The sequence below is a fragment of the Pseudochelatococcus lubricantis genome (assembly GCF_042432495.1).
Taxonomy (GTDB): domain Bacteria; phylum Pseudomonadota; class Alphaproteobacteria; order Rhizobiales; family Beijerinckiaceae; genus Pseudochelatococcus; species Pseudochelatococcus lubricantis.
In genome coordinates this window covers 569,231-625,205 of sequence record NZ_JBHLXC010000006.1, presented here as the reverse complement: position 1 = coordinate 625,205, position 55,975 = coordinate 569,231, and the positions used below count along the sequence as shown (strand labels likewise).

Below are 55,975 nucleotides of genomic sequence, written 5' to 3'. Positions count from 1 at the left end.
CCCGAAACCGACCACTATCAAACCCAAGGACTCTCGTTATGAACGAGGGACGACCGGGGGGCAGGTCACTATGTGTAAAGCTTATCTGAACGAAAATCCAGTAACGCATCCGAAGCCGCCGACCCCGGACATTTCGCAAATTGGGCATGTGTACATGATCCAGTACGGAAAGGACTATAAGATAGGCCGAACTTTTTCTCTAAGCAGGAGGTCGCGTGAGATACAGATCGAACTGCCTGAGACGACAAAGTTTATACATTCAATCCTGACTGATGATCCCGTTGGATTCGAGAATTACTGGCATCGTCGGTTTAGCGAATATCGCAAGAACGGAGAATGGTTCCGGTTACCTCCCAAGGCTGTAACAGCCTTTAAACGATGGAAGAAAATCGCGTAAGTGATCCTTTGTCGCGGCTTTTTGCTCCCTGTGCAATCCGCGCCTGGGGTGAACGTACTGCGTGAAGCGCGAAGCCAGATCTCCCCATTCGAACAAATTCTCACTCTCAGCAGCATGGCCATGCGGCTTCACCAGTAATATTTTCGCTCTGGCGGCTCTCCCATCGGATCGTGCAGTTCGTCAATTTCCGGAAACAATGCGTTTCCTTCCAACTGCACGGCTGCGGCCTCCACAGTCGTCAGGGCCTCCAGATCAGCCAGGCGCCCTGTCGCCCACTGCACCATGCGCCCGAGATCGCTCGCAGAGTCGGCTGTAGCTGTCTCGGGCAAAGAGGCGAGCCAACTTCGTATATCGGACGCTTCACGCTGAAGCTGCATTAATTCCCGCAAATAGGCGATACGTTTTTCCTCGCGCTCCTTACGTTTCTTGGCAAGAGCATGCCGCCGGGCGAGTTCGGCCCGCTGGCGCTCTTGCTCCTCGCGACGCTCTCGCTCCGACTTATTGTTGGAAAGGATAACCTTGAGGCCAGAGACGATGTTCTCGAACATCGATTCGACGCTTTGTGTCTTTCCATCCGTCCAGCTCTTGCGCAGCCCATGCGTCCAACTGTCGACCACAAAGGCGAGTTGCCCCGTATAGATGGTATCGTATTCTGGCCACGGCTGTTGATGGGGGAGCGATGAGTACAGGTGCCAGCCCCGCCGATCTGCGGCTCGCTGCCGTTTCGCCTGCTGACGATCATAGAGTTCCTGTTCCTTTTCTGTAGGAATGTGCTTTTCGCGACGTGTTTTCTCGGTCAGCGTGAATGCAACCATGTCTTGGCCGACGACAATCTTCATGCGCGTTTCATCAGGCTGCAGCTGGAGTCCATCTGCCTCCAGGACGGTAGCCAGCGAATGGAGAAAAGCAACGGCGCGTTCAATACGATCACTGTGTACGATCACGCCGCAGAGCCCCGTGCCGGCTGCGGCAACACACCCGTATTCGTCTGCTTTCGCTTTGCGAAGCGCTTTGGCAGTCGCCACAATGGCGCGATGTGGTTTTTCGACCGGCTGAGAAAGCGCGGAAGGATCGGAGACCATCTCGGCGTGTCGTTCCGCGCGTTCCACCTTGGCTTGGCGGAGCATTTCCTGAGTGTTTTCGGAAAGGTGCGAGATGGTTGCTGTGATCTCGATTCGATCGAGTGCAGGATCGTCAATTTCGCGCAAAGGCGGCAGTTTGAATCGCTGACCAGCAGCGACGCGGGCCCAATAGCCGCGGGATGGATTTGGAACGCGATGGCGAGAGCAGATCTTGGCAAGACCGCGATCAGAAATACCAAGTTCGGCTGCAGCTTTCTGCACGGGCTTCGACCATACTAAATCGTAAAGTTCTCGACGAGTAAGTATACGAACGTTATTTAACATCGCAGTGGTTCTCTCTACACTCCGCTGTTACCATAGAGAAAATTTCGATCCGGTGTCGCAGTTTGCAGCAGTTCATTTCACCCTGCCTGCCGGAAAGTCCACGGTCAAGCGTTTTGTGAACGTAAGAGGAACATATGAGGTCCTTATAGGGTGAAGGGCTGGTTCGTGATCGATCACGGAACGACTGATATTTTGCTATGATGAAGCGGATGGGAGGATGATTCCGAATGAGGGAGATAGAGTGGCCGCGCTTTGACATGATGGGCACTATTGAGAAAGCTCGAAAGCTGGCCAGCCGCCATGTCGATGGCCTAACGATCAATTTGCCCTTCGTCAGCTTTAACGTGAAGCCGGACGATACGGAAAAACGTGTCGCCAATGAGATCGTCATCCGGCTCGCCGACCGTCGCGTGCTGAACGCTTCCGAATGTTGTGACAACTGCATCGACCAAGCCCTGGCTTCGCTCCAAGGCATCAGGGAGATCCTCATCGACAAGCAGGTGGAGCTATATGGCGCGAAGGACGGCGGCCTGTACCTGCTTTTGGAAATGATGGCCGAAGCCCTGCGTCAGTTCCTGACCTTCGAGCAACGGCTTAACACACTCCACCGGGAGCCCGATGAAATCGACCATCCAGATGTCCGTCGCGCCCCCCAGGCGCGGGAAGCCTATTTCGCAGCACTCGAGGCTCTACGTGGCTACTTCAACCGCTGTCTGGTGGAAGTCGCCAAAATCGGGGGCGCCACGCTGCCAAAGAGCAACATGATGTCCCAGTACGAGACGCCCTGGCCTGTCGAAGCCTATGTACTGCCGAAGTTGCCAGCCTTGCGAGGGGAATACGATCAATCGCTTAAATGACCGGGACAAAAGGAGAGGCAGGGTGGAGACGGAATTCAAGGAGAAGACGTACGAGAAATACTTTTCCCATGAAGTGGCACGTTTAACGAACCTTACGTTCTCACCGGACCCCTGCGACGAAGCGCTGCTGGGGGTTGATGATGCCCTCTGGCTGGAAACGCGCCCAACATTGCACTAACAATCAAAATGGACCCGCTATTGGGGGCTGATCACCGTCAGCCTAATGCTCGGATAATTGCATAGAGCGCAACGGCGCCGAAAATTATCCAGCCCCATGGAATCTTGGCCTTTGGTTGTCGCGCGGGCCGATGGGGCCGAGGCGTGGTCGACTGCGAGGATGATCCGGTTGATTGCCGAATCGTATTCAGAACGGCTTGGTTCCTGGACTGCGGCGGGATGGGCGACCGTGTTGGGGGAGGCACCGTAGATGTTCTGCCGGGCGAGCGGCTCGAACTGGGCCGCGACGGCGCGCCCAATCCTTCCAGGAGGTGCCGATTATCGGTTACTTTCGATCCGCTGGAACTGGGGCTCCTGAGACGATGCCGTGCTTCGGTTTCAGTGATCTTCCGGATCTGGCTGTTCGACGTGATCGTGATCGACAGCGACGTGCCATAGCGGCCGGTGTATGCTGGATCGACTAGCCCTTGCACACTCAGCCACATTCCCACCCACGCCTGTGACGGTGCATCCGGCAGTTTGGCAAGTCCGTCGCTCCAAATGTTCAGCTTGACCGACTGCCGGGCATTGTCGAAGAAGACAAAGCAATAGGGCTTGCTGTATTTGGTCTTGGCTGCGTGGACCTTCGTCACCTTGCCGACGAGTTCGATTCTATTGCCCACCTGTTTCGCCAGCAAGGCGAAGCTGGTCGCGTCGACCACCTCATAAGCACCGACATAGGCCGCCTCCTTCTTCCCTGCCCGCGCCTCCGTGGGCGTGCGGATGATGATCGCGGCGGCCGGGATGTTCCTGGCGGCAAGGAAATCTTCGAGCGTCGGAATACCTTTCACAGGTGCCGCACAGATGCTCGCGAGATTGGTGGTGTCGCGTGCCAGCGCAGGAACCGCCTCCAGATCGGCGAACGCGGCGGAATTTCCGGGATCGATGAAATCGTTCGCTGTGAGGATGATGTTTTCGCCGTTGGAGTATTTGGAGAATAGCTTTGGATCGTGAGCGATGGCCCGGAGGCTCAAATCGATCACGATGAACGAAAACCGATCCATGTCCGGTCCGAAGTCAGCTGCCGAGCGCTTCGGGTGCTGGAAATGCTTGTGCCCGAGTTCGGCGCCTTGTCCGGTCGCCATTGTCGGCACATAGATTCCGTCGTAATCGATAAGCTTCAGGCCCGACTTTACCAGCACGTTGCCATTCTGAAGATCGCCGTGCGCAAGCCTCTTTGACCGCAGGAACCGTTCAACGTCAATGAATTGCAAGCGCAGGCGTTCTATGCGTCCCTTGTCGGCATAGTTGTCTTCGAGGAACGATCCGAGCGTGTCGCCTTCCACCCAGTCCATCTTCACGATGGGATAGCGCCTGCCGTTCACCAGAATACCCGTCGGCTGGTATTCGAAGCCGACGAAGTACGAACCGCCCGCCGTCCGCAGACCTTTATCCACGTGCCCATAGCGGGCTTCCAGGCCCTTCGCTTCCTTATGGAAGCACCGGATTGCGAATTTCCGGCCCTGGGCCATCGCAGTGTAGGTGAGCGCGAATCCGCCGCCAAGGGCTATGGGAAGGCCCATGCCGTTGGTGGCGATCTTCGCTTTCTTCAGGACGGCATCGCCGAACGCGGTCTGCGGGTGCTGAACCGCGTCATTGTACTGGTCCATGGTCGGGTAGGCGGACACGGCGCCTCCTAACCGATCACGAGCAGGGTGGTGTCATCCCGCCGCATCGTGCCATCGCCGCGCGCGTCTTCGACCAGAGCGACGAAGTCAGCGCGCGTCCGAAGGGTCCGCAAGCGTTCCATCCGCTCGGGCCGGTCGGACAGAAGCCAGGCGCCAATGGCATCCGTCATGCAGAAGAGCTTCGACGCGCCGTCCAGCTGCCAGCGCGTCGTGAAGTCGTCGTCGAGGATCTCCCCGTTCCTGTCGTGGATGGTGGAAAGCAGAAGCGGGTTTGCCCGGAATTGCTCCGGTTCGCTGTAGGGGAACGTCGCGCTGATTTCCGTGCCGTCGTCCAGCACGGCAAGGGAATCTCCGATACCCACAATCGACACCCCGGCAGGATCGAACCGCAGGCCAAGGAGCGTGGCGAAGCTGCCCCGGTCGAACGCGGCTTGCGCGCTCCACGACATGGCGGCACGGTCGAAGGCCGCATGGTAGGAGGTGATGGCACGCGCCAGCCACGCTTCGTCAATGACCGGCTGTCGGACGTATCGGGAAACCAGAATGCGGGCCCACCGGCGTGACGCGAAGGACTCCGACGCGCCATCGCTGACGGCATGGATGCCCCTCAAATCGGAACACGCGATGGCGTCTTCGTTCAGGTGAGGATCCCCAATTTGCCTCCCCACCGTCCAGCGATGAAGGACGCGCATCGCATCACCGCAGGTTGCTGGCGCGTGTGCCTATATCGAAGAAGTCCACGATGACTTCATAGCCCGCCTTGTAGCCGAAGAAGCGTGACTCGCCGCTGACCGAGTCATAGCCCTTGTCCCGAGCGACCTGCACGAGGTGACCGGGGAAGGCGCTGGACATACGGAGGAGCAATCGACCGTATTCATCAAGACCGCTGTCCGAAGCGGGAAACACCACCGGCTGACCACCCGTCGTCGAGATGTGCAGATTGAAGAGCAGGCATTCGCCGTCGCTAGTGGACATCTGCTTGAGGGCGTCCGCAATCGCCGACGGATCGCCATCGGTCGAAGCGCCGTCGGTGACGTGGATGATGGTGGGCGGATAGGACGACGGGTGCGCATCGCACCATTCCGCGATGGCTTCCGCTGCTGTTCGCATGGCCGCCATCATCGGCGTGCCGCCCAGGCTTGTCGGATCGAACCAGACCGGGAACTTCGTCGGCTGGTTTACCAGCCCCCCGGCGCCATCGGGAACGCGCTTGACGCGCTCTTCGATCCGCAACGGATTGGCCTCAATGTCAGACAGGGAATGCAGGATTTTGCCTCCTAGCGGAGCAGCAAAACCCGAACGCACCGAGTCCCCATAGGCGATCACGCCAACATCGAAATAATTCCGGACGCCGTCTGCGCGAGTGCACCGAATGACAAGCTGGTAGAGGGTCTTGTTCAGTACATCGGCTACGAATTGTGCCTTGGTTTGCTCCGTTTCCATCCTTTCATCCATCGATCCAGATTGGTCGATAACGAACAGGAACGCAGATGGGCTGGTTCGGCTGATTTCTGCTGTGTACATAAAGCACCCCGGTCATTCCCTTATGCCGTGTCAGGCCGTCGAATTTTGGACAAATTCAAACGTTGTCCTGCCAACACGGTGGACCATCTAGCGTTTAAGTTATCGGTGACTTGCACGATAATTTCAAGATCACGGTGCGTCTGGGAGTCGATCTGCTGATAACGACGCTGCGATGAAGATGCTACATCTTGTTCTCAACCACACGGTCGAGAAGGGAAATGACGGCCTCCCGAATGGTTCGAGACCCAGACCCAATTCGCCGCTGCCTTCGGCAAGGGGCTTGTCAGTAATGGCCGAGAAGGCCTCATGCACGCATTTTCTGACATGATAGGCCGACTGTGAATGTCGAGATTGAGCAGTGTGTGGTATTGCTGTTAATAGTTTCGGTAATATATCGCCTTCGCTTCGTTGACCCGGCGGTGATCTATCTGCGCTTTTTCCTGCAAGCCGCCGCGCATCCCCTGTTCCGAGAAAACTATTCCCTGTTCCGGGGCATAGGGAATTTGCTTAAAATATATCGTAATTTCAATACGATAGTTGAGTAAAAAAGTCCCGAACGGCGCCCGCAAGCAGCCGGGTTCCCTGTATTTTCCCTGATGATCAGGGAGCTCCCACAGAGACCGGTTCGCTGCCGATTGCGTCCGCCGCCATAACTATCTGGTTTTTAAGCGTTTTCTAATTTTCGCCTGCCCGCCTGTGCGGGTTCAGCAGCAGCGAAAGCCGCCCTTGCCCGATCCGCCGTAGCGCGCGTTCTGCCGGTCGCGGAAGAATGCCGCATATGTCATCGGCTCCTGATCGGGATGGGTGCGGCGCACGTGGGCCACATAGGTCTCGTAGTCGGGAATGCCGACCATGAGGCGCGCGCCCTGGCAGAAGCACTTGCCGAAAGTGGCGAGGCTCTCGCGCAGGGAAACGGAGAGGGCGCCCTGATCGGCCGATACCGGCGGCACGCCCCTGCGTGTTTTGAGAAACGTCATGACACAGGCCTCCTTCGGGAACCGCGCTTGAGACAACGGCTTCCCCTTCCTGACAAGCCGATGGCGGGGAGGAACGGCGCACGGGTCGCGCCTCCCCACGGGGCCGGTGAACTTGCGCCCACCGGTCCCTGCATCAGGCGGTAACGGTCGGCGCGCCGATTTCGTGCGCCGTCCAGCGGTCGGCGCGCCACGCACGCCAGCAGGAAACGATTCCGAACGCCAGAATGCTGACGACGACGAGCACGAAAAACCCCGCCAGGGCCGCGTCGATCCGGTCGTTGAACACGATCTGATGCATCTGGTCCATGTTCTTGGCGGGTGCCAGCAGTTCGCCGCGGTCGATGGCGGCGTTGAAACGATCCGCATGGGAAAGGAAGCCGACGCGCGGATCGGGATGGAAGATCTTCTGCAGCCCCGCCGTCAACGTGCAGACCATGAGCCAGCTCATCGGAATGATCGTCACCCAGGCATAGCGTTCGCGTTTCATCTTGAAGATCACGACGGTGCACAGCATCAGCGCCACAGCGGCGAGCATCTGGTTGGAGATGCCGAAGAGCGGCCAGAGCGTGTTCACACCACCCAAGGGGTCCGTCACGCCCTGATAGAGGAAGAAGCCCCAGAACGCGACGCAAAGCGCGGTCGCTACGACGTTACTCACCCACGAGGAGGTCTCGCGCATGGAAGGCACGGCCAGTCCCAGCAGGTCCTGCAGCATGAAGCGGCCGGCCCGCGTTCCCGCGTCCACGGCGGTCAGAATGAAAAGGGCCTCGAACAGGATGGCGAAATGATACCAGAACGCCATCATGGCCTTGCCGCCGATGACATTCGAGAAAATCTGCGCCATGCCGACCGCGAGCGTTGGCGCGCCGCCGGCCCGCGAAACGATGGTGTGCTCCCCTACATCCGCCGCCGTCTGCACGATCGTTTCAGGCGAGATCGGGAAGCCCATCTGCGTCACCGCCGCGGCCGCCGTTTCGGGCGTGGTGCCGAGGATGGCCGCCGGGCTGTTCATGGTGAAATACACGCCGGGGTCGATGATGGAGGCGGCCACCAGCGCCATGATGGCGACGAAGGATTCCATCAGCATGCCGCCATAACCGATGTAGCGGGCGTTGATCTCGTTATCGATCAGCTTGGGTGTCGTGCCTGATGAGATGAGTGCGTGGAAGCCGGACACCGCACCGCACGCAATGGTGATGAAGAGGAACGGGAACAGCGCGCCGGACCAGACGGGGCCCGAGCCGTCGACGAACCGCGTCAGCGCTGGCATGCGCAGATCAGGCGCGACGACGAGAATGCCGAGCGCAAGGCAGGCGATCGCGCCGATCTTGAGGAAGGTGGAAAGATAGTCGCGCGGCGCAAGCAACAGCCACACGGGCAGGATCGAGGCAACGAAGCCGTAGCCGATGAGCAGCCACGTCAGCTCCACGCCGGTGAACGTGAACCAGGCGGAAAGCGTCGGATCCTCGGCGATGTTGCGGCCGTAGATGATCGCCAGCATCAGCAGTACGAACCCGATCACCGAGACCTCGCCGATAGCGCCCGGCCGCAGGAAGCGCATGTAGATGCCCATGAACACGGCGATCGGAATGGTGGCGGCGACCGTGAACGTGCCCCAGGGGCTTTCCGCCAGCGCCTTCACCACGATGAGCGCCAGGACGGCCAGGATGATGACCATGATCATGAACGCGCCGACAAGCGCGATGACACCGGGGATCGGGCCAAGCTCGGAGCGCACCAGCTCGCCGAGCGAGCGGCCGTCACGGCGCATCGACACGAACAGCACCATGAAGTCCTGCACCGCGCCGGCGAGCACCACGCCGGCCAGAATCCACAGCGTGCCCGGCAGATAGCCGACCTGCGCGGCCAGCACCGGCCCGACGAGAGGTCCGGCCCCCGCGATGGCCGCGAAGTGGTGGCCAAACAGGACGTGCTTGTTGGTGGGCACGTAATCGAGGCCATCGTTATGGCGCACGGCGGGCGTGGGCCTATTGGGATCCAGCTGCATCACCTGGCGGGCGATGAACAGGCTGTAGTACCGGTATGCGATGAGATACACGGAGATCGCGGCAGCGACGATCCATAGCGCGCTGATGTGCTCGCCACGTTGCGTTGCAACGATGGCGAGGCTCAATGCGCCGATCAGGCCGAGAACGACCCATGGCCCATGTTGCCGTATGTGTGCTGACATGACGATATCTCCAGACGTAGCTGCTTTGTTGCTTTCATTGTCTGGGCGCCTGGCCCGGCAAGCACGGTATCATATTGTCGCAGCTTGAGAAACGTCGCTCTGGCGGGTCCGGCTGGCAGAAGGCGGCGACCGGACGGCTGGCGGGCACGGGTCGGGCGTGCTGGCAGCCATGGACAGACAGCCGTGCCGGCCCGTTCCGCGCACCGCGTGCCGGCAAGTCCGTAGAAGAGAACGGCCATGCCGTTCGTGGCCGGCACCGGTTCGGGATGGATGGCATGCGCGGGAAGATGCGGCCTCTCGCGGTCCGACTTGATGTCGACACGCGCCACAAGTCTGCCGTCGGGAAGGAGGGGGGGCACGTAATAGCCGCTGGCGCTATTCGGCCGGAACATAAATCTCGATCCGGCGATGGTGCTGACATATGGGCAGGGGGAGGCACCCTTCGGTGACCTCCCCCTGTACTGTTTGTTGTATCGCTGGGCTGACCGGCTTATGCGACCAGGTCGTAGCCGACGATCTGGCCGAGGTCGCGGATCGCGGTCGTGCCCACCAGGTCGAGTTCGACCACGTTCTCGATCGACAGATTGCCTTCCGCCATGTTGTTCACCGTGCGCAGGCCCGTGGGGTTCAGCATCGTCAGCGCGTTGCTCAGCCCGTTGATGTTGCCCGTGCGGTCGCCCGTCTGAACGACATACCAGTTGTCGTCGAAGCGGAATGCCGCCACGCTGTTCTGGCCCATCACGCTCGCCACGTAGGTCGTCGCCAGCGCCACGTCGTTGGTCAGCGAACTCAGCATGTTCGAGATCGTGTTGGTCAGCACGCCGTTGGTGAACGCCTGCGAGGTGCCGCGGCCGCTCGCCTGCTGGTGCACGCCGAGGCCGTCGAACGCCAGCTTGTCGCCCTCGCCGATGTTGAAGTCGGTGACGAGGTCGATCTGGCGCGCGCCGGACTGGTCGGCGGCATCGAACAGGAAGGTGTCGGCGCCCTTGCCGCCGGTCATGACGTCACGGCCGGCGCCACCCCGGATGACGTTGTCGAAGGCGTTGCCGGCGAGCGTGTTGTCGCCCGCGCCGCCGAAGAGGCTGCTGTCCTTCGCGGCGTCGAGGAGGGTGCCCTGCTCGATGTTGTCGGGCAGGACGACGGTGGCCTTCTCGCCGTCGTAGAACACGCGGTCGATGGCGTCCGTGCCGAGGATGGGCACCAGCGCGTCGGCATCGTGCAGGTAGATGTCCTTGCCGCCGAACTGGTTGGCCGAGATGTCGTAAAGTACGCCTTCCTCCTGGTCACGGATGTCGAACTGGATGTAGCCCGAGGCCATATCGCCATCGGTGTCGGTGACGGTAAAGCTGATGCGCAAGCGCAGCGCATCATCCGCGCCCGACAGGCCGGCATCGGGGTGGTCGAGCGTGCCTGACAGCGAAACAGTATAGGCACCGGTCTCGGTCGCGGAAACGCGGAACACCTCATTGCCGTCCGAGGCGCGGCCGATCAGGGTCAGCGGGCCCTTATCCTCGTGCGATACCGAAACCGGCAGGCCGTTGGAGGTCAGCGGCACCACCGTGGTGCCGTTGCCCACGTCATAGGCGCCACCTTCCGGTCCCCAGCCGAGGTCCGTCACCACGCCGTTGTTGGCCCCGCCGTCGAACTCGAACTGGCCAGTCTTGCTGGTGACCGCGTCGCCTTCCAGGAGCCAGACATCGCCGGAATAGCCCGCCGTCGGCACGGTATCCAGCTCGGCGACCTGCACGGTCACGGTGGCGTTGGCCGTGCCGCCCTTGCCGTCGGTGACGGTGTAGGTGAACGTCGCGCCACCCGAGAAGCCCTCCGCAGGGGTGAAGACGACATTGCCATCGTCGTCCAGCGCCACGGTGCCGCCGGCACCAGCCGTGACCGACCGGATGGTGAGGGTGTCGCCGTCGGCATCGGTGTCGTTTGCCAGCAGAACCGAGGCCTTGATCGTCAGGGCCGTGCCGTACTCCGTGTCGAGGTGCCCGTCGTCGGAAGCAACCGGGGCACTGTTCGGAGCGCTGACGGTCAACCTGACCTTGGCCTCGGTGCTGCCGCCACGCCCGTCGTTCACCAGGAAGGTGAAGCTGTCCTCGCCAGTGAAGCCGGTCGCGGGCGTATATTTGTAGGTGCCGTCCGTATAGACCAGGACCGCGCCGTGGGACGGCTCTTCCCGAAGGCTGAAGATCAGCGATGCGTCACCATCCGGGTCCGACGCCGTGAGCCGGCCGCTGATGACGGCATTCCTCAGGCCTTCGGCATTGCCATCCACGGCATCCGGCGCCCGGTTGTCCGGCAGGGAATCGCCCACGTTGGCGATCTTGACGAAGTGAACGTCGTCCAGCGCCACGCCCGCGCCCCACGAGTCCGGCGCGCCGGTATCGATGAATTCCAGCCTGTTCGAGCCGTCGCCGGAACCGCCGATCACGTCGAAGCTGTAGGTCGTCCAGCTGGCGCTGGTCTGCGGGGGGAGGCCGTTGAAGATTTCCACACCGTTCCAGAGCACGCGCACGCCGTCGTCGTCCCGCACGTTGTCGGAGTCGGAGAGCGAGAACGTCACCCGATAGGTGGCGTCGGTTTCGACGTTGGCGATCGACTGGCCGATTCTGTGGCGGGCGGCGAGATTGGAGCTGTCCATATCGATCCAGAACCGGCCGTCCTTGGCGGTGACGCCGCCGTAGTTGTCCCAGTGCTGCTCGATGCGGTTGTTGTTGACGTTGGTCCAGCCGAGAATGGTGCCGTCGAGGTTCCGGTATCCCCAGTCGGAGGGACCGTTGTTGCCGGAGGATTCGCTCACGTCCTCGAAGCTGCCGTTGACGATGAGGTCGGTGCCGATCGCTACGCTGCTGTGCGCATTGGCGGTCTTGACGAAATGGACGTCGTCCAGCGCCGCGCCCGCGCCCCACGAGTCCGGCGCGCCGGTATCGATGAATTCCAGCCTGTTCGAGCCGTCGCCGGAACCGCCGATCACGTCGAAGCTGTAGGTCGTCCAGCTGGCGCTGGTCTGCGGGGGAACGCCGTTGAAGATTTCCTCGCCGTTCCAGAGCACGCGCACGCCGTCGTCGTCCCTCACATTGTCGGAGTCGGAGAGCGAGAACGTTACCTGATAGGTGGCGCCGGTTTCGACATTGGCGATCGACTGGCCGATCCTGTGGCGGGCGGCGAGATTGGAGCTGTCCATATCGATCCAGAACCGGCCGTCCTTGGCGGTGACGCCGCCGTAGTTGTCCCAGTGCTGCTCGATGCGGTTGTTGTTGACGTTGGTCCAGCCGAGAATGGTGCCATCGAGGTTCCGGTATCCCCAGTCGGAGGGACCGTTGTTGTCGGAGGATTCGCTCACGTCCTCGAAGCTGCCGTTGACGATGAGGTCGGTGCCGATCGGCACGTTCACCGGCGTCGGCGACGAAACGGTCAGGCTCAGGGTCGCCGTATCCGTGCCGCCATGCCCGTCATTCACCAGGAAGGTGAAGCTGTCCTTGCCGATGAAGCCGGCCGTGGGCGTGTATTTGTAGGTGCCGTCCGTATAGACCCGGACCGTGCCGTGAGCCGGCCCTTCCCGGAGGCTGAAGACCAGCGAGGTGTCGCCATCGGGGTCCGACGCCGTGAGCCGGCCGCTGATGACGGCATTCCTCAGGCCTTCGGCATTGCCATCCACGGCGTCCGGCGCCCGGTTGTCCGGTGCGGGCTCGCCCACGTTGGCGGTCTTGACGAAATGGACGTCGTCCAGCGCCACGCCCGCGCCCCACGAGTCCGGGGCACCGGTGTCGATGAACTCCAGCCGGTTCGAACCGTCGCCGGAACCGCCGACCACGTCGAAGCTGTAGGTCGTCCAGCTGGCGCTGGTCTGCGGGGGGAGGCCGTTGAAGATTTCCTCACCGTTCCAGAGCACGCGCAGGCCGTCGTCGTCCCTCACGTTGTCGGAGTCGGAGAGCGAGAACGTCACCCGATAGGTGGCGCCGGTTTCGACGCTGGTGATCGTCTGGCCGATCCTGTGGCGGGCGGCGAGATTGGAGCTGTCCATATCGATCCAGAACCGGCCGTCCTTGGCGGTGACGCCGCCGTAGTTGTCCCAGTGCTGTTCGATGCCGTTGTTGAGGTCGGTCCAGCCGACGATAGCACCGTCGAGGTTCCGGTATCCCCAATCGGAGGGACCATTGCTGTCGGAGGATTCGCTCACGTCCTCGAAGCTGCCGTTGACGATGAGGTCGGTGCCGACGGGCACGTCCGCCGGGGAGACGGTCAGGCTCAGGGTCGCCGTATCCGTGCCGCCATGCGCGTCATTCACGACGAACGTGAAGCTGTCCTCGCCGGTGAAGCCGGCTGCGGGCGTGTATTTGTAGGTGCCGTCCGTATAGACCCGGACCGTGCCGTGAGCCGGCCCTTCCCGGAGGCTGAAGACCAGCGAGGTGTCGCCATCGGGGTCCGACGCCGTGAGCCGGCCGCTGATGACGCCGTTCTGCGGGCCTTCGGCGTTGCCGTCCACGGCATCCGGCGCCCGATTGTCCGGCGCGGGCTCGCCCACGTTGGCGATTTTCCGCAGCGACACTTCGTCGAGCGCGGCGCCAAACCAGTTCGCTGCTCCCGTGCCCTTGAAGATCAGCGTGTTCGAGCCGTCGCCCGCGCCGCCGACAAGCTCCAGCGCCACGGTTGCCCAGGCGTTGCTGCTCGGCATACCTTCAAAAATGACCTTGCCGCCCCACAGCACCTGGACGCCGTCATCGTCCGTCCTGGCGTCGCCGTCGGCGATCGAGAACTTGAGTTCGTAGATCGCGCCTTGCTCGACGCCGACGACCGTCTGGCCTATCTCGCTGAGTTTGCCATAGCCGTCCAGGTCGAAGAAGAAGGCGCCGTCCTTGGGCTTGACGTTGTTCTGGTTCTCGGGAGCGTTGACGATCTCGATGCGATTGCCGTTGATGTCGGCCCAGCCGGCGACGACGCCGTTGTCGTTGTAGTAGCCCCACCAGGCGGGACTCAGCTCGCCGCTGACCTCTTCGAAGCTGCCGTTGATGCTCACATCCTCGAAGCTGCCGTTGACGATGAGGTCGGTGCCGAGGAGGACGCTTTGCGCGACGGTGAGGTTGACGGTTGACTCGACGATGCCGCCGCGACCGTCATTCACCAGGAAGGTGAAACTGTCGGCGCCGCTGAAGCCGGAAGCCGGCGTGTAGCGATAGGCGCCGTTCTCCTTGAAGACGAGCGTACCATGAGCCGGGGCCTCGCTGAGGCTGTAGGTCAGCTCATCGCCGTTGGCGTCCGTCGCCGCGACCTTGCCGATGAAGGGAATGCCCGGACTGATGAGGAGATCGGCGCCCGGGGCTTCCGGCACGACGTTGCTCGGCGACGGCAGCATCGGGTCGGAGAGCTTCACGAGATGAACGTTATCGAGCGTGGCGCCGAAGCTCTCCCCCGCGCCCTCGAAGACGAGTTCGTTCGAGCCGTTGCCAGCCCCGCCGTTGACGATGAAGTGGAGCTTGCTGCCGGTGCCGGACGGGATGCCCTCATAGATCACCTTGCCGCCCCACAGCACGCGCACGCCGTCGTCATCCGTCGGGAGATCGGTCAGCGAAAAGCTGAGGCGGTAGATCGCGCCGGTCTCTGCGTCGGCGATCTTCTGTGCGAGGACGCCGTTGCCGAAGTCGCCGTCGGCGACGAGATCGGTGCCGATCGGGATCGTCGACGGAGCGGCGAGGGCAGGGGCGCTGGCCAGTTTCGCCTCAAGGTCCGGCAGCAGGGCGGCGACTTCGGCATCGGTCCCCGGCACGGCGAGCGCGGCGAGTTCGGCGCCGGTGAGCTTCAACCCGTCGGCGGTGGTGATCGAAGCGGGCTGGTGTGCGGGGTCGACGCCGTCGCGAAGAATGAGCGCGTCGCTGCCGGAGCGGATGATCAGGTTGTTGCCGTCGCGGATGACGGAGATATCAGCGGGAACAATCCCCTCGAACCGGATCGTGCTGGTGCTGTCGAGCGATACCAGATCGATGCCGTCGCCGGCGCGGAAGATCACCTCGTCGCCGGTCGCGACGATGACGTCGTTGCCCGCTCCGCCGTCGAGCACATCCTTGCCCTCGCCGCCGGAGAGGAAGTCATCGCCGCTGCCGCCGACAAGCCGGTCATTGCCGGCGCCGCCGAAGAGCAGGTCGTTGCCGCCGTCGCCATAGAGCACGTCGTCGCCGTCCCCGGCGCGCAGGATGTCGTCGCCCTGCATGGCATAGAGCCTGTCAGCGCCGGCGGTGCCGTTCACCACATCCCATCGTTCCGTGCCGTAAACCACGGTGGCGTCATTGACGAGCTTTTCGAGCGCCGGACGGGACCACTGCGTATTGTCGGCGATAATGCCGTCGACCCCCAGATTGAGGGCGTTCTGCACGTCGGCAAGCGTTCCGTCGACGGTCCAGCCGTTGACGACCAGGCCGGCCGCATGGGCGGCCGCGACCAGCTGCGGCGTGAGCAGACTCATCACGGGCGCGACGCCATCCGCATAGGTCGCATAATAGGCGATGTTCTCTGGGGTGAGGCTGCCACCCGTCAACTGGACCAGCGGGAGATTCACGCCATATTGCGGCATGAGCTTGTTGCGAACGTCGGGCAGTTCCGAACCGAAGCTCTGGATGATGATCCGCTCCGGATCGGCGAAATCGTGGGCGATCAGCGTCTTGATCGCCGCTTCGTGGGTTGCGTAGTCGGTGGACTTCGTCTCGATAAGGATGCCGAGCTTGCGACCGGTGTCGATGGACATTTCTTTCGTCAGCGCGATGAGTTCATCCAGCGTGACGATGGTGGGCACCTGCGCGCGCACTTCCGCGTAGGTCATGTTCGCGATTCCGAGTGCAAGGTCGTCATGATAGCTGACCAGCACGCCGTCCTTGGTCAGGCGGAAATCGGTCTCGGCATAGTCCGCTCCGTAGTTGAACCCCCATCTGTAGGCGTCGATCGAGTTGTCGAGATAGGGATTGGTGCCACGATGGGCGAAGAGAACAGCATCATCAGACATGGCTTCATCTCCAAGAGGCAGCAAGGGAAAGAGGCAACAAAAGACCGGCCCTGTCGCAGCGCTGCGGCAGGGGGAGCAAGTGAAAGACTGGATGCGATCAGCGCGAGCCACGCCCTCCCGGGCGCGGTCTCCTGTCGGGGAGCTACGGCCTTATGGCCGCCTCCGAACTCCTGATGAACTGGACGCCGGCCCCGTCCAGCATGCGTCGAATGCGTGCGGGTGGATCGGCTTCGCAGAACACCATGCTCACCTCATCGATCCGGCCGCCATGCACGTAGGCGGGGCGGGTGAATTTCGAGGAGTCGAGGACGAGATAGGACCTGCGGCAGTTGCGAAGCATCGCCTGGCGCACGCGCACCTCGTCCTCGGAGAAGTCGAGCAGCGACCCGTCCTCATCGACACCGGCGACCCCGAAGATGGCGATGTCGACCTTGTAGGACGCGAAGAAAGCATCGGCGGAGGGGCCGCAGACATCGAGGTCGCTGCTCCGTACGGTGCCGCCGGCGATCGCGACCGTGAAATCCGAGTTCTGTCGCGCCATCAGGGCGAGCGGCAGGTTATTGGTCACGATCTTCAGGTTGCGATGCGAGAGCAGGGCCTCCGCTACGAACTGCGGCGTGGTGCCGATGCCGAAAGACAGCGACACGCCATCGCTGACATGTCGCGCGACGGTGGCGGCGATGCTCTGTTTCGCGTCACTGTTCCACACACGACGATCCTTGAAGGCGAGGTTCTTGCCTTGCGTGATTCTTTCTATGCCGCCGTGCCGACGACGGGCGATGCCCTGGTCGCACAGGGCGACCAGATCGCGACGGATCGTCTGCGTGGCGACGGCAAAATGCACGGCCAGCTCCTCGACACTGATGAAGTCCCGGCTGCGCAGCATGTCGGCAATGGCCATCTGCCGCCCGCTGGAACCGGTAGCAATATTCGATTCAACATCTGCGGTGTTCATATGAGCTGTATACCTTCGAGGTGTGACGATCGCGCGACAGATTATGGTTACGGAATTTTTACCATACAGACCGTCTCTGGCCGGAATGGAGAAACAATATGCAGCCGCCGGGATGGCGTTGCAGCTTGTCGCGGTACCGGTTCAAGAGCTTTATGACGCCAGCAAAAAACCTGAAATTTATGGAGACCGTGATCCGGTTCACGCCCCTTTCCTATTATAGTGTAGCAGGGCTAACGTCTTATGGGGCCGCGATCGTATCAGCTGCACCTGTTTTCGGCCTTGTCGTTCCGGTCTGCAAAGCTGTGCAAAAATGAACATGGCGATGATAGAAATGTTCATTTGAAATTCATATGAATGTCATCGACGCGCTGTAGTCACGTCGGCAGAAAGTCCTCCGAGGGCAATCATTGGCAGGGCGGCGTCGAGGCGCCGCCCCTGGACATGTCACCTGCGGCTTACCGCTATCGAGACCATTCATGAACGCCTCCACCTTCCTGAACATCCAGGGGCTCAGCCGACGCTTCTCCGCACGCTCCGGAGTCGGCGAGGTCTCGCTCGCGGTCGGGCGAGGGCAGTTCGTGGTGCTGCTCGGGCCCTCCGGCTGCGGCAAGTCGACGACGCTCCGGCTGATTGCCGGGCTTGAGACGCCCGATGCAGGGTCGATCGAGATCGACGGGCGCGATGTCACCGCGCTGCCGCCTTCCGACCGCAGCCTCTCCATGGTCTTCCAATCATACGCGCTCTTTCCGCACCTCGACGTGGCCGAGAACATCGTTTTCGGCCTGAAGGTGCGCGGCGTCGCGCGCGCCGAGCGCCGGCGGCGGCTCGATGAGGCGCTCGCCGTCACCGGGCTGGAAGGGCTGGAGGACCGCAAACCGGCGAAGCTCTCGGGCGGCCAGCGCCAGCGTGTGGCGCTGGCGCGCGCCATCGTCGCCGGGCACCCGCTCTGCCTCATGGACGAGCCGCTCTCGAACCTCGACGCGCAGTTGCGCCACAGCGTGCGTCAGGACATCCGCGCCTTGCAGAAGCGGCTCGGCATGACGGTCATCTACGTGACGCACGACCAGACCGAGGCCATGAGCATGGCCGATGTCGTCGTGCTGATGCGCGACGGACGCATCGAGCAGGTCGCCAGCCCGGCCGATATCTATGAGCGGCCGGCGACGACCTTCGCCGCGGGCTTCATCGGCTCCCCGCCCATGGCCATGCTGCCGGCGGATTTGCTCGGCGCCGCGGATTTGCCCGGCGCTGGAGCGGCGGCGGACCTCGTCTTCGGCATACGCGGCGAAGACATTTCCCTTCGCCGGCCGGGAGAGGGGCGGCTGGCCGCCCGGGTCCTCGGGCAGGAATTCCTCGGTGCCGAGACCTTCGTGAATCTCGAAGTCGCGGGGGCCGCACGCCTGACCGCCCGTGTGCCGGGGCGCGTGGACACCGGGCAGGGCGAGCACGTCTCCCTCGACTGGCCCCGCGAGGCGACCCACTGGTTCGAGCGCGCAAGCGGCAGGCGCTTCGCTCTCCCATCTTCACCCATCGATCCGCCGCGCGGCTCGCCGGCGGTCGTCAGACCAGCGAAAGGTTACTGACCATGAAAGCGCTTTTTTCCGGCCTGCTCCTCGGGCTGGCCGCCGTGGCGACGCCCGTCGCCGCCGCACCGGCCAAGCTCACCATGTATTATCCGATCTCTGTGGGCGGACCGCTCACTCAGGTCATCGACAACATGATCAAGGGTTTCGAGGCCGAGAACCCGGATGTCGACGTCGAGGCTGTCTATGCGGGCAATTATGACGACACGCGCATCCGCGCGCTCTCGGCCCTCAAGAGCGGCCAGCCGGCGCAGCTCTCGGTGCTGTTCTCGATCGATGCCTATGACCTGATTGAGCAGGACCTGATCGTGCCCTTCGAGGACGTCGCGACCTCCGAGGACGACCGCAAGTGGCTCGACAGCTTCTATCCGGCGCTGATGGCGAACGGAAAGATCGACGGCAAGACCTGGGGCGTGCCCTTCCAGCGCTCGACCATCGTGATGTACTACAACAAGGACATGTTCCGCGAGGCCGGGCTCGATCCCGAGCAGCCGCCGCGCACGTGGGACGAACTGGTCTCGGCCGCCCGGAAGCTGACCAAGGACGGCCGCTGGGGCCTGATGGTGCCCACCACCGGCTATGCCTACTGGATGTTCCAGTGCTTTGCCATCGAGAACGGCAAGGAGCTGATGAGCGCCGACGGCACCAGGACCTACTTCACCGATCCGGCTGTCGTCGAGGCGCTCGCCTTCTGGCGTTCGCTCTCGGCGGACAAGAAGGTCAGCCCGGAAGGCGCGATCGAGTGGGGCACGCTGCGTCAGGCGTTCACCCAGGGCCAGACCGCGATCATGTGGCACACCACCGGTAACCTCACCGCCGTCAAGAAAGAGGCCAAGTTCGATTTCGGTGTCGCCATGCTGCCCGCCAACAAGCAGCCCGGCTCGCCCACCGGCGGCGGCAACTTCTACCTGTTCAAGCAGTCGACGCCCGAAGAGCGCGCTGCCGCGCTGAAGCTGATCAAGTACATGACCGCCCCCGAGCGCGCCGCGCAGTGGTCCATCGCCACGGGCTACGTGGGTGTCAGCCCCGCCTCCTACGAGACGGATGCGCTGAAGCAGTACGGCAAGGAGTTCCCGCAGGCGGTCGTGGCCCGCGACCAGCTCAAGGTCGCGATCTCCGAGTTCTCGACCTATGAGACCGGCCGCGTCCGCGAGGCGCTCAACAACGCCGTGCAGGCGGCGGTGGTCGGCAGCAAGACCCCGCAGGCCGCGCTGGAGGAAGCCCAGGCCATCGCCGACCGGCTCCTGAAGCCCTACCAGAAGAACTGATCCCGACCCGGGTTGCGGAGCCGGCGAAAGCAGTGTCCGGCCGTCTCCGCAGCCCTTTTCGCGCGAGGCAAGTCATGACGCACATGGTGAAGCAGGAGCGGCGGCGCGCCGCCCTCTACGGCTGGATGCTGCTCTCGCCGGCTCTTGTGTTGTTCACGACGTTCGTTTTCGCCCCGACCGTCGCGACGCTCTGGCAGAGCCTGTTCTCCGCCGGCACCCGGCGGCGCCCGCCGGCTTTCGTCGGCCTCGACAACTATGCCGATCTGATCGCCGATCCGGTGTTCTGGCGCGTGGTCGGCAACAATCTCCTCTACACCGGCATCGCCGTTCCGGCCTCGATCGCGCTGGCGCTCGGCATGGCGCTGTGGGCCAATGCCCGCATCCCGGCCCGGGCTTTCGTGCGTGTCGCCTATTTCACGCCGGCCATGCTGCCGATGATAGCCGCGGCGAATCTGTGGCTGTTCTTCTACACCCCGGGCTTTGGCCCCCTTGCCGCCCTCGGCCTCGGTTCCGTCAACTGGCTAGGCCAGCCCGAGACGGCGCTGTGGGCCGTCACCGTCGTGGCGGTCTGGAAGGAAGCCGGCTTCTTCATGGTCTTCTACCTCGCGGCGCTGCAGACGATCCCGCCCGACCTCAGGGAAGCGGCGCAGATAGAGGGGGCCGGCCGCTGGACCTACACGCGCCGCGTCGTGCTCCCGCTCCTGATGCCGACGACCCTTTTCGTGCTCGTCAACGCGCTGATCAATTCAGTGCGGCTGATCGACCAGCTCTTCATCCTGACCAAGGGTGGGCCTGACAACGCCTCCAAGCTCATTCTCTACTGGATGTGGGAGCTTGCTTTTTCCTATTTCGATGCACCGCGCGCTGCGGCGATGACCGTCCTGGTCCTGATGGTGCTTTGCCTCGTCGCGGTCGTTCAGTTCACCCTGATCGACCGGCGGGCTCATTACCGATGAGAGCGGCAATGCAACGCTGGCTTACCTTCGATACCTTCGGCGCGCTCGTCCTCGCGCTCGTCTGGATTTCCCCGCTGGCCTACGCGGCATGGGCGGCGTTCCACGACGTGCATGCGGCGGTGGGGCTCGATCTCTCCGCCCCCTGGACGCTGGAGAACTTTTACGCCGTCTGGCAGCAGGCGCCATGGCTCAGCTATCTGTTCAACACGGTCCGGCTCGTCACGATGGTGTTGGCCGGCCAGCTCGTGCTCTGCACGCTCGCGGGCTTCGCCTTCGCGCGTTTCGCGTTTCCGGGGCGCGATGTCGTCTTCATCGTCGTCCTGATGCAGCTCTTCATCTTGCCCGAAGTGCTGATAGTCGAGAACTACGCCATCGTTTCCAGACTGGGGCTGTTCAACACGACGCTTGGCATCGGGCTGCCCTACATGGCGAGCGCCTTCGGCATATTCCTGCTGCGGCAGGCGTTCAAATCCGTGCCGAAGGAGCTGGAGGAGGCGGCGCGTGTCGAAGGCTGCTCGTGGATGGGCGTGCTCTGGCGCGTCTATATTCCGGCCGCGCGCCCGGTTTACCTCGCCTATGCGCTGGTGTCGGTCGCGACGCACTGGAACAACTTCCTGTGGCCGCTGATCGTCACGAACTCACCGCAGACGCGCCCGCTCACAGTGGGACTCTCGTTGTTCGGCGCGCCCGAGAGCGGCGTTGACATCTCGCTGATCAGCGCGGCGACGCTGATGACCATCGCCCCGTTGCTCGTTGCCTTCATCATCTTCCAGCGCCAGTTCATGCAGGCTTTCCTGACGTCGGGCATAAAATAGTCCGGCCCGTCGAAGCGCCACCTCCGACAGGTGCCCGTTCAGGTCCTGCCAGGTTTGCGTCACAACCCTCGAGCGGCAGTCAGAAATCGCTATTGCGCGCGAGCACGTCCAGAAGCTGGCTCGTATTGTCGACCGAAAACTGAACCCGCTCGCCCGGCCAGACGCTTTCCGAATAGGCAATCGGCGTGCCTTTCATGTCGACATCGACTTTTTTCGAGACGATCACCGGTTTGTCGAGGGATAGGTCAAGATGGCGTGCTTCTTCCGGTGTCGGCATCCTGACCAGAATATCGGTGCGCAGGCGGATATAGTCCGGAATGCCGTATTCGGCGAGGATGAGGCTGACGCTTCGCCCGTCGCGCCGCGCCTTGTCGAAACCGGGGAAACGGCGGACAGGATAATAGGCGTTCGAGAAGTTTATCGGTTCCTCGTCTGCAAGACCGCGCCGGACGATGTGATAGACCGGCTCGCCGCGCGGCAGCCGCAACGCCTCGGCAACGCTGGCGGAAGCAGGTATCTCCTCTTCACGGATCGCCTGCCCGAAGGGCTCCCTGCCTTGGTCGAGCAGGTTTTGCGAGAAGCGTGTGCGCTCGGAAAGACGATATTCGAGGCGTCCATCCCTCACGAAGGTGCCTCTGCCTTGTTCGACCTGCACCAGGCCGCGACTCTGAAGGCGGGAGATGGCCCGGCGGATGGTATGGCGTCCGACGCCGAACCGCTCCATCAGATCCGCCTCCCTGGGAAGCTGCGTCTTCGGAGACAGCCGGCCGGTCAATATGTCATGGGCAATATCTTCCTCGACCTGCTGCCACTGCCCGTGAGACGGTTTGCTCGTCATTCCTTCTCCGATTGATTCGGCTTGCTTCAAATTCATTCGGATATTCAATACCTTTTGAATGACTCAGTTGCAATCGCCGCTACATTTCCGTCACTGTCATTCCTCCGAAAAGCCCGGCAAGTAGGATAAAAACAAGAGCTGCCGAGCCGGGCGGGCTTCACACGGCTGTTATCATGCGGCGCTAGAAGGCATCCGAATGATATATGCATCATTCGGATGCTCAGGAGCGGAAAATGTTCGAAATCAGTCGCCGCCAATTCATGGCCGGCGTGGCGGTGTCAGCGGGCGCGGGTGTGATGAAGAGCGCGCCGGCGCGCTCGGCCGATGCGGCGGTCGAAGTCTCCAGCCCCTGGGGCGCCGACAAGCCGTTTCAGAAGGTCGTCGATGCCTTCAACGCCAAGAAGCTCGGCGTGACCGTGACCAATCGCTTCGACGGCGATTACGAGTCGGCGATCGCCAAGGCCGTCGCCAGCACCGCCGCCGGCCGCCCGCCGGCGATGATGATCACGGGCTGGAAATTCGGATATTTCGCCAGGCGTACCCTCGGCGTGCGTGACCTGCGCGATATCGATCCTGCCCGCGCCGGGGCGATCCTCGCCAACTTCCGTCCGTCCGTGCTGCCGCTCGTGACCATCGACGGCGCCGTGATCGGTCTGCCGTGGGCGATGTCCACCCCGATCACCTTCATCAACAGCAGCTTGTGGCGGGAAGCGGGCCTCGATCCGGCGCTACCGGAAAATCCCGATACGCAATGGCTTTATGAAAACGCCCGCAAGCTCGATGCCGCGCTCAAGGGCAAGCACCCCACCTACCGCTCGGCGCTGGCGCTCTCCAACAACGAGTGGACGAGCCAGTCCTTCATCCAGAATGCCGGCGGCTACATCATCGATCCGGACGGCAAGCTCGCCCTCGACAGCCCGGAGGCCGTTATCGGCATGACGGAATACTGCGCGCCGGCGCACGAGGGGCTGTGGATCCCGGTCAGCGGCAAGGAGCAGGACGCCTCCTTCGAATCCGGCGCGCTGGCCATCTGCACCACGAGTTCGACGCGCGCGGCGACCTTTCCTTTCGGCCACGCGAAAGCGGTCACCGCCAAGTTCCCCGGCCTTGTTGGCCATCCGCGCAGGCTCAACAGCGGGGGCAACTTCCTGGCCGTCTATGCCCGCAACAAGGAGCAGGCCGAAGCCTCGCTCGCCTTCCTCGAATTTTGCGCCTCGAAGGAGGGCCAATCGATCTGGGCGGCGGTCGGCTATCTCAACACCTCGCTCCACGACGTGCCGCTGATCAACGACTTCATGAAGCCCGCCGCCGCCCAGCTTGCGGATGGCCTGACGGCCGAGACGATCTGGCCGGGCAAGCGCGGCCTTGAAGGGCAGGAGGTATGGCGCAAATGGGTCTCGCGCATGCTGCTGAAGGAAGTGACGGTGCCCGACGGGCTGAAGGGCGCCCATCAGGAACTGGACGTGTTGATCTCCGGCTGATCGGTCCGGCCATGCGTATCAGCCTGAGAAGGCTGGCCCCCTATTTCTTCGTGGGGCCAGCCGTATTGTCCGTCGCGGTGTTCCTCTATGGCCCGCTCATCGCGTCCGCGGTGCTGTCCGTGCTCGACTGGAACCTGCTTTCCTCGGACGTCAGCTTCGTCGGCACGAGGAATTATGCGGTGATGTTCAGTAGCGTCGATTTCAGGCTGTCGGCCTGGAATACGCTGCTCTATTGCGCCATCCTCATCCCGGCGCAGATCGTGCTGCCGCTCCTTCTGGCGGTGATGATCCATGCGGTGCGCCGTTCGCCGCTACAGGGCTTCTATCGCGGCAGCCTGTTCCTGCCGACGATCGTCGCCTATTCCGTCGCCGGGGTAGCGTGGTCCTGGATGCTGAATCCGGTCAACGGACTGTTCAACGAACTGTTCGGCTATTTCGGCTTTCCGAAATCGCGCTGGCACACCGATCCGGATCTGGCGCTCCTGTGCGTCTGTCTCGTCACCTTCTGGAAGACCTTCGGCCTCAACATGCTGCTGTGGCTGGCGGCGCTCGCCAATATCCCGCCGGAGCTGCGCGAGGCTTCGCAGCTCGACGGGGCCGGTCCGGGCCGCCATTTCTTCACGATCAGCCTGCCGCTGATGACGCCCACGGCCTTCTTTATCAGCGTCACGACGCTGTTCCATGTCCTCGACGACATCGTGGGCGTCATCGATGTGCTCACCCACGGCGGTCCGGCGGGGCGGAGTTCGAGCCTGCTTTATTTCCTCTGGCAGCAGGGGTTGCAGTTCTTCCAGTTCGGACAGGCGAGCGCGGTCGCCGTCATCATCATCGTTGTCGTGCTGGTCGCCACCTGGCTGCAGTTCCGTCTCGGCGAAAACAAGGTCCATTACGGATGAGCGCCGCCCTGTTTTCCCGTGCGTTTCACCGGGCGGTGCTCCACGGCGTGTTGCTGATCACAAGTCTGGCGACCGTCTTCCCGCTGATGTGGATGATCACGGCGGCCTTCACGCCGAACGACCTCATCACCGCGCGCGCCATCCGGCTGTGGCCTGAGGAGCCGACGCTTGCGAACTTCGCGGAGGCCGCAAGCCGCCATCCGATCTGGACATGGCTCTGGAACTCGATCCTCACCGCCACGCTGATCACGGTCGGGAAACTCGTTCTGGCCGTTCCCGCCGGCTTCGCCTTCGGCCGGATGTCCTTTCCGGGTCGGCAGACGCTGTTCTGGTTCGTGATAGCAACCATGTCCTTTCCTACGGTGCTCGCCATCATTCCCACCTATATCGCCGTGGTGAAACTGCAGGCATTCGACACCTACGGCGCCATGATCGTGCCGTCGATTCCCTATATCGGCTTCTATGTCTTCTACATGCGGCAGGCATTCCGGTCGTTGCCGTCCTCCATGTTCGAGGCGGCGCGCATGGATGGCGCCGGGCTGTGGCGGCAGTTCACGGAAATCGGCATCCCGAACGTCCTGCCGGCTATTGCGGCGCTGTCGGTGATTTCATTCATGGGCGCATGGAACATCTATCTGTGGGGCCAACTCGTTCTCGAAGACCGCTTCAAGAAGACGCTGACCACGGGCGTAGCCGCTTTCGCCGATCTGGAGGGCGCCGACCGGGTCTGGGGGCCGCTGATGGCGACCAGCCTGCTTTCGGTGGTGCCGGTGCTGCTGATCTTTCTGCTCGCGCAGCGCTTCATCGTCGAGGCGCTGGCACCGGGCGCGGACGAGCGATAGGCAGGGCGATGCACCGGGTCGTCGTCATAGGCGGGGTCCATCACGACCGCATCTGGCAGCTCGACGAACCGCTGACACGGGGGCGGCGGCTGCGGTTTTCGGCGCGCGGCATCCGGATCGGCGGCGGTGGCTTCCACACCGGTTGCCAGCTTCTCGAACGCGGCGCGGCCGTCACCATGGTCACGTCCCTGGCGCAGGACGAAAAGGGCCTTGCGGCGCTTGCGGCGCTGAAGGAGGCGGGCTTCGATACGCGCCACGTGACGATGACGCCGGGTGAGACCGTGCCGCTGGAAATCCTGCTCGAACCCGACGGCGAAAGAACGATTCTCGCCCCCGCCCACCGTTCCGCCAGGCTGTTCTCGGCGAACGGGCCGCTTATGGGGGACGCCGTCTATATCAACGCGCTCCGGCTTGACGAGGCGCTGGTCGCGACGCTCCGCGACATTCCGCTTGCGGTGTCGCAATTGCCGTTGGGGCCCGCCGTGCCACGGCCGGTCGACTATGTCGTCTCATCGCGCGCCGACGCCGGCGCCGATCTGCCGTCCGCGTGGCAGCGTGCCGTCGCGATCGCCGGGCCGCGGCTGAAAATGCTGGTGCTGACCGACGGGGCGCGCCGCATCGCCCTCCATGACGGCCACCGGACAGTCGAGGTCGAGACGGCGCCCGCGGTGACGGGTGTCAGCACCATCGGCGCCGGCGACCGCTTCAGCGCCGCCTTCCTCCTCGGGCTGCTCGACGGTCTCGACGAGGCCTCGGCGGCGTCGACGGCCAGCCGGACGATCGCCGACTGGCTGCGCCGGCGGCAATTCCCCTGAAGCACGCCGGCGACTTCTCTCCTGACGAATTACACATAACTGTCACCCGAAACTGCTACCGAAAAACATCCGAATGATTTAATGATTCATCCGAATGATAGCGACAGGCATAGAAATTTCAGGCCGCCCCGGGAGGGGACAGTGGCAGGCCGTGGACGGGCGGACCGGCCGGGCGGACGTATCCGCTTCGCGATCACGCATGTCGACACGAAATCGCATGAAAGGACAGGCAATGATTGAACCAGGGGCCGGCGATCCGGTCATCGGGCGCTACCGGCATGGCGAGGCGCTCGGCATTTTCGCCGCCAGCCGGCCCGATGCCATCAAGTCCTGCGCGGAAGAGGTGCTCGCCGATCTCGGCGAGGTCTCCGTGCTCGCCAACCGCACCGGGCTGGCGATGCTGCCTTTCACCGACACGGTCCGCAACACGGCTTTCCATCTCGGCGAGGTGCTGGTGGCGGAGGCCCATATCCGTGTGCCGGGACGCGGCGTTGAAGGCTATGGCGCCGTTACTGGCCGCGATCTCGAACATGCCATGGCTATCGCCGTCCTCGATGCCGCCATCGCGGCCGGACACCGGACGGATGCCATAACCGTGTTTCTCGACGGCGAATGGCGCCGTCAGCAGGAAGACGACCGCGAAAGGCTGCGCAAGGTCGAGGCAACGCGCGTCGAGATGGAGACCTTCTGACCATGAGCCTTGAGCTTCTCCCGACGGCCGCGGAAAGCCGCACCAACGCCGCTTTCGAGGAACTGATGTGGGCGCTTGCCCGGCCCGGCCTCATCCGGCGTCTTCCGCTTGCCGGTTTCGCGGCGTTGGCCGAAAGCCTGATCGACCGTGAATGCAGCTTTCATGTCAGGCATGATGCGGCGCTGGCCGAAAGGCTTGCCGAAACCGGCGCGCGGGCTGTTTCCCTCGCTGACGCCGACTATGTCTTTGCGCCTGCCGACTCGCCGGAGGACGTGACGGCACTGGCGGGGCTGCGCGCCGGCACGCTCTCCTATCCGGACGAGGCGGCGACGCTGTTCGCGCCGGCGCATTTTGGCCAGGAGCCGGCCGGCCGGGGGCCGCGCCTGCGCCTTTCCGGGCCGGGCATCAGGGAAGCGATCACGCTGCAAGCGGGTGGCGTCGATCCCTCTTTCTGGCCGATGCGCGAGAGCGCTATCCGCTATCCGCTCGGCTTCGATCTCTATCTTGTCGACGGCGACGGGCTGATCGGCATTCCCCGCTCCACGAAAGTCGAGGTATTGTAATGGCCTATGTGGCAACCCGCGGCGGCGAGCGCGCCATCGAACAGGCCGAGAGACTCTACCGCGCGGATATCGGCGCGATCAGCCGCGAACGGGTCGAGGCGGTGCGCGACGGCCTTCCCTATCTCGTCGACCGTCTCATGGGCGAGGCATCGCTGTACGAGCCCGATCTCGCGGCGCTCGCGCTCGCCCAGTCCGGCGGCGATCTCTACGAGGCCCTTCTGCTCCTGCGCGCCTATCGCACCACGCAGCCGCGCCTTGCGGTGGCCGAGCCCGTCCGGCAGGCAGACCTCTTCACAGTGCGGCGCATCTCCGCCGCCTTCAAGGATATTCCAGGTGGGCAGATTCTTGGGCCGACGCTCGACTACTCCCATCGCCTCCTGCAGGTCGGCGTGCTGAACGGGGAGGAATATCGGCCCGCGCCCGTGGAGCCGGCGGCTGAACCCGCCCCGGCCACCCAACCCTCGCTCGCCGAGTGGCAGAAGGCGCAGGACCTAATTCCGGACCATCCGGCCGAATCCGTCGAGCCCGACGAAATCCCGGACATCACCCGCGAGCCCCTGCTTTTTCCCGTGAGCCGCGCCCACAAGCTGCAAAGCCTGGCGCGCGCGGACACCGGCGGCACGCTGGCGCTCGGCTATGCGACCATGCGCGGCTATGGAGCGGTGCATCCCACTGTCAACGAATTGCGTCTCGCCGAGGCTCCGGTCAGGATGCGCCACCCGTGCGGCACCGTCTTCAGCGCCGGGCGTGTGCGCGTCAGCCAGACGGAGGTGGTCTCCAAGTCGGGCGGCAGCCTGCAGCTCGGATTTTCCGCCACCTTCGGCTGGAACGAGGTGAAGACGATCGCCGCCGCGACGCTCGACCTGGCTTCCGGCCAGCCCGATCCGCATCCGGCCTCGAACGAGGAATTCATCCTCTATCACACCGAAGCGGTCGAAAGCTCCGGCTTCTGCGTGCATTTCAAGCTTCCCCATTACGTCACCTTCCAGTCCCACCTCGATGCGTTGCGCCGCGTCAAGGCGGACCGGCAGCAGGCTGCCGCCATCGCCGCCGAAGAGGAAAGTCGCCACGAAACGAACGAGGCCGTGCCGTGAAACTCAGTGAACTGACCAGGCCGTGGTCCGCCTTCAGCTACGGCTTTCTCGACGAATCGGCGAAACGGGAAATCCGCCGCCGCATCCTCAAGGCCATCGCGGTACCGGGCTATCAGGTGCCTTATGCCAGCCGCGAGGTGCCGATCGCGCGCGGTTGGGGAACCGGCGGGCTGCAGGTGACGCTGACGCTCCTGAAGCCGGACGCGGTCGTCAAGGTGATCGATCAGGGCGCCGACGATTCCGTCAATGCCAGCAGCATCCGCAAATTCGTGAGCCGCGTCGGAGGGACGGTCGAAACCGGGGACACGACGCAGGCGACGCTCATCCAGTCGCGCCACCGCATCCCCGAGGAAAAGTTGCGCGAGGACCAGATCCTCGTGCTGCAGGTGCCGAACCCCGAGCCGCTGCGCCCCGTCCAGCCGGACATGTCCGTGGCCCGCGAGATGCATGCGGACGCCGATTATGGCCAGCTGTGGCTGATCCTGTACGAGCAGCTCGTCAGGTCGGGCAGGATCATGCAGGGCGCGAGCTATCCGAGCATGGTTAACGGCCGCCATGTCATGACCCCTTCGCCGATCCCGCGCTGGGACGTGCCGAAGCTGAACCGGGCGGATCACCTGACGATTCTCTCGGCGGGGCGCGAGAAGCGCATCTACGCCGTACCGCCTTATACCAGCGTCGAGCCGCTGGTGTTCGACGACGTGCCCTATCGCGTCGAGGACCATCAGGACAAGACCTGCTGGCGCAGCGGCGTCAGGGGCTTCTTCATGAACGAACTGCCGCAGGAAGACGGCTCCTCGCTTTACGAACTCTCCGACAGCCATTTCGGCATCAAGCATATCCGCAAGGCGGCAGGAGAGGCGGTCTCGATCGGTGAGACCTGGTACAGGAACGGAAGGATGGCTCGATGACTGCTCCCGGTGTCGCTGCCCCGACGGGCGTCGAACGTCAGCCGCCGCGGCTGATGCTCGCCAGGCCGATCCTGACGATGCGTGGCGTCGCGCGTCGCTACGGCGACGTGCAGGCGCTCGCCGGCGTCGATGTCACCGTCTATCCGGGTGAGGTGCTCGGCATCGTCGGTGAATCCGGTTCGGGCAAGTCCACCTTGCTCAGGATGATGAATCTGGAGGACACGCCGGACGCCGGCACCTATCATCTGGCGCTTGCCGGCCGGGAACCCGCGGGTCCCGAGGGCCGCAACCTCTTCACCCTCGACCGCTTCCAGAGGCGGATGCTGCGCGCGATTCACATCGGCATCGTCTACCAGAATCCGCATCTCGGGTTGAGAATGGGCCACACCAGCAGCGGCAATGTCGCCGAACGTCTGCTGATCGCCGGGAATCGCAACTTCGCCGAACTGCGCCAACGCGCGCGCGAAGCGCTGGAGGCATCGGAGTTTCCGGTCGCGCGCATGGACGCGCGGCCGAATACGCTCTCCGGTGGCATGCAGCAGCGTGTGCAACTCGCCAAGGCGATCGCGCTCGAACCGGCGGTGCTGCTGCTCGACGAGCCGACCACCGGCCTCGACGTCAGCGTGCAGGCGCTCGTCCTCGACACGCTGAAACGGCTGCAGCGCGACCGCGCCATCACCATGGTTCTCGTGTCCCACGACCTCGGCGTCATACGCACAATGGCCGATCGTGTCATGGTGATGCGCTGCGGGGAGGTGGTCGAGGAAGGGCTCGCGGACCAGATCTTCCAGGATCCGCAGCATGAATATACGCAACAGCTCGTGCACGCGAAGCTCTGAAGGAGGACGCCATGAACATACACGCCTCCACATCGCGCGCGCCCGCACCGGTGCTGCGCGTCGAAGGGCTTTCCAAGCAGTTCGAGATGCACCACCTGCAGCGCACGCTGTTTGCCTTCGACAACATCGGCTTCCGGCTCGACGAGGGCGAGTTCATCCTGCTCACGGGTGAAAACGGCGCCGGCAAGTCGACGCTGCTGCGCACGCTCTACCGTTCCTATCTGCCGCGTGCAGGCCATGCTTACTATCACACGCGCGAAGGCGTGATCGACCTCGCCGCGGCAGCCGACGTGGATATCGCCGTCTTGCGCCGCCGCGAAATCGGCTTCGTGACGCAGTTTCTCAATGCCCGCCCGCGCGTGGCCGCCGAGGAGATCGTCGCCGAGCCGCTGCGGCTCGCCGGCACGCCCCACGCCGAGGCGCTGGAGCAGGCGCGCCGATGGCTGACCGCCTTCGGCGTCAAGCCCCAGCTCTGGCCGGCCTATCCGTCCACCTTTTCAGGCGGCGAGCAGCAGAAGGTCAATCTCGCCCGCGCCCTGATCCTGCCGCAGCGTCTGCTGCTGCTCGACGAGCCGACCGCCTCGCTCGACCGCGACGCGCGGCGGGCGCTGGTCGAGCGGCTGGCGGAACTGAAGGCGTCCGGCGTGGCGATGATCGGCGTCTTTCATCATCCGGAAGACGTCGCCAGCCTGGTCGACCGGGAAATCAGACTGGAAACCATACGGATCGCAGATGGGGCAGACGATGTGGCTGAGTGATCTCGAAATCGTGCTTGCAGACCGCGTCATTGAGCGCGGGGCCGTGAGAATCGAGGACGGATGGATTGCCGAGATCCGCGAAATGCCGGTTACGGGCGCGGATTTCACCGGCGGCGGACGGCTGTTGTTGCCGGGCTTCATAGACATGCACGGCGACATGATCGAGAAGGAGGTCGAGCCGCGCCCGAACGTCCGCATGCCGCTGGAACTCGGCATCTATGAACTCGACAAAAGGCTGGCGAGCAGCGGCATCACCACCGCCTATGCCGCGCTTTCCTTCAACGCCGGCAATGTTCAGGGCCATATCCGCTCGGAAGACAATACCCGCAGGCTGATCGAGACGCTGATGGCGATGAAGGGCGAGCTGCTCGTGGACCATCGCGTCCACGCGCGCTTCGAGGTCACCTTCACCCGCGCGCTCGGGGTCGTCGAGGCCCTCCTGCGGCAGGGCGCGGTCGATCTGATCTCGCTGATGGACCACACCCCCGGACAGGGTCAGTATCGCGACATCGAAAAGCACATCGCCCATGTCGCCGCAGCCCGGAAGATCGGCACGGCGGAGGCGGCCGAACACGTCCGCCAACGCATCGCCCAGCGGGACGAGGCGGGTGACAGTATGGAAGTGGTGCAGGGGCTGGCCGGACTTGCGCGCGAGCATGGCGTCATCCTCGCCTCCCATGACGACGACAGCGCCGCGAAGGTGGCGCTGCTGCACGGGCTGGGCGTCACGATCAGCGAATTTCCCGTGACGATGGAGGCCGCCACCGAGGCGCGGCGTCTCGGCCTGGCAACCGCGATGGGCGCGCCGAACGCCCTGCGCGGCCTTTCCTACTCCGGCAACCTGTCGGCGCGCGAAGCCTTCGCCGCCGGTCTGCTCGACATTCTCGCCAGCGATTATCATCCCCCGGCGATCCTGCCGGCCGTGCTCGCCCTCGGCGAGACAGGCACCGGCGGCCTGCCCGCGGCTGCGGCGCTGGCAACCGCCAACCCGGCCGCAGCCCTCGGCCTTTCGGATCGCGGCCGGATCGCTGAGGGAATGAGGGCAGACCTCGTCATCGCCGAAAGGGGGCGCATCCCGCGTCTTCGCGCGACCATCAGGGGCGGGCGGCCGATCTGGTCGGACGGGGTCATCGGCCCCTTGCCCGCAACGACAGCCTGACGATAGCGGGCATGATCCCGGAAGGTGCGACTGCAGGCATATCCGGAAAGACTGAGCAAGGTTCTCCTCAGAATACGGACCAGTTCATCTGCCTGCACAAAATCTCGAGCGCTTCGGTTCCCAGCAGCGAATTGCCCTGCTGATTGAGGCCCGGCGACCAGACCGCGATGGAGGCAATGCCGGGCACGATCGCCAGAATTCCGCCACCCACGCCGCTCTTGGCCGGCACGCCGACGCGGAACGCGAAGTCGCCGGATCCGTCGTAATGGCCGCAGGTCATCATCAGTGCGCTGATGCGCCGGGTGCGCTCGGGCGCCACGACCTGGCGGCCGGTCACGGGATGCCGGCCGCCCGAAGTCAGGAAAAAGCCGGCCCGCGCCAGTTGCCGGCACGACATCGACAGCGCGCATTGGTGATGGTAGACGCCGAGCACATGCGTCGGCAAATTGTCGAGGTTTCCGTTGGCCTTCAGCAGGTTCGCGAGTGCCGCGTTCCCGAAGCCCGTCGCCATTTCAGCCTGCGCGACGTGGCGGTCGACGGAGATGCGGTCGTCGTCCGCGAGCGATTGCACGAAGCGCAGGATTTCGCCGATGGCTTCCTTGGGTTGATGCGTTGCAAGCAGCACATCGGCGATGACGATCGCTCCCGCGTTGATGAACGGATTGCGGGGAACGCCCTTTTCGTGTTCGAGCAGAACGATGGAGTTGAATGCGTCTCCCGAGGGCTCGCGCCCGACCCGGCTCCACAATCCGTCGCCCTTCTTGCCGAGCGCCAGCGTCAGCGAAAAGACCTTCGAAATGCTCTGGATGGAAAATTCTTCGTCCGCATCGCCCGCCACCAGCACCGAATTGTCGCGCAACACGACCGCGATACCGAATTTTCGTGGATCGATCCGGGCGAGCGGCGGAATGTAGCGCGCCACCTCTCCGCGCTCGACGCGGCTGGCCATCTGCTGGACGATGTCCGGCAGCATTCCGGCCAGACGGGCGTTCAGACCGCCGTCCGCCAGATCGCTGTCCGTATGCTGTCCCGCGTGAGGCATGGCGGCCGTCCCGGTCGATGGTCGCTGCCGCGGCGTTCCAAACCGGCCGCCGCGGCAAAATGGGCGCATTCAGCGCCTGACGTCATAATGCCGCGTTTCAGGCAGCATGGCCATCGCCACGAGGCTGATGATGCTGGTGCCGACCACGTACCAGGCCGGCGCCACCGCGCCGAAAACGCCGATCAGCCAGGTGATGATGAACTGCGTCGTGCCGCCGAACAGGGTGGCGCCAACGGCGTAGATCAGCGAAACGGCCGTCGCGCGCAAGGCGATCGGCATCATCTCCGGAATGGCGATGAGGCTCGCGGCGCCGGTCATCGACGTCAGCGCCGTGATCGTCGCCGTGACGAGCAGCAGCACCGAGGCATCCTTCGAATCCGACAGCCAGGTGAACAGCGGCACGATCGCGAGAAGCAGCAGGACGCGCGGCCAGATCATGACGTGCTTGCGGCCGTACTTGTCCGCCAGATAGCCGGAGATCAGTGCGAAGACGAAAGTCGCCGTGCCGCCGAGTACGGTTGCAGCCTGGGCGAGCGTCGGGGAGAGCTTCAGCGTCTGGATGGCGTAGGTCGTCATGTAGTTGCCGACCTGGGTGGAGACCGTCGTCCCCAGCATGACGAGAATGCCGAGCGTGAGATAGCGTGCCTGTTGCCTGACCACGGAGGTGACGATCTCCGTGCCGCTCTTGTCGCTCGGCTTTTCCAGCGTCTCGGGCAACGAGCGGCGAATGTAGAGGGCGATCGGAATGAGTGCCAGGCTGAGGAGGAACGGCACACGCCATCCCCACGCCGCGAGGTCCTCGGGGGAGAGCGACCACGAGACCAGAACGCCCATAAGGCCGCCGACCACCACCGCGATGCCCTGGCTTGCGAACTGCCAGCTCGCATAGATGCCGCGCTTGCCGTTCGGTGCCGCCTCGATCAGCATGGAGGATGCCGGGCCGACCTCGCCGCCGAGCGCGAGGCCCTGCAACAGACGACAGACCAGCACGATGATCGGCGCGGCGATGCCGATGCTGGCATAGCTCGGCGTTGCGGCAAGGCCCAGGGTGCCGACAGTGATCAGCGAGACGGTGAGGATCATCGCCGCGCGGCGGCCCGCCTTGTCGGCGAAAGCACCGATCAGCACGCCGCCCAGCGGGCGGGTGAAGAAACCGACGCCGAAAACCGCGACGGAAGCCAGCAGGCTCGCCGTTTCGCTGCCCAGCGGGAAGAATGTCTTGCCGATGTAGACGGCAAAGAAGGAATAGACGATGAAATCATAAAATTCGAGCGCGTTTCCCGCGACCGCCGCGGCGACCGCCTTCACCGGGACGGGCGTCGTGCCCGCACCGGTAAAGGCGCCCCCTGCCATCGTAGCGGTCGCTACGTTATTGTTGTTCATGAGCTTGCCCCGTAATAGCCGTTTCAGGAGAAGGAGCCGGGCCTCCGTCCGGACGAAGATTGACGAACGGGAGCCGTTTTCCGATCCCGGTTAATGGAAAACGGCCCCATGCCTTGCACCTCAGGCCGGCGAAGCGGCCTCCAGATATTTTTCGACGAGCGCCGTCCAGTAGACCGCGCCGGGGACGATGTTGGCGTCGTTGAAGTCGAACCGGTCGCTGTGAAGCGCGAAGTCCTTCGTCGCATCCGCGCCGGCGTTGCCAATGAAGATGTAGGAGCCGGGCCGCTGCTCCAGCATGAAGGCGAAATCCTCGCTCGCCGTCAGCGGCGTCGTCTGCTCGACAATGCCCGCATGGCCCGCCGTCTCGCCCGCCACCTCGCGACCGACCCGGCGGGCGAACGCGGTCTCGGCGGCCGTATTCACCAGCGCGGGGTAGCCCCGGCGATAATCGACCCGCGCCTCTACGCCGAAACTGGCCGCCTGGGCCTTGACGAGCGCCGTGATCCGCTCCTGCAGCAAGTCCCTGACGGCGGCGCTGAACGAGCGCACGGTGAGTTCAAGCCTTGCGGTTTGAGGAATGACGTTGTCGGCCGTGCCCGCCTGCATCACGCCGACCGTGATGACGCCCATCTCAAGCGGATCGACGTTGCGCGCCACGATGGTTTGCAGGGCCATGACGATCGCCGCCGTCGCGACCACGGGATCCGCGGCCTTGTGCGGTGCCGCGCCATGTCCGCCGCGTCCCTCGATCGTGATGATCACGTTGTCGGAGGCAGCCATCATGGCGCCGTCGCGAAAGTTGAGCTGCCCCTGCGGAAGGCCCGGCATGTTGTGCATGCCGAAGATGGCATCGCAGGGATACTTGTCGAACACCCCTTCCGCGATCATGCGGGCGGCGCCGCTGTCCGGCTGGCCATATTCCTCCGCCGGCTGAAAGATCAGGTTGACGGTTCCCTCGAAACGGCTCCGTTCTGCAATCGCTTTCGCCGCTGCGAGCAGCATCGTCGTGTGGCCGTCGTGCCCGCAGGCATGCATGACGCCGGCGTTGACGCTGGCATACGGAAGGCCGGTTTCCTCCGCGATGGGCAGCGCGTCCATGTCGGCGCGCAGGCCGATGGAACGCGGACCGTTGCCGCGCCGCAACTGGCCGACCACGCCCGTCCCGCCGATATTCCGCTCGACCGCATAACCCCAGCGGGCCAGAAGATCGGCCACGATGCCGCTCGTCCGATGCTCGTGAAAGGCAAGCTCAGGATGACGGTGAAGATCGTGACGCAACGCGATGAACTCGCCGGCGTTCCGCCGGACCAGTTCGCTTATCTCTTCCATGACTGAAACTCATCCTTTGAGAGCGGGACGATCTGTCATCATCTCTCTTCCTCCCGCCTTTTTTCTTTTCTATGCAATTGCTTACAGGAAATGGCATCCGCTTTCCGGATGACGCGCCGAAGCATGTTCCGATCATTCCCGAACGAAAAACACTTCTGATCGAAGAGCGCTCGCACAGAATGGCTCACGCTAAGATCGGCCTTCCTATTTGTCTAATGAATAGTAATTTTATATATGATGCATATCAGGCATGGATTTGAAGGGTCGGCATGAATATCCAGCAGCTACGACATTTCGTTGCGCTCGCCGAGCGGGGATCGTTCACACGTGCCGCCGCTCACGCCCATCTGACGCAGCCGGCGTTGTCGCGCAGCATCGCGCAACTGGAAGCCGAACTCGGCATGAAGCTCGTGGACAGAATCGGCCGGCGCTGCGAGGTGACGGCCTTCGGAAGCGTGATTCTCGAACATGCGCGGCGCGTTCTCTTCGAGGCGGATGAACTGGTGAAGGTGGCCCGGCAGCAGATTGCCGGTGAGGCGGGCCGTATGCTGATCGGGCTCGGGTCCACGCCGAGCGCGCTTCTGACGGCACCATTGCTCGGCCGTTTCGCGGAAGCCGGCCGGCCGCTTCACGTTCTGCTCCTGCACGGCGCGATACCGCAGCAGGTCCAGGCGCTGCGCGAGCGTAAGCTCGATATGCTGGTGGTGGAGGTGCGAGGTGTCATGCCGACAGTGGATCTGCAGATCGAGCCCATGCCGATCCTGCGAACCGGCTTTCTCGTCAGGCCGTCCCACCCCCTGCGACATCGCCCCGCCGCGTCGTTCGACGATCTGCAGCCGTGGCCGCTGGCGACGACGCTTCTGGCGGAAGAGCAGATCCGCATCCTGACGACGCTTTATGGCCCGCATGCGCATCCCGACGAGAGTGTCGCCTTCCATTCCGACGCCATCGATGGACTGCTGCAGACTGCGAAGACCAGCGATACCATCTATTATGGCGTGCTCGCGCCGGCCCATTCGGCCATCCTCGGCGGCGAACTGGTGGAGCTGCCGATCCATCCGGCGCCCGATCCCTCGCAGTTCGCCATCGTGCGTCTGGCGGGGCGCTCCATGCCACCCATGTTCCCGTTCATCCGCGAACTCGTCCGCAGCCTGATGGACGAATGGAGCACCATCTGACTGCACCGGTCGGCGCCGGCAGTAAGAGTTTCAGATCAGTAGGTTACCGGGACACCGCGCCGGCCGTGCGTTGCCTCCGGTTTCCGGATCGCCGGATCGGGCCTTGAGGGCCCATCGCGCCGTGCAAGCGTTGGGCGCGTCGGTCGCGGGCGCTCTCCGTTTCAGCGTCCCGCGCCGGCGCGGCCACGGCCGAGCAGCCAGATCAGATATGGGCCGCCGAGCAGGGCGGCGAACAGGCCGAGCGGTAGCTGGTAGGGAAAGGCCACCATGCGTGACAGCCAGTCGGACAGCATCATCAGCCCGGCGCCGATCAGGACACTGCCCGCCATGCAGGGGAGGGGGCGCGCGAGGCCGATGAGCCTCGCCAGATGGGGGGCGATCAGGCCGATGAAACTCAGCGGACCGACGAACAGCGCGGCGGTCGCCGTCAGCAGGCCGGCGAGCGCGATCAGCGCCGCATGGCTTCGCCGCACCGGAACGCCCAATGCCCGTGCGGTCACGGCGCCGAGTGGCAGGATGTCGAGCCAGCGGCTCATGAACGGAAGCGGCGCGAGCAGCGCCAGCGCGGCGAGCCCCGCCAGCAGCGCCTGTTCCGGAGCGGCCATGTTCACGGAGCCGCTGATCCAGCGCAGCAGCGCGAGTGCCTGCACACCGCCGGTGGCGATCACCGCCGTCAGCACGGCCGAACACAGCGCGCCCATGGCGACGCCTCCGAGCAGCAGGCGCTCCGGGCCGAAACCGCTGCGGGCGGCGATAGCGAGCATCAGCACAAGGACGATGACGGCGCCCGACGCGGAGGCCGCGAACTGGATGCCGATGCCGGGATCGTCGACGAGATAGAGTACCGCAGTGAGCCCCACGCCCGCGCCGGTGCCGACGCCGAGGATCTCGGGACTGGCGAGGGGATTGCCCGTGACCCGCTGCAGCAGCATGCCGGCGCCCGCCAGCATCGCGCCGCTCGCGGCGGCGATACCCATATGCGGCGCCCGCCATGTCAACAGGTCGGCGAACAACGCGCCGGTGGCGATGGTCCAGCCGTCCGGTCCGCGGCCCGCCGCAAGGCCGACAGCCGCCATGCACAGACAGGCAACGACGATGACGGCGACCAGTCGCCACGGCCGCTCGCTGCGCGCTCCCGCGGCAAGGGCGGCGTGCAGCGACGGCCACTCGGCTATGCGGATGCGCGGCAGAAGCCACAGCAGCAGCGGGCCGCCAAGCAACGCCGTCGCCGCGCCGGTGGGGATGCGCTCGCCATTGCTGCCCGCGGTCAACTGGATGCAGCCGTCGGTCAGCCACAACAGGATCGCACCGATGAGCGGAGCGGCGACCATGCGCGCCCGCAGCGTGCGGGCGCCGCCGAGATGTGCAAGCGTGGGCGCGGCCAGGCCGACGAAGCCGATCACGCCCACCTGGGCGGTCACGGTCGAAGCGAGCCATACCGCGAGCGCGATCACCATGAGCCGCATGGTGTCGACGGCCAGCCCGAGACTGCGGCTCGCCGCGTCGTCCAGCCCGAGAATGGCGAGTGGCCGCAGCAGCAGCGCGGCAGCCGCCGTCACGATGACCAGCCGGGTGGCGATGGCCGTGGTGGCACCCCAATCCTGCTGGGTGAGCGAGCCGCCGCCCCAGATGAACAGCGAGAACATGTAGTCGCCATTGGCGAGGATGAGCGCCGTGCTGGCGGCTGTTGCCGTCAGCGCCGTCATCATGCCGGCGAGCACCACGGAAACGGGCTCCAGCCCCCGCCGCCAAGTCAGCGTCAGGATGAGCGCCGCCGCGCCGAGGCCGCCCGCCAGCGCGACCCCCTCGCGTGAGATCGCCATCAGTCCCGGGGCTGCGATGGTGGCGGCCGCCATGGCGAGCTGGGCGCCTGCGGCGATGCCGAGCGTCGACGGTTCGGCCAGCGGGTTGCGCAGCACCCGTTGCAGCAGCAGGCCGGCAAGGCCGAGCGCCGCCCCCGATACGAGCGCCACGGCGGCGCGGGGAAAGAGACCGTGCGTGAGGATGACCCGGCCGATGTCCTGCATGGGCGGCGCGGCGAAGGCGGGATCGGACAGGTGCAGCACTATCCGCGCCGCGAACAGCGCGGCCGCGAGCAGGGCCATCGCACCCCAGAACAGCCATGGGCGGGCGGATCGGCGCTCACGTGCGAGATTCTCGGCCAGACTTTCAGCCAGACGTTCACCCATGAGAGCGTCCGCCATCAGAAACGCTCCCGTCGCCGTTCAGGGGGGCGGCGAGGAGTTGCGCGAAGCGGCGGGCGGACGGCAGCGCGCCGAAATGATTGACGGGTGCCATAAACGTCACGCGCTTTTCCCGCACCATGGGCAGCGCCCGCCACAGGGCGCTCGTCGCCAGGACGCGGCGGACTTCGGGAGGCGTCGGCTCCACGACGACCAGCCGTGCTTCGGGCACGCGCGCCAGCGCCTCGATCCCGACAGGAGCGGCGGCGGAATAGCTTGACGCGCCTTCCCATGCATTGGCGAAGCCGAGCATGCCGAGCACATTGCCGAACAGGCTGTCGTCGCCGAAGGCGCGGAAATGGCGCGCATCGCCCAGGCTGACGACGAAGACCGGGCGTCGCTCCGCGCCCGAAAGACGCTCGCGGATCGCGGCGAGTTCGCGGCGGGTGCCGTCGATGACGTTTCTTGCCTCGTCCGCCAGGCCGAGGCGCTCGCCCAGCGCCGCCGTGACCTGCTCGGCCCGGGGATAGGGCGGCTCGCCGTGTCGGAACACAGTTGCCGAGAACACCGGCGCAATGCGTTCGTAGAGCGGTCTCATGTGTTCATAGAAGTTCGAGATCAGGATGAGGTCGGGCTGGACGATGCGCAGCAGCTCGAAGTTGGGCGTGCCGCGCAGTCCGAGATCGGTGACGCTGTCGGGCACGGCCGGCACGATCACCTGCCTGCGGAACTGGATGAGTTCTGTTGCCGCCACGGGTATCATGCCGAGCGCCAGCGCCGTTTCCAGCATCGCCCAATCGATCGCCGCGATGCGTTGCGCCGTTCCCCGCGCCAGCGCGGCATTCCCGAAAGCCATGCCCGCCAGGGCAAGCGCCGCGCGGCGCGTTATCGCGTGACGATGCATGGCCGTTCACTCAACGTAGGCAATCGGCCTGCCGGTTCCGGGATGCGGAAATATCCCCATGCGCAGGCCATAGAGTTCCTCCAGCACGGCAGACTTCATGATCGCCTCGGGCGCGCCGCGTGCCATCAGCGCCCCGTCGCGCAGCGCGAGGATGTCGTCGCAGATCGCGGCGGCCATGTTGATGTCGTGCAGCACGACCACCGCGCCAAGCCCGCGCGAGCGGCTGAGTCTGCGCACCAGCGACAGCATCTCCGCCTGATGGGCGACGTCGAGCGCCGAGGTCGGTTCGTCGAGCAGCAGGCAGCGGGTATCCTGCGCCAGCATCATCGCAAGCCAGACCCGCTGGCGCTCCCCGCCCGACAGGCGGTCGACGAGCCGGTCGCGAAAGCCCGCAAGGCCCGTATCGGCCAGCGCCTCGTCCACCTTCAGCCGGTCGCGCGCGGTGAAGCGGCCGAGCGCTCCGTGCCACGGAAAACGGCCGAGCGCCACGAGTTCCGTCACCGTCATGCCCTCGGCGGGCGGCGTGAACTGGGGCATGTAGGCGACGGAACGGGCAAAATCGCCCGGGTTCCAGCTCCGGATGTCCTGCCCCATGAAGCAGAGACGTCCGCCGGTCGGATCGAGTTGGCGCGCCAGCATCCGGATGAGCGTGCTCTTGCCCGAGCCGTTGGGACCGACGAGACCGTGAATGCGCGCGGGTGCAATCGACAGCGTGAGGCCGGGAAGGATCGTGCGGGAGCCCGCGGAAAAACCGACCCCCTCCAGCTCGTAGAGGGGGACGGTTGAAACATCGGCGCTGTCGATACGGGATGTCATAAATCGATATGGGCCTTGAACTTGAACACGCGCCCCTCGGCATAGCCGCACGAGAACTGGGTCTGGCAGCTCGCGACGTACTTCTTGTCGAAGAGGTTCGTTATGTTGAGATCGACGCCCCAGTTGTCGCGCTTGTAGCCGATCCGGGCATCGAACACCGTGGCCGACGGCACCTTCAGCGTGTTCGCATTGTCGACCCAGGAGGAACCGACATAGCGGACGCCGCCGCCCAGCACGAGGCCCTTCAGCATGCCGCTGTCGAAGGTGTAATCCACGCCCAGCGCCGCCTGCTGCTCGGGGACGATAAAGGGTGTATTGCCGATCAACGACGTGTCGGCGTCGTCCGTGATCTCAAGATTGAAGGCGGTGAACGACGCCAGCACGCGCAGGTTGTCGGTGATGTTGACCTTGGCTTCCAGTTCCACACCCTGGGAGTTGACCTCGCCGATCTGGGTTTCGGCAAGATAAGGCCCGGTGATGACGTTCTGGCGCGTGAGATCGAAGAAGGACACCGTGAACAGGCCGTCGACGAAAGTAGGCCGGTACTTGACGCCGACTTCGTACTGATGCCCGCTCTCCGGTTTGAACATGTTGGTGGCGAGCGAGGAACCGACCGAGGGCAGGAAGAAGGTCGCGACGCTCGCATACGGCGTGATGCCGTTGTCGAACTCATAGGCGAGACCGGCGCGGCCGGAGAATTTCGCGTCCGTGCCCTTGAATTCGGGCGTGCCCTTGGCCTTGGTGTCTACATAATCGTAACGCCCGTTCAGCGTCACGATCCAGCCGTCGCCGAAACGCAACTGGTCCTGCACGTAGAGACCGACCTGATTCTGCTTGATGTTCTGATCGATATACGCGCTGCGCAGGCCCTGCAACGCGCCGTAGACGGGAAATACGGCGCTGATGGGCGTTGCCGCGCCCGTGGCCTGTATCTGGTTCATGTCGACATACTTGTAGTCGAGCCCGAACAGCAGCCGGTGATTGATCGGCCCGGTGTTGATATCGCCCTCGATCTGGTTGTCGACGGTCACAGTCGTCAGATCGGTCTTGTGGCCGAAGTTGATGCGCTCAAGGAGAAAATCCGGGCCGGCGGGAACCGCGGAAAAGCCCTGATAGCCATAGGCATAGAGCGAGCTTTCCTCGATGTCGGCGTAGCCGAACCGGAAGTTCTGCCGCACGGCCCAGCGATCGTTGAGGGCGTGCTCCAGCTCGTAACCGACGCTGACCTGCTGGCGTTCGTAGAAATCGATGTCCGGCTCGGTGAAGTTTGCGTCGCGGCGGATGCGCCCGAAGGGTGCCGGGCGCACGGTGCCGATATAGGGAAGGAAGGCACCGCCGCCGTGGTTCTGGTCGAAGAATGTATAGTTGCCGAGCACTGTCAGGGTGGTGTCGCCCGTGGGCCGCCAGGTGAAGCTCGGCGAGAAGGAGCCGCGCAACTCGTCGGCGAAATCCGTATAGCCATCGCCGCCGATGAAGATGCCGGAAAAGCGGTAATCGAACTTGTCGGTCAGCCGGTCGCCGATGTCGACGCCGAGATAGGCGGTGCCCGCGTCGTTGATGCCGGCCTCGAAGTAGCGCTTGCGCTCGCCCGTGGGGCGCTTGCTGATGTAGTTGACGATGCCGCCCGGATTGCTGCCGCCGTAAAGCACGGAGGCCGGCCCGCGCAGGACCTCGATGCGCTCCCGATTGAAGGTGTCGATGTAGAAGCCGGCGAAGGCATAGCTGAACAGCGGCAGGCCGTCGAGATAGGTGCCGCTCTGCGTCGCCTGGAAACCCCGGATGAACATCCAGTTGGTATCGCTGTCAGGCCCGAAAGGCTGTGTGAACACACCTGGCGTGTAGCGCAGCGCCTCGTCGACCTTCTGGGCGCCCTGATCGTCGAGCTGCTGGCGGCCGATGACCGAGACCGACTGGGGAATGGCCTCGATGGGTGTGCTGATTTTCGCGCCCGTCGCGGTGCGCCGCGCGACATAGCCGTTGACGGGACCGGTCGCCGATTCGCTGCCTGCGGTCGCCTCGATGACCACCGGATCCAGTGTGGTCCCCGACGCGGCCTCCTGCCCGAGCGCGGACCAGGACAGGCCAATCGTGAACAAAGCGGTCGTATACAGGAGTGTAAAGCTTGAGCCGGGGCGCGCTGCCATCGTCATTCTTCCGCACGTCGCCAGAAGCCGTCACGCTGCGGCGCAACCGTTTCATGGCAGTCCATCTTGTCGCACGGCGTGTGTAGCATCGACCGCCGGATACTGGATTGAACGTTCTTGTGCTGGATCGGACGATTCTGGCTTGTTGTGGACACCGGAGCGGAACATTCCCGACGGTGGCAGACGGGAAACGGAGCGTGCGGCGACGTGGTCGCGCTTCCAGGCTGCGGGTGTCGTTCCAACCATCTTGCGGAAGATGCGTGTCAGATGCGCCTGATCCGCGAAGCCCGTCATGGCGGCGACATCGGGCAGCGAGGCATCCTGATGTTCAAGCAGTTTCTTGACCTTCTCTATCCGCGCCCGCATCAGCCAGCGATGCGGCGGGAGGCCTGTCGACGCCTTGAAGGCGTGGCTGAAATAGGATTGGGACAGTCCCGTGAGTTCCGCGAGTTCCTCAAGCCGGATCTGACGCAGGCAATTGTCCTCGATGTAAGCGACGGCGCGGCGCAACTGCCATTGCGACAGCCGGCTGCGCGTGCGTGGCTCCTTCTTCTCCAGCTGAAGAACCGCCGTCAGCAATGCATTGATCAGGCCGTCTCCGTACATGTCGTCCAGACCGCTCGGCTGCATGCATTCTTCCGCGGTCAGGCGCGCAAGCCGGAGAACCCGGTCGTCGGCGAACATCAGGCGTGGCGTTTCGAGGCGCCGGCTGTCGACCTTCTCGCCCATCCGCGTCTCAAGGGCACGCCTGTCGAAATGGAGATCGAGATGCCTCAGTCGCCGCAGCGGCTCGGCGCGCGACCAGATGCGCAAGTCCGCCGGAATATAGCAGATGGGGTTCCCGCCGGCGCTCGCGGCGTGATGGACGGCGCCGTCGGCCGAGTCGACGATGTCGATCCCCGCATCCGCCATTCCGGTGCCGGCGGTCTGTTCCAGAACGATGAACAGGCGCGGGTCTGGCGATACGTACTCGCCCCAGGCGCCTCCCGGGCAAGCAACCTCCCAGACATCCGCGACCACGCCGCTCCACGAACGCCAGCTCAGGGGGGAGACGACCTCGACCCCGACATGAAAGCTCTGCATCCGGGGGCGGAAAGACATGGCAAGAATCCGTTTGGCTCACAGAATTTATTTAGAATAGTTATATTTATGGTCAGCATAGCTCAACTAGTCAGCATTCGTTATCACAACGAGCGGCGGTTGCAAATCTATATTATATTTTAATTATAATTCATCTAACTATAGTTATACGAGAGCGGGTGCGAAATTTCGGTGGGGAAGTTTCTCTCACGCCGGAGGTGAAGTTCCGGTCCGGGTATCGACAACCCCGCCATCATCTCTCAAGAAGAAAATATTGTTTCAGGCGCCCAAAGAAAAAATGCGTCAACGGCCTTCTGCAGGCTTCGGCTTTTTTGACTACGATAGTTTTTCCATCGTTTTTGCCAAACAGGCCACTCTATTGCGAGCCCTCTTATGGAACTGAACCGTCGTCATTTCTCGTCTCTCCTTGCTGTTTCCGCGGCTTCTCTGGCCGGTGGCCCATGGTTTTCCCGGCCTGCGCGTGCCGAAGAGCCTGTCCATGGCGGCACGCTCGTCTTCGTGCAGTCGGAGCAGCCGACCAATCTGGTCGCGCTGCTGAGCCCGGACGTCTCGCGCGACGTCAGCGGCAAGATCGTCGAGGGATTGCTGGACTACGATTTCGACCTGAAGCCCATTCCGCAGCTCGCGGTTGCATGGGAGGTGAGCGAAGACGGCCTGCGCTATACGTTCAGGCTGCGGCAGGGCGTCAAATGGCATGACGGCAAGGACTTCACGTCCGCCGACGTGGCGCATTCCATCGGCATTGTCAGCGAGAGGCATTCCCGCGCGCGCAGCACCTTCGCCAACCTCGCCGAAATCCAGACGCCGGACGACCATACCGTCGTGCTGCTGCTGTCGCAGCCGGCGCCGTATCTGCTCGGGGCGCTGCCCGCGTCGGAGGTTCCGATCGTCCCGAAACATCTCTACGAGGGCAAGGATCCGGGCACGAATCCGGTCAACGCGCGGCCCGTGGGCACCGGGCCGTTCGTCTACAAGGAATGGGTTCGCGGCAGCCACATCCTGCTTGAGCGGAACCCGAACTATTGGGACCAGCCGAAGCCTTACGTCGACCGCATCGTTTTCCGCACCATCACCGATCCGGGCGCGCGCACCATTCTGTTCGAGACCGGCGAGGCGCATATCGCATCGACGGGCTCGGTGCCCCTGAGCGAGTTGAAGCGGCTTCTGGCGCTGCCGCACCTTGAGATCACCACGAAAGGGCAGGCTTTTAACGCCGGGGTGACACGGCTGGAATTCAACCTCGACAACGATTACCTGAAACGCCTGCCGGTGCGCCAGGCGATCGCCCACGCCATCGACAAGCAGGCAATCCTCGATACCGTCTTCTACGGTTATGGCGCCGTCGTCGACGGGCCGATCAGCGTGGATCTGCCGACCTTCTTTTCCGGCGACCTGCCGCACCATGCCCACGATCCGGCCAAGGCCGAGAAGCTCCTCGACGAGGCGGGACTCCCGCGTGGCGAGGGCGGTACCCGCTTCAAGCTCATCGCGGACCCGCGCAACCTCTACAACACGGATGTCAAGATCGCCGAATACGTCCGTTCGGCCCTGGCGAACGTCGGCATCAACGTGACGATCCGCTCGCAGGATTTCGCTTCCTATATCAAGCGTGTCTATCGCGACAGGGATTTCGAGCTGATCATCAATTCTATGACCAACACGTTCGATCCCACAATCGGCGTCCAGCGTCTTTACTGGTCGAAGAACTTCAAGCCCGGCGTGCCGTTCTCGAACGCCTCCCATTACAGCAACCCGGAGGTCGACAGGTTGCTGGAGGAAGCAGCCGTCAGCCCGGATCAGACGCGGCGCGTGGCGCTTTTCAACAAGTTCCAGCAGATCGTCGCCGCCGAACTGCCGGACATCAATCTGCTCAGCAATTATTCGTACACGCTCTCGCACAAGAGATTGCGGCAACATACGGTTTCAGCGACCGGCATATACGGCAATTTTGCCGACGCCTACTTCAGCAAGGCCTGAACGCCGCTGAGCAAGTCCTTGTCGCGACGGCGGCCCGGGCCGCCGCGCGCCTTGTGCCCGCGACCGGCACGCCGAGAGGGCCAGCGGCGCCGTTTCACGCGCGGAACACAAACGCGGCGCCGCAGGCAATCAGCGCGAACCCGATGACATGGTTGACGGTTATCGCCTCTTTCAGCCACAGGACGGAAAAGCCGGAGAATACGGCAAGCGTGATCACTTCCTGCATCGTCTTGAGCTGGGCCGTCGAATAGACCTCGCTGCCCATCCGGTTCGCGGGGACGGCAAGGCAATACTCCATGAACGCGATCCCCCAGCTCGCCAGGATGGCGATCAGCAGGGGGGAGGATTTATATTTCAGGTGGCCGTACCATGCGAATGTCATGAAGACATTCGACGCGATCAGCATCACAGGGGGCAGCAGCGTGTTCAGGTTGAGCGACATGGTTGGCCTCGGAGGTTGCGTCACAAGGCCATAGCACCGGAATTACATCTGGCGGAAGCAGGGGCAACCACGAAATCCGGATTGCCCGTCAAGGCCGAGAGCGGTCCGGACGGCGGCGTCGATATCGTGCCCGCCGCCGAAGCCGGCGCCAGGAGTATCGCGCGCGTATCCTCTCCTGAACGCGGATGCTTGACGGACGGCCCTCGGGGATGTTTGCGTTCCTGGCGGAGGGCACCCGACAATTTCCGCATGAAGGAGGAAACAATGACAGTCCTGAAGGATCCGACGCTTTTTCGCGAGGCGGCGCTCGTCGCGGGTGAGTGGATCGAGACCGGCGAGGAGGCAATCACGGTCACCGATCCGGCGACCGGCGCGGCGATCGGAAGGGTACCGAGGATCGGCGCGGCCGACGTGCGCAGGGCGATCGCAGTAGCGGCCGCCGCGCAGCGGGAATGGGCGAGCCGCACCGCCAAGGAGCGTTCGGACGTGCTGCGCCGCTGGTTCGAGCTGCTGCAGGCCAGCAAGGAAGACCTCGGGCGCATCCTGACGCTTGAGCAGGGCAAGCCGCTGCCGGAGGCGATCGGCGAGATCGGCTATGGCGCGAGCTTCATCGAGTGGTTCTCGGAAGAGGCGCGGCGCGTCAACGGCGACATCATTCCCGGCCACCAGCCCGACAAGCGCATTCTGGTGTTCAAACAGCCCGTCGGCGTGGTGGCGGCTATCACGCCGTGGAACTTCCCCAACGCCATGATCACGCGCAAGGCCGGGCCGGCGTTTGCCGCCGGTTGCGCGATGGTGCTGAAGCCCGCCTCGCAGACGCCGTTCTCCGCCATCGCGCTCGCGGTTCTGGCGGAACGCGCGGGGCTGCCGGCCGGCCTCTTCAGCGTCGTCACCGGGTCGGCCTCCGAGATCGGGGCGGAGTTGACGGCCAATCCGACCGTGCGCAAGCTCACCTTCACGGGGTCGACGGAGATCGGCGTTGCGCTCTATCGTCAGAGCGCGCCGACGGTGAAGAAGCTCGGACTCGAACTCGGCGGCAATGCCCCCTTCATCGTGTTCGACGACGCGGATATCGATGCGGCCGTCGAGGGCGCCCTCATCGCCAAATACCGCAACAACGGGCAGACCTGCGTCTGCGCCAACCGCATCTACGTGCAGGACGGTGTCTACGACGCTTTCGCGGAAAAGCTCGCGCAGGCCGTGTCGCGGCTCAGAACGGGCAACGGTTTCGACGAGGGCGTGACACTCGGCCCGCTCATCGACGCGGCGGCGCTGGCCAAGGTCGAGGAGCATGTGAGCGACGCCGTGAGCAAGGGCGCCCGCATCCTGCTGGGCGGCAAGCCTCACGCCCTTGGCGGCACGTTCTACGAGCCGACCATCCTCGCGGACGTGACGAAGGAAATGGCGGTGGCGCGGGAGGAAACTTTCGGCCCGGTCGCGCCGCTGTTCCGCTTCGCCGACGAGGCCGACGTCATCGCGCAGGCGAACGACACCGAGTTCGGCCTCGCCTCCTATTTCTACGCGAAGGATTTGTCGCGCGTGTTCCGCGTGGCCGAGGCGCTGGATTACGGCATGGTCGGCGTCAACACCGGGCTGATATCGACGGCGGAAGCGCCGTTCGGCGGCGTCAAGCTCTCGGGGCTGGGGCGCGAGGGATCGCGCTACGGCATCGACGAGTTCCTCGAACTGAAGTACGTGTGCCTTGGGGGCGTCAGGCCGGCGTGAATCAGACGCCCGCGCCATTCAAAGCCGGGTCTTCGGCCCATCCAGAGCCGTGCGACCCGGCGTATGCCCGATCGACTTATGACGTCTTGCGCACGAGCAGCCCGTCGAGCCGGTTCGCCAGATCGTCGGAGATGTCGAAGCCTTCCTTCGCGGCGCGGGCGCGGTTGGCGTGCCGGCGTTCGCCGGGCAGGCGCACGGCGGGGTCCGAGTGCAGATGTGCCACGAAGGCTGCGAAGCGCTCCGCAACATCCCCGCCGGACGTGGCCTCGGGCGAGAGAACGAGCAGGAACTGGCCGGCGTTGGAGCTTGCCGCCCCCGGATAGGCGGCGGAACGGTCCTCGAAGCCGAAGGCCGCGCCTGTCATCGCCGCCGCCATTACCTCCACCATGACCGCGATGGAAGCGCCCTTGTGGCCGCCGAACGGCAGCAGCGGCCCGCCCGCCAGGATTTCCGCCGGGTCGGTCGTAGGCTCGCCTGCGCGCGTCAGCCCAACTCCAGGTGGCAGCGGCCGCCCCTCTTGCGCGTGCAGCCGCACGTCACCCAGCGAAAGCTGGCTCGATGCCTGATCCCAGGTGATCGCGCCGCCCTTTCCATCCGGGAAGGAAAACGCCATGGCGTTGGTGCCGATCAGCGCGCGGGCCGCGCCATACGGCGCCATCCGGGGGCGGGAATGGACGAAGTTGAAGGCCACGAAGCCCAATTCGGCGAGCGGTTCGACATCGCACCACAGCGCGCCGATGTGATGCGAGTTGCGCGCGCAGAGGGCGGCCATGCCTTCCGCCGCCGCCATGGCCGCCAGCCTGTCGCGTGACAGCCGTGCCGCGACGGGGGTGAAGCCGTTGTTGCCCTCGGCGCGCAGCAGGCCGGGCTTCACCTGCCGGATGTCCGGCTGGGCGGCGGGGTCTGCCCAGCCGGCGCGGATGGAGGCGACATGGTCGGGGAGGCGTGCGAGGCCATGGCTGCGGCTGCCGTCGCTTTCGGCGCGCACCAGGCAGTCGGCCACGATTTCCGCCACGTTATCCGCCGCGCCATGGAGGATCAGGATATTCCGCGCAAGCGCCAGGGCGTCGGTGGGCATGAAATGTCTGGCCATGAGGCTGTCCTTTCGCAAATCGGTCTGGGCCGTTCGGGGCCCGGCGCGATCATAGGCGCATTGACACACAATCGGATATGGCCTTCGCGGCCCGGTTGATCGCGCCCTGTTCACGGAAACTTTTTTACTAAATTTGTGGGAAGGAGGTATTTTTTCCATGCGTCCGCGCGGCGGCGCGTGTAAGCATGGCGCCCGGACAGGGACGCCTTCCTCCGGGATACGGCCGCTCCTGTCTTCGCCATGACGATCCGGTGCGTCCATGAATCCAGATTTCCTGTTGTCTCCCCGGCAACAGCCCGTGAGCAGCTATTTCGACAGGCGGGCGGAGCCCGCTCCGGCCACGCAGCCGTTCGCGGCCGGAACGCGGTCGGATGTGATCGTCGTCGGCGCCGGCTATACCGGTCTGTCGGCGGCGCTTTCGCTGGCTGAAGCCGGGACGGAGGTGACCGTCATCGACGCCCGGCATGTCGGCTGGGGCGCGTCGGGCCGGGCCTGGGGGCAGGTGGCGGCGTCCGCCAAGTTCATGCCCGCGCAGGTGGAGGCCGATTTTCCGCCCGATGTCGCCGCGCGGATCAACGCGGCCGGCGCGGGCGCGCCCGATCTCGTTTTCGGCCTCGTCGAGAAGCACGGCATGGAATGCGATGTCGTCCGCTCCGGCAACCTGATCGCCGCGCATGTTCCCTCGCGGGAAGCGGGCCTCGCGCGCACGGTCGCGGACCTCGCCCGCCGGGGTTATCCGGTGGAGCTGCTGGAGGGCGCGGCCTGCCGCGAGGTCATCGGCAGCCCGCGCTACCGGGTGGCGCTCCACGACCGCCGGGGCGGCTCGCTCAATCCGCTGGCCTATGCGCGGGGGCTCGCCCGCGCGGCGATCGCGGCCGGCGCCCGCATCCATGAAGGGGTCGCCGTCACCGGCCTGCGGCGGGAGCAGCGGGACTGGGTCGTCGCCACCGGCAGCGGCGAGGTCCGGGCGGGTGCGGTGCTGCTGGCGACGAACGCCTTCACCAGCAGCCGGCTCTTCCCCGGCATCGGGGAGGAGGTGTTCCCGGTCCGCGCCTATCAGCTGGTCAGCGAGCCGCTGACGGCGGAGCAACTGGCGACGGTGCTGCCCGCCCGCCAGTCGCTCAACGATACGCGCAAGCTCTTCTCGGGCATCCGCGTCTGGCCCGACGGCCGGCTGCAGATCGGCGTCGACGGCCCGCCGTTCGACATGGCCGGGCAGGCGTTCCTGCGCGCCGGCAGCAGGCGCATCGAAATGACCTATCCGCAGTTGAAGGGTCTCAGGTGGCAGGAAGGCTGGGGCGGCTGGGTGGATATGACGTCCGACGAGTACCCGAGGCTGCATGCGCTGGCGCCGGGGCTGTGGTCGGGATACGGTTTCAGCGGCCGGGGGATCGCCATCGGCACCGTCATGGGCCGGGATCTGGCCGCTTTCGCCCTCGGCCGCCCGCAGGATGCCGTGCATCCGGTCACGCCGCTGCGGCCGAAAGTCTATCATGCGATCCATCGCCAGCTGATCGGGGCGCTCGTCATGTGGTACCGGTTACACGACGCCGTTTCCGACGCGCGTTTCCGGCGCCTCGGCGAGCAGGCTTCGCCCGCCCGGGCCACACACTGAATTCGCCGCCCCGTCCACCATCCGGGCGTCCGGCGTCCCGACGCAATGCAGGAGAACAGGCATGTATCCCATCATCGAATTCGACCGCTCCGAAACCCGCAGCGCCGCCTTCCTGCCGTGGGTGGATTCGGCGAATGCCGACCTCGCGAAAAATGCCTTCTTTTCGCGCGGGTTTTATTACACACGCAACGACGCCCACGGCGCCTTCGCCGGCGAGGCCGAGTTGAAGGCTTTCGACGGCCCGGTCGACGGGCTGTCCGTCGACCTGTTTCTCATCGTCGTGGCGGGTGAGATCACCATTACCGACGCGAAGGGCCGGGTCACGAAGCTTGCGCCGGGCGATACGGCCGCCGTGCCGCGCGGCCTGAAGGCGACGTGGGCGCAGCCGGCAGGCACGCGGATTTTCTTCATGCTCCACGCCGACCTTCCTGCCAGCCCTTCCGTGCCTGTGGAGAGCGCCGACGATCTGGCGGTCATCGTGCCGAAGCTCGACGCCGCGCTCGACCCCATCGACGGTCCGGCCGCGGATCTCATCCTGACGTCGCCCCATCCGACCGTCGGCCGCAAGGTCATCTATACGGGCGCGGACGGCCGGTTCAGCGTCGGCCTCTGGGAGGCGTCGGCGTACACGCGCAAGCTCGCCGCCTTCGGCGACTACGAGCTGATGTACTTCGTGCAGGGGGAAGTGGAGATCACCAACGCCATCGGCGAAAGCCGCCTGTTCCATCCGCATGAGCCTTTCATCGTCGACCGTGGTGTTTCGAACGCCTGGAAGACGACCGGCTATGTCCGCAAGGTCTATTGCAAGGTCAGCCCGAAACCGGCAGTGTGACTGCCGCTCTCGCGATGATACGGGCTGCCGTTTTCGCTGTCGGGCGAGATGCCCTTTCCGGTGGGTCCCGAGTGTCCGCAGCCATCCAGTCAGGAGCAAGAAATGAAGAGACGTGAATTCATGGGAGCGATCCCGCTCGCCGCGGCGGCGGTGCCGTTCGCTGCCGGCCTCGTCACACCGGCCGCCGCCCAGAGCGCTGCCGGCAGCACCTGGGACAAGGTGGCGCAAGGCAAGGTGCTGCGCATCGGCGCGGCGCTGCTGGAACCGTGGTACTTCAAGGACACCACGGGTTCGGACGCGCCGGGCGCCGTCGTCGCCGGTGGCACGACGTGGCGTGGCATCTGCCCGGCCTTCGCGGCGGAAGTCGCCAAGGTACTCGATGCGCGCCTCGAAATCGTCGAAACCACCTGGGGCAACGCCGTCGCGGGCCTTCAGGCCGGGCAGTTCGACACGATGTTCATGCTCGACGCCACGCCGACGCGGGCGCTCTCGGTCGATTTCGTCCAGACGCCGATGCTCTGGTATCCGATGTCGCTCATCGCCACCGACGACATCAACGTCACCCGCTGGTCCGATCTCAACGACCCGAAGTTCTCCATCGGCGTCGCCCTCGGCACGAATTCCGATGAGTACCTCACGTCGATCGCGCCGAAGGCCAACATCTCGCGCTTCCAGAACAGCGCCGAAATCTTTGCCGCCTTCCAGTCCGGCCGCACCAACGCGGGGGTGATCTCGGCCGTCTCCGCCGACCTTGCCCGCGCGCGCATGGGCGTCGGCAAGACCATCGTGCTCCAGCCGGCAGTGTCGATCCCCGGCGGCATCGCCGTGCGGAAGGAGCCGGACTCGCGCTGGCGCGAGTTCCTGAATGTCTGCGCCGCCTATTACTACAACACCGGCAAGACGCAGAGGCTTTACGAGGATTTCCTGCGCTTCCGCAACATCGACCCGGCGACTGCCGTGCCGGTGCAGCGCGAACTCTGGTAAGGCCATCGCGGCGCGGTGCCCGCGCCGCGGTTTTCAGACGGGACGGGGTTTCGGGAACAGCATGAATTATGAATGGGACTTCGCTCCCGTCTTTCGTAACATCGATCTGCTGGTGCAGGGGGCGTACGGCACGTTCGTGCTCGTCGCCCTCTCGCTCGCCGTCGCGTTGCCGCTGGGGCTCGTGCTGGCGCTGCTGCGCATGTCGCGGATTCCCGTCGTCGGGCACCTGGCGGGATGTTACGTCGAGATATTCCGTTCCGCCCCGGCGATCGTTCTCATCTACTGGTTCTTTTTCGCCTTTCCGATGGTCGTCGGGCTGAGATTCAGCCCCACCACGGCGGCGGTGCTGGCTGTGGGCCTTCAATCGGCGGCGTTCTTCTGCGAGGTGTTTCGCGCCGGCATCGGCGCCGTGCCGCGCGGCCAGTGGGAGGCGGCTTCCGCGCTGGGGATGCGCAAGCGTACTCTTTTCGTGTCGATCATCCTGCCGCAGGCCGTGCGCAACATGCTGCCGATTTTCCTCAACCGGCTCATCGACGTCATCAAGACCACGGCGCTCGCTTCCATCATCGCCTATGGCGAAATCGTTTATCAGGCTTCGCAGATATCCTCGCGCACCTACAGGCCGATCGAAACCTACACAGTCCTCGGGGGCATTTTCTTCGTCGTGATCTTCATCATCAGCCTGATCTCGCGGCAGTTGGAACGCCGCCTGCAAAGGGCCCACGCCAGATGACCTACAAGTGGGATTTCTCGTTCCTGTGGAACTATCGGCACGTGCTGGCGGAGGGGCTGCTCAACACGGTCTACCTGTCGCTCACGGTGCTCGCCTGCGGGCTGGTGCTGGGTGCCGTCCTCGCGGCGGCGCGCATCTCGCGTTTCGCTACCCTGCGCGCAGTCGGCTCGGTCTATGTGGAACTCTTCCGCAACGTGCCGGCGCTGGTGCTGCTGTTCTGGTTCTTCTACACGATCCCGGTGCTGACCGGCATTCAGAACGGCCGGTTCCTCACGGCGGCCGTGGCATTCTCGCTCTACAGCGGCGCCTACTTCTGCGAAATCCTGCGCGGCGGCATCCAGTCCATCGATCGGGGGCAGTGGGAGGCGTCCATCGCTCTCGGCATGACGTTCCGGACGGTTTTCGGCAGCATCATCCTGCCGCAGGCGATCCGGCGCACGCTGCCCGCGCTGACGAACGAGGCGATCGAGGTGTTCAAGATCAGCGCCGTCGCCGCGACGATCGCCTATCCGGACGCGCTCTACCAGGCGAAGCTCATCAGCGACACAGAATATCGCCCGGTGGAGGTTTACACCGTCATCGCCGTCCTGCTGACGGCCATCATACTCGTGCTCAGCGGCTTGTCCTACGCACTGGAGTACAAATTCAGCAAGTCGAACTGAGGTTGCCCGATGAGCATGATCGCCGCGCGAAACATCCATAAGAGCTTTCAGTCGCAGGACGTGCTGAAGGGGGTCGACCTCGACATCGGGAAGGGAGAGACCGTCGTCCTGCTCGGGGCGAGCGGTTCCGGCAAGAGCACACTCCTGCGCTGCCTGAATTTTCTCGAAATGCCGACCTCCGGCGAGGTCTGCCTGGACGGCAAGCGGGTCGGCACGCCGGACGCGGGCGGCCGCATGCGTTACTCGGAAACCGAGCTGTGCCAGCTGCGCCAGCGCGTCGGCATGGTTTTCCAGCAGTTCAACCTCTTTCCGCATCTCACGGTCGAGTGGAACGTCATGATCGCCCAGCGGAAGGTGCTGGGCCGCAGCGAGGCGCAGGCGCGGGAGCGGGCGCGCTACTATCTGGAGAAGGTCGGGCTGGCCGAAAAGATCAACGAGTATCCCGCGCGCCTTTCCGGCGGCCAGCAGCAGCGCGTCGCCATCGCGCGTTCGCTGGCGATGGAACCGGATGTCATGCTGTTCGACGAGGCGACCTCGGCGCTCGATCCGGAACTCGTCGGCGAGGTTCTGCAGACGATGAAGAACCTCTCGGGCGAGGGCATGACGATGCTGATCGTGACGCACGAACTCGGCTTCGCGTACAATGTCGCGCACCGTATCGTCTTCCTGCACGAAGGCACCATCATCGAAGAGGGCACGCCGGACGAGATACTCGTTCACCCGAAGAGCGAACGCACGAAGGCGTTCCTGCGCGGCCACACCGTCTTCCGCCTTCCGCAGCCGGAGGAAACAGTATGACAGCCACGAGCGCGACCGACACCGACACGCCGCTCCCCGGAGAGCCGACGCTTCTGCATCATCTGGCGATCTTCGCCCGGTCGGTCGCCGCCGGGCAGTTTTCCGATACCGTGCTGACGGAAGCAAAATACTGTCTGCTCGACACCGTCGGCTGCATGATCGCGGGCGCGCGCCTTCCGGAGGGCAGGGCGTTCGCGCAGGCAGAAGCCGGGATTTCTCCAGCAGCGCCCGGCATTCCGGCCGCGCACGTGCTGGGCTTCGATCTTCGCCTCACGGAGGCGGGCGCCGCGCGCGTCAACGGCTATACCGGCGACATCCTGGAACTGAACGACCTGATCGGTGGCCACGCCAGCATCGGCGCCGTGTCGGCGGCGCTCGCC

At 64.3% G+C, this 55,975-nt stretch carries 46 protein-coding genes and 1 pseudogene (1 of these 47 only partly in view); 28 read left to right on the top strand and 19 right to left on the bottom strand.

Going from position 1 to position 55,975, the window contains the following annotated elements; genetic code table 11:
- The coding region (locus ACFFJ7_RS13620; protein ID WP_377593004.1) for a GIY-YIG nuclease family protein at window positions 1-397 on the top strand (397 nt) is incomplete at its 5' end.
- Between the two features lie 128 nt (window positions 398-525).
- Here ACFFJ7_RS13620 and ACFFJ7_RS13615 read toward each other — a convergent pair.
- Window positions 526-1,740, bottom strand: a complete 1,215-nt coding sequence (locus tag ACFFJ7_RS13615) for a hypothetical protein (RefSeq protein ID WP_377593001.1) — start codon at window positions 1,738-1,740, stop codon at window positions 526-528.
- Between the two features lie 290 nt (window positions 1,741-2,030).
- Here ACFFJ7_RS13615 and ACFFJ7_RS13610 point away from each other — a divergent pair, with 290 nt between their 5' ends.
- Together ACFFJ7_RS13610 and ACFFJ7_RS13605 are read left to right on the top strand one after the other, a co-directional pair.
- Entirely contained in the window at window positions 2,031-2,660 is a 630-nt protein-coding gene (locus tag ACFFJ7_RS13610; protein ID WP_377593000.1) for a DUF6650 family protein, read from the top strand.
- 22 nt (window positions 2,661-2,682) lie between these two features.
- On the top strand, window positions 2,683-2,838 hold the full coding sequence (locus ACFFJ7_RS13605) for a hypothetical protein (RefSeq protein ID WP_377592999.1): 156 nt from the start codon (window positions 2,683-2,685) through the stop codon (window positions 2,836-2,838).
- A gap of 37 nt (window positions 2,839-2,875) precedes the next feature.
- Here the strand turns inward: ACFFJ7_RS13605 and ACFFJ7_RS13600 are convergent, their stop codons facing one another.
- From ACFFJ7_RS13600 to ACFFJ7_RS13570, 7 genes are all read right to left on the bottom strand, one after another.
- Window positions 2,876-4,504 carry a protein kinase family protein gene (locus ACFFJ7_RS13600; protein ID WP_377592998.1) on the bottom strand — a complete coding sequence of 543 codons (1,629 nt, stop codon included), beginning with the start codon at window positions 4,502-4,504 and terminating at the stop codon, window positions 2,876-2,878.
- A gap of 8 nt (window positions 4,505-4,512) precedes the next feature.
- On the bottom strand, window positions 4,513-5,196 hold the full coding sequence (locus ACFFJ7_RS13595) for a PP2C family serine/threonine-protein phosphatase (RefSeq protein ID WP_377592997.1): 684 nt from the start codon (window positions 5,194-5,196) through the stop codon (window positions 4,513-4,515).
- Window positions 5,197-5,200: 4 nt separating this feature from the next.
- The gene (locus tag ACFFJ7_RS13590; RefSeq protein WP_377592996.1) at window positions 5,201-6,028 is read right to left on the bottom strand and encodes a vWA domain-containing protein; all 828 of its coding nucleotides are present in this window, start codon (window positions 6,026-6,028) and stop codon (window positions 5,201-5,203) included.
- Window positions 6,029-6,732: 704 nt separating this feature from the next.
- On the bottom strand, window positions 6,733-7,005 hold the full coding sequence (locus tag ACFFJ7_RS13585) for a YbdD/YjiX family protein (protein WP_166950314.1): 273 nt from the start codon (window positions 7,003-7,005) through the stop codon (window positions 6,733-6,735).
- 133 nt (window positions 7,006-7,138) lie between these two features.
- The gene (locus ACFFJ7_RS13580; RefSeq protein WP_166950315.1) at window positions 7,139-9,196 is read right to left on the bottom strand and encodes a carbon starvation CstA family protein; all 2,058 of its coding nucleotides are present in this window, start codon (window positions 9,194-9,196) and stop codon (window positions 7,139-7,141) included.
- Window positions 9,197-9,686: 490 nt separating this feature from the next.
- A complete protein-coding gene (locus ACFFJ7_RS13575; RefSeq protein WP_377592995.1) occupies window positions 9,687-16,190 on the bottom strand; it encodes an Ig-like domain-containing protein in 6,504 nt (2,167 codons plus the stop codon).
- Between the two features lie 142 nt (window positions 16,191-16,332).
- Window positions 16,333-17,145, bottom strand: coding sequence for a DeoR/GlpR family DNA-binding transcription regulator (locus tag ACFFJ7_RS13570; RefSeq protein ID WP_377592994.1), 813 nt, complete (start codon window positions 17,143-17,145; stop codon window positions 16,333-16,335).
- A gap of 476 nt (window positions 17,146-17,621) precedes the next feature.
- Here ACFFJ7_RS13570 and ACFFJ7_RS13565 point away from each other — a divergent pair, with 476 nt between their 5' ends.
- The 4 genes from ACFFJ7_RS13565 (at window position 17,622) to ACFFJ7_RS13550 (ending at window position 21,767) form a co-directional block, all read left to right on the top strand.
- Window positions 17,622-18,728: an ABC transporter ATP-binding protein gene (locus ACFFJ7_RS13565; protein ID WP_166950318.1), complete on the top strand. Its 1,107-nt coding sequence runs from the start codon at window positions 17,622-17,624 to the stop codon at window positions 18,726-18,728.
- A gap of 2 nt (window positions 18,729-18,730) precedes the next feature.
- Window positions 18,731-19,996 carry an ABC transporter substrate-binding protein gene (locus tag ACFFJ7_RS13560; RefSeq protein WP_166950319.1) on the top strand — a complete coding sequence of 422 codons (1,266 nt, stop codon included), beginning with the start codon at window positions 18,731-18,733 and terminating at the stop codon, window positions 19,994-19,996.
- Window positions 19,997-20,070: 74 nt separating this feature from the next.
- Entirely contained in the window at window positions 20,071-20,952 is an 882-nt protein-coding gene (locus ACFFJ7_RS13555) for a carbohydrate ABC transporter permease (RefSeq protein ID WP_166950321.1), read from the top strand.
- A gap of 8 nt (window positions 20,953-20,960) precedes the next feature.
- Window positions 20,961-21,767, top strand: a complete 807-nt coding sequence (locus ACFFJ7_RS13550; protein WP_166950323.1) for a carbohydrate ABC transporter permease — start codon at window positions 20,961-20,963, stop codon at window positions 21,765-21,767.
- A gap of 79 nt (window positions 21,768-21,846) precedes the next feature.
- Here the strand turns inward: ACFFJ7_RS13550 and phnF are convergent, their stop codons facing one another.
- Window positions 21,847-22,605, bottom strand: a complete 759-nt coding sequence (phnF, locus tag ACFFJ7_RS13545; protein ID WP_166950326.1) for a phosphonate metabolism transcriptional regulator PhnF — start codon at window positions 22,603-22,605, stop codon at window positions 21,847-21,849.
- Between the two features lie 233 nt (window positions 22,606-22,838).
- On the opposite strand from phnF, the gene ACFFJ7_RS13540 reads away from it, so the two are divergent.
- The 11 genes from ACFFJ7_RS13540 (at window position 22,839) to ACFFJ7_RS13490 (ending at window position 32,654) form a co-directional block, all read left to right on the top strand.
- Window positions 22,839-24,086 carry an extracellular solute-binding protein gene (locus ACFFJ7_RS13540; RefSeq protein ID WP_377592992.1) on the top strand — a complete coding sequence of 416 codons (1,248 nt, stop codon included), beginning with the start codon at window positions 22,839-22,841 and terminating at the stop codon, window positions 24,084-24,086.
- A gap of 11 nt (window positions 24,087-24,097) precedes the next feature.
- Window positions 24,098-24,982 carry a carbohydrate ABC transporter permease gene (locus ACFFJ7_RS13535; protein WP_377592990.1) on the top strand — a complete coding sequence of 295 codons (885 nt, stop codon included), beginning with the start codon at window positions 24,098-24,100 and terminating at the stop codon, window positions 24,980-24,982.
- Complete coding sequence (locus tag ACFFJ7_RS13530) at window positions 24,979-25,824, top strand: carbohydrate ABC transporter permease (protein WP_377592988.1); 846 nt, start codon at window positions 24,979-24,981, stop codon at window positions 25,822-25,824. Before ACFFJ7_RS13535 ends, ACFFJ7_RS13530 begins: the two co-directional genes overlap by 4 nt.
- 8 nt (window positions 25,825-25,832) lie before the next feature.
- Window positions 25,833-26,639, top strand: coding sequence for a PfkB family carbohydrate kinase (locus ACFFJ7_RS13525; protein ID WP_377592987.1), 807 nt, complete (start codon window positions 25,833-25,835; stop codon window positions 26,637-26,639).
- A 232-nt stretch (window positions 26,640-26,871) separates the two neighbouring features.
- Entirely contained in the window at window positions 26,872-27,330 is a 459-nt protein-coding gene (locus ACFFJ7_RS13520; RefSeq protein WP_377592986.1) for a phosphonate C-P lyase system protein PhnG, read from the top strand.
- Window positions 27,331-27,332: 2 nt separating this feature from the next.
- The gene (phnH, locus tag ACFFJ7_RS13515) at window positions 27,333-27,893 is read left to right on the top strand and encodes a phosphonate C-P lyase system protein PhnH (protein ID WP_377592984.1); all 561 of its coding nucleotides are present in this window, start codon (window positions 27,333-27,335) and stop codon (window positions 27,891-27,893) included.
- Window positions 27,893-28,987 (top strand): carbon-phosphorus lyase complex subunit PhnI, encoded by a 1,095-nt coding sequence (locus tag ACFFJ7_RS13510; RefSeq protein ID WP_377592983.1) that lies wholly within the window; start codon window positions 27,893-27,895, stop codon window positions 28,985-28,987. Before phnH ends, ACFFJ7_RS13510 begins: the two co-directional genes overlap by 1 nt.
- Window positions 28,984-29,898: an alpha-D-ribose 1-methylphosphonate 5-phosphate C-P-lyase PhnJ gene (locus tag ACFFJ7_RS13505; protein ID WP_377592982.1), complete on the top strand. Its 915-nt coding sequence runs from the start codon at window positions 28,984-28,986 to the stop codon at window positions 29,896-29,898. The genes ACFFJ7_RS13510 and ACFFJ7_RS13505 overlap by 4 nt, the downstream gene beginning before the upstream one ends.
- Window positions 29,895-30,737, top strand: a complete 843-nt coding sequence (locus tag ACFFJ7_RS13500; protein ID WP_377592981.1) for an ATP-binding cassette domain-containing protein — start codon at window positions 29,895-29,897, stop codon at window positions 30,735-30,737. Before ACFFJ7_RS13505 ends, ACFFJ7_RS13500 begins: the two co-directional genes overlap by 4 nt.
- 11 nt (window positions 30,738-30,748) lie before the next feature.
- Window positions 30,749-31,495: a phosphonate C-P lyase system protein PhnL gene (locus ACFFJ7_RS13495; RefSeq protein ID WP_377592980.1), complete on the top strand. Its 747-nt coding sequence runs from the start codon at window positions 30,749-30,751 to the stop codon at window positions 31,493-31,495.
- Entirely contained in the window at window positions 31,482-32,654 is a 1,173-nt protein-coding gene (locus ACFFJ7_RS13490) for an alpha-D-ribose 1-methylphosphonate 5-triphosphate diphosphatase (protein WP_377593035.1), read from the top strand. The genes ACFFJ7_RS13495 and ACFFJ7_RS13490 overlap by 14 nt, the downstream gene beginning before the upstream one ends.
- A gap of 67 nt (window positions 32,655-32,721) precedes the next feature.
- Here ACFFJ7_RS13490 and ACFFJ7_RS13485 read toward each other — a convergent pair whose 3' ends face one another.
- The 3 genes from ACFFJ7_RS13485 to ACFFJ7_RS13475 form a co-directional block, all read right to left on the bottom strand.
- Window positions 32,722-33,627: a glutaminase gene (locus tag ACFFJ7_RS13485; protein WP_377593034.1), complete on the bottom strand. Its 906-nt coding sequence runs from the start codon at window positions 33,625-33,627 to the stop codon at window positions 32,722-32,724.
- A gap of 138 nt (window positions 33,628-33,765) precedes the next feature.
- Window positions 33,766-35,079, bottom strand: a complete 1,314-nt coding sequence (locus ACFFJ7_RS13480) for an MFS transporter (protein WP_377592979.1) — start codon at window positions 35,077-35,079, stop codon at window positions 33,766-33,768.
- A gap of 120 nt (window positions 35,080-35,199) precedes the next feature.
- Window positions 35,200-36,408, bottom strand: coding sequence for a M20 aminoacylase family protein (locus ACFFJ7_RS13475; protein WP_377592978.1), 1,209 nt, complete (start codon window positions 36,406-36,408; stop codon window positions 35,200-35,202).
- Between the two features lie 269 nt (window positions 36,409-36,677).
- Between ACFFJ7_RS13475 and ACFFJ7_RS13470 the strand changes: the two genes are divergently transcribed.
- On the top strand, window positions 36,678-37,586 hold the full coding sequence (locus tag ACFFJ7_RS13470) for a LysR family transcriptional regulator (protein WP_377592977.1): 909 nt from the start codon (window positions 36,678-36,680) through the stop codon (window positions 37,584-37,586).
- A gap of 161 nt (window positions 37,587-37,747) precedes the next feature.
- Here the strand turns inward: ACFFJ7_RS13470 and fhuB are convergent, their stop codons facing one another.
- The 5 genes and pseudogenes from fhuB to ACFFJ7_RS13445 form a co-directional block, all read right to left on the bottom strand.
- Complete coding sequence (gene fhuB / locus ACFFJ7_RS13465) at window positions 37,748-39,790, bottom strand: Fe(3+)-hydroxamate ABC transporter permease FhuB (protein WP_377592976.1); 2,043 nt, start codon at window positions 39,788-39,790, stop codon at window positions 37,748-37,750.
- Window positions 39,768-40,673, bottom strand: coding sequence for an ABC transporter substrate-binding protein (locus ACFFJ7_RS13460; protein ID WP_377592974.1), 906 nt, complete (start codon window positions 40,671-40,673; stop codon window positions 39,768-39,770). The genes fhuB and ACFFJ7_RS13460 overlap by 23 nt, the downstream gene beginning before the upstream one ends.
- A gap of 6 nt (window positions 40,674-40,679) precedes the next feature.
- Window positions 40,680-41,489 (bottom strand): ABC transporter ATP-binding protein, encoded by an 810-nt coding sequence (locus tag ACFFJ7_RS13455; protein ID WP_166950367.1) that lies wholly within the window; start codon window positions 41,487-41,489, stop codon window positions 40,680-40,682.
- A complete protein-coding gene (locus tag ACFFJ7_RS13450; protein ID WP_377592972.1) occupies window positions 41,486-43,633 on the bottom strand; it encodes a TonB-dependent siderophore receptor in 2,148 nt (715 codons plus the stop codon). Before ACFFJ7_RS13450 ends, ACFFJ7_RS13455 begins: the two co-directional genes overlap by 4 nt.
- A gap of 201 nt (window positions 43,634-43,834) precedes the next feature.
- A pseudogene (locus ACFFJ7_RS13445) lies at window positions 43,835-44,734 on the bottom strand (helix-turn-helix domain-containing protein); the annotation flags it as partial.
- A 372-nt stretch (window positions 44,735-45,106) separates the two neighbouring features.
- Between ACFFJ7_RS13445 and ACFFJ7_RS13440 the strand changes: the two are divergent.
- Window positions 45,107-46,711 (top strand): ABC transporter substrate-binding protein, encoded by a 1,605-nt coding sequence (locus ACFFJ7_RS13440; protein ID WP_377592971.1) that lies wholly within the window; start codon window positions 45,107-45,109, stop codon window positions 46,709-46,711.
- Window positions 46,712-46,805: 94 nt separating this feature from the next.
- Here ACFFJ7_RS13440 and ACFFJ7_RS13435 read toward each other — a convergent pair whose 3' ends face one another.
- Complete coding sequence (locus ACFFJ7_RS13435; RefSeq protein ID WP_377592970.1) at window positions 46,806-47,153, bottom strand: DMT family protein; 348 nt, start codon at window positions 47,151-47,153, stop codon at window positions 46,806-46,808.
- Between the two features lie 264 nt (window positions 47,154-47,417).
- On the opposite strand from ACFFJ7_RS13435, the gene ACFFJ7_RS13430 reads away from it, so the two are divergent.
- Window positions 47,418-48,878 (top strand): NAD-dependent succinate-semialdehyde dehydrogenase, encoded by a 1,461-nt coding sequence (locus ACFFJ7_RS13430; RefSeq protein ID WP_377592968.1) that lies wholly within the window; start codon window positions 47,418-47,420, stop codon window positions 48,876-48,878.
- Between the two features lie 76 nt (window positions 48,879-48,954).
- Here the strand turns inward: ACFFJ7_RS13430 and ACFFJ7_RS13425 are convergent, their stop codons facing one another.
- Window positions 48,955-49,971, bottom strand: a complete 1,017-nt coding sequence (locus ACFFJ7_RS13425; protein ID WP_377592966.1) for an Ldh family oxidoreductase — start codon at window positions 49,969-49,971, stop codon at window positions 48,955-48,957.
- Window positions 49,972-50,230: 259 nt separating this feature from the next.
- Between ACFFJ7_RS13425 and ACFFJ7_RS13420 the strand changes: the two genes are divergently transcribed.
- The 7 genes from ACFFJ7_RS13420 to ACFFJ7_RS13390 form a co-directional block, all read left to right on the top strand.
- A complete protein-coding gene (locus ACFFJ7_RS13420) occupies window positions 50,231-51,586 on the top strand; it encodes an NAD(P)/FAD-dependent oxidoreductase (RefSeq protein WP_377592964.1) in 1,356 nt (451 codons plus the stop codon).
- A gap of 61 nt (window positions 51,587-51,647) precedes the next feature.
- The gene (locus ACFFJ7_RS13415) at window positions 51,648-52,418 is read left to right on the top strand and encodes a cupin domain-containing protein (RefSeq protein ID WP_377592961.1); all 771 of its coding nucleotides are present in this window, start codon (window positions 51,648-51,650) and stop codon (window positions 52,416-52,418) included.
- Between the two features lie 102 nt (window positions 52,419-52,520).
- Window positions 52,521-53,402, top strand: a complete 882-nt coding sequence (locus ACFFJ7_RS13410) for a transporter substrate-binding domain-containing protein (protein ID WP_377592958.1) — start codon at window positions 52,521-52,523, stop codon at window positions 53,400-53,402.
- A gap of 61 nt (window positions 53,403-53,463) precedes the next feature.
- Window positions 53,464-54,135, top strand: coding sequence for an amino acid ABC transporter permease (locus ACFFJ7_RS13405; protein WP_166950388.1), 672 nt, complete (start codon window positions 53,464-53,466; stop codon window positions 54,133-54,135).
- Entirely contained in the window at window positions 54,132-54,797 is a 666-nt protein-coding gene (locus ACFFJ7_RS13400) for an amino acid ABC transporter permease (protein WP_166950390.1), read from the top strand. The genes ACFFJ7_RS13405 and ACFFJ7_RS13400 overlap by 4 nt, the downstream gene beginning before the upstream one ends.
- 15 nt (window positions 54,798-54,812) lie before the next feature.
- Window positions 54,813-55,595 carry an amino acid ABC transporter ATP-binding protein gene (locus ACFFJ7_RS13395; protein ID WP_446686878.1) on the top strand — a complete coding sequence of 261 codons (783 nt, stop codon included), beginning with the start codon at window positions 54,813-54,815 and terminating at the stop codon, window positions 55,593-55,595.
- Window positions 55,592-55,975, top strand: partial view of an MmgE/PrpD family protein gene (locus ACFFJ7_RS13390; protein ID WP_377592952.1) — the beginning only. The gene runs 1,056 nt beyond the window's last position; the window shows 384 of its 1,440 coding nt (coding positions 1-384); it begins with the start codon at window positions 55,592-55,594; the stop codon falls past the right edge of the window. Before ACFFJ7_RS13395 ends, ACFFJ7_RS13390 begins: the two co-directional genes overlap by 4 nt.

Excerpts from the sequence above, each read along its gene's own strand:
- ACFFJ7_RS13610 (WP_377593000.1), top strand. The coding sequence starts at position 2,031 with ATGAGGGAGATAGAGTGGCCGCGCTTTGACATGATGGGCACTATTGAG.
- ACFFJ7_RS13595 (WP_377592997.1), bottom strand. The coding sequence starts at position 5,196 with ATGCGCGTCCTTCATCGCTGGACGGTGGGGAGGCAAATTGGGGATCCT.
- ACFFJ7_RS13590 (WP_377592996.1), bottom strand. The coding sequence starts at position 6,028 with ATGTACACAGCAGAAATCAGCCGAACCAGCCCATCTGCGTTCCTGTTC.
- ACFFJ7_RS13585 (WP_166950314.1), bottom strand. The coding sequence starts at position 7,005 with ATGACGTTTCTCAAAACACGCAGGGGCGTGCCGCCGGTATCGGCCGAT.
- ACFFJ7_RS13580 (WP_166950315.1), bottom strand. The coding sequence starts at position 9,196 with ATGTCAGCACACATACGGCAACATGGGCCATGGGTCGTTCTCGGCCTG.
- ACFFJ7_RS13575 (WP_377592995.1), bottom strand. The coding sequence starts at position 16,190 with ATGTCTGATGATGCTGTTCTCTTCGCCCATCGTGGCACCAATCCCTAT.
- ACFFJ7_RS13570 (WP_377592994.1), bottom strand. The coding sequence starts at position 17,145 with ATGAACACCGCAGATGTTGAATCGAATATTGCTACCGGTTCCAGCGGG.
- ACFFJ7_RS13565 (WP_166950318.1), top strand. The coding sequence starts at position 17,622 with ATGAACGCCTCCACCTTCCTGAACATCCAGGGGCTCAGCCGACGCTTC.
- ACFFJ7_RS13560 (WP_166950319.1), top strand. The coding sequence starts at position 18,731 with ATGAAAGCGCTTTTTTCCGGCCTGCTCCTCGGGCTGGCCGCCGTGGCG.
- ACFFJ7_RS13555 (WP_166950321.1), top strand. The coding sequence starts at position 20,071 with ATGACGCACATGGTGAAGCAGGAGCGGCGGCGCGCCGCCCTCTACGGC.
- ACFFJ7_RS13550 (WP_166950323.1), top strand. The coding sequence starts at position 20,961 with ATGCAACGCTGGCTTACCTTCGATACCTTCGGCGCGCTCGTCCTCGCG.
- phnF (WP_166950326.1), bottom strand. The coding sequence starts at position 22,605 with ATGACGAGCAAACCGTCTCACGGGCAGTGGCAGCAGGTCGAGGAAGAT.
- ACFFJ7_RS13540 (WP_377592992.1), top strand. The coding sequence starts at position 22,839 with ATGTTCGAAATCAGTCGCCGCCAATTCATGGCCGGCGTGGCGGTGTCA.
- ACFFJ7_RS13535 (WP_377592990.1), top strand. The coding sequence starts at position 24,098 with ATGCGTATCAGCCTGAGAAGGCTGGCCCCCTATTTCTTCGTGGGGCCA.
- ACFFJ7_RS13530 (WP_377592988.1), top strand. The coding sequence starts at position 24,979 with ATGAGCGCCGCCCTGTTTTCCCGTGCGTTTCACCGGGCGGTGCTCCAC.
- ACFFJ7_RS13525 (WP_377592987.1), top strand. The coding sequence starts at position 25,833 with ATGCACCGGGTCGTCGTCATAGGCGGGGTCCATCACGACCGCATCTGG.
- ACFFJ7_RS13520 (WP_377592986.1), top strand. The coding sequence starts at position 26,872 with ATGATTGAACCAGGGGCCGGCGATCCGGTCATCGGGCGCTACCGGCAT.
- phnH (WP_377592984.1), top strand. The coding sequence starts at position 27,333 with ATGAGCCTTGAGCTTCTCCCGACGGCCGCGGAAAGCCGCACCAACGCC.
- ACFFJ7_RS13510 (WP_377592983.1), top strand. The coding sequence starts at position 27,893 with ATGGCCTATGTGGCAACCCGCGGCGGCGAGCGCGCCATCGAACAGGCC.
- ACFFJ7_RS13500 (WP_377592981.1), top strand. The coding sequence starts at position 29,895 with ATGACTGCTCCCGGTGTCGCTGCCCCGACGGGCGTCGAACGTCAGCCG.
- ACFFJ7_RS13495 (WP_377592980.1), top strand. The coding sequence starts at position 30,749 with ATGAACATACACGCCTCCACATCGCGCGCGCCCGCACCGGTGCTGCGC.
- ACFFJ7_RS13490 (WP_377593035.1), top strand. The coding sequence starts at position 31,482 with ATGTGGCTGAGTGATCTCGAAATCGTGCTTGCAGACCGCGTCATTGAG.
- ACFFJ7_RS13485 (WP_377593034.1), bottom strand. The coding sequence starts at position 33,627 with ATGCTGCCGGACATCGTCCAGCAGATGGCCAGCCGCGTCGAGCGCGGA.
- ACFFJ7_RS13480 (WP_377592979.1), bottom strand. The coding sequence starts at position 35,079 with ATGAACAACAATAACGTAGCGACCGCTACGATGGCAGGGGGCGCCTTT.
- ACFFJ7_RS13475 (WP_377592978.1), bottom strand. The coding sequence starts at position 36,408 with ATGGAAGAGATAAGCGAACTGGTCCGGCGGAACGCCGGCGAGTTCATC.
- ACFFJ7_RS13470 (WP_377592977.1), top strand. The coding sequence starts at position 36,678 with ATGAATATCCAGCAGCTACGACATTTCGTTGCGCTCGCCGAGCGGGGA.
- fhuB (WP_377592976.1), bottom strand. The coding sequence starts at position 39,790 with ATGGCGGACGCTCTCATGGGTGAACGTCTGGCTGAAAGTCTGGCCGAG.
- ACFFJ7_RS13460 (WP_377592974.1), bottom strand. The coding sequence starts at position 40,673 with ATGCATCGTCACGCGATAACGCGCCGCGCGGCGCTTGCCCTGGCGGGC.
- ACFFJ7_RS13455 (WP_166950367.1), bottom strand. The coding sequence starts at position 41,489 with ATGACATCCCGTATCGACAGCGCCGATGTTTCAACCGTCCCCCTCTAC.
- ACFFJ7_RS13450 (WP_377592972.1), bottom strand. The coding sequence starts at position 43,633 with ATGGCAGCGCGCCCCGGCTCAAGCTTTACACTCCTGTATACGACCGCT.
- ACFFJ7_RS13440 (WP_377592971.1), top strand. The coding sequence starts at position 45,107 with ATGGAACTGAACCGTCGTCATTTCTCGTCTCTCCTTGCTGTTTCCGCG.
- ACFFJ7_RS13435 (WP_377592970.1), bottom strand. The coding sequence starts at position 47,153 with ATGTCGCTCAACCTGAACACGCTGCTGCCCCCTGTGATGCTGATCGCG.
- ACFFJ7_RS13430 (WP_377592968.1), top strand. The coding sequence starts at position 47,418 with ATGACAGTCCTGAAGGATCCGACGCTTTTTCGCGAGGCGGCGCTCGTC.
- ACFFJ7_RS13425 (WP_377592966.1), bottom strand. The coding sequence starts at position 49,971 with ATGGCCAGACATTTCATGCCCACCGACGCCCTGGCGCTTGCGCGGAAT.
- ACFFJ7_RS13420 (WP_377592964.1), top strand. The coding sequence starts at position 50,231 with ATGAATCCAGATTTCCTGTTGTCTCCCCGGCAACAGCCCGTGAGCAGC.
- ACFFJ7_RS13415 (WP_377592961.1), top strand. The coding sequence starts at position 51,648 with ATGTATCCCATCATCGAATTCGACCGCTCCGAAACCCGCAGCGCCGCC.
- ACFFJ7_RS13410 (WP_377592958.1), top strand. The coding sequence starts at position 52,521 with ATGAAGAGACGTGAATTCATGGGAGCGATCCCGCTCGCCGCGGCGGCG.
- ACFFJ7_RS13405 (WP_166950388.1), top strand. The coding sequence starts at position 53,464 with ATGAATTATGAATGGGACTTCGCTCCCGTCTTTCGTAACATCGATCTG.
- ACFFJ7_RS13400 (WP_166950390.1), top strand. The coding sequence starts at position 54,132 with ATGACCTACAAGTGGGATTTCTCGTTCCTGTGGAACTATCGGCACGTG.
- ACFFJ7_RS13395 (WP_446686878.1), top strand. The coding sequence starts at position 54,813 with ATGATCGCCGCGCGAAACATCCATAAGAGCTTTCAGTCGCAGGACGTG.